This window comes from Rufibacter sp. JT3400010, from assembly GCF_054956755.1.
Genome location: NZ_JBUDXA010000006.1, coordinates 114171 through 171841, shown reverse-complemented (window position 1 = coordinate 171841; position 57671 = coordinate 114171). Strand labels below are relative to the sequence as shown.

The window sequence follows — 57671 nt, the reverse complement described above, 5'->3', positions numbered from 1 at the left end:
GAGGTTCGCGCAGACTTCTCAGTTCGGTGTTCGGGTAACCACCGCCCATGAGCGTTTTCACATGCGGGTATTTTTGCTTGATGAACTGCGCCAATCGCAATGCGCCGTACAAATTGCCGGGAAAAGGCACCGAAAATCCCACCACATCGGGCTGTACTTCCTGCATCCGTTCGGCTAATATATCCAGCAGCATCTGGTCTACCAGATTAGGAATAGTTTGCAACTCATCCTCTAACGGGTCAAACGAAGTGGCGCTCATTGCCAGTTTATCCGCGTAGCGGCTGAAGCCGAAGTGCGGGCAAACGGTCTCCTTGATCAAATCAGCTAAATCTTCCAGATACAGCGTAGCCAGGTGCCGGGCACGGTCGGTGATGCCCATGGTTCCGAAGGCTTCTTCCAAATCCGCTAACTGCAAAAAGCGACTGGCCTCCGGCAGAAAAGAACCCATGGCAATAGGGTGCGCCAAGGTGCTGTCGCGGCCCTGCAGGAAACGGATGACCGGCTCAATGGTATCCAGGTAGGACTTGCGCAGACGCAGCATCCGCTGGCTGTTGTCTGACAACTCGTAAGTTCCGTCCAGAATAGTTTGGAATACCTGGTTCAGTCCTTTCCGGGAAAACAGGCGCAAAACCAGCTCCAAGCCAAAATCAGCCTGTGTCACGTTAAAGCCCCGGCCCTGCAGAAAGCCTTTAATGTAGGCCGTAGCGGGATAAGGTGTGTTCAGCTGCGTAAGCGGCGGGGTAATGAGCAGGATTTTGGGAGCGGCGTTCAACGGATTCAAAATTTGGACAAAGGTACTAAAAGGAGTGCTGAGTCTTGAGTTAAGTGTTCTGAGTTAGAAAATGCGTTTATGAGCCTATTTTAGAAAATCGGCTTAAAAGCTCATCTCAGCAGGAAAGAAACAGCCTTTGCAATGGATGAGTTCAGAAGCAGTAGCAGGACGGCTGTTAGTTAACTGCACTTGGTCTGCTTGCGTATCTACCCAAAGGTTAAGAAAAGTTTTGTACAATAACCTTTTTGGAAATGGCTATTCGGCTTACAAAACCATTGAAGATAGGACTGGCAGTGGTGGTCTTGCTGCTGGCGTTCAGGATTGCGCTTCCGTACATTGTGAAAAACTACGTAAACAAAACGCTGGAAGAACTGCCCGGCTATACCGGTTACGTAAAAGACGTGGACATCGCGCTCATCAGAGGGGCGTACCAGATTGAGGGGCTGGTCTTGAAAGAAGAAAAAGGCAATCCCAAGTACCCGTTCCTGACCATTCCGCACACCGATTTGTCCATTGAGTGGAAGTCTTTGTTCAAGGGCAAACTGGTAGGCGAGGTGTTTATGACCAGCCCGGTGCTGAACATGGTGACCAGTGCCTCGTCTGGCAGCTCCAAAGATGACCCCAGTCTGGACCATTGGACCGAGGTGGTCAAAGACCTGATGCCCATCACCATCAACCGCTATGAGGTGCACAACGGCAGGTTCGCGTTCATGAATTTCACGGCTTCGCCCGATGTCCGATTCCATATCAGCAGCATGGAACTGGTAGCCCTCAACCTGGCCAATGTGGAGGAAGTAGGTAAAAAGCTGCCTTCCTCAGTAACGGTGAGCGGCAAGTCTATTGGCGGCGGAACCCTCAAAGGAAAGATGCAGGTGAACGCCCTCAAACGCATCCCAGATTTTGATGCCGATTGTCAGTTGACGGGCGTGAACCTCACCAGCCTGAACAACTTCATCAAAGCCTACGCCAAGTTTGACGTGGAGCGCGGAAAGCTTGACATGTACGCCGAACTCAAAGCAACAGATGGCAAACTGGACGGCTACATTAAACCGTTCTTTGAAGAGGTAAAAGTCCTGAACTGGAAGAAAGACAAGAAAGAAGGCGGTATTCTGAGTGCCGTGAAAGAAGCCGTCATCGGGGTCTTCACCGAGGCCGCCGAAAACCAACCCCGCGACCAGATAGCAACCCAAATTCCCATCAAAGGCGACCTCAATAATCCGCAAACCAACGGCTGGAAGACGTTCATCAACGTACTCAAACACGCCTTTATTGACGCCTTCAGCAAAGGAATTGAAAACAGCCTTTAAAGGAGTCCTGAGTCTTGAAAGGGGAATGGTTTGAGCCTGTGTACCAGGAATTGGGTAGGAAACGACATCAGGCAGAAGCAGAATCTTTAAGTGTAGCACTGGAGTGAGCTGCCTTTTCTCCCCATCCTTCAGTAATCATTCTTAAAGTAAGGAGTGGAGTTTTGCTTACCGCCGAAATACCGCCTGCCCAAAAGACGCTAGTAGCATCCGGAGAACCTGCGAGCATCTGTACCGGTTGCCTTTCTGTTTTCGCCAATCTGGAGATTGGCTGTTCCTTGGTGCGTAGATCGCTTACGTTAACTCTACACACAGCAATATTACCTTGGTTCCCGGTTAGTCTGGAGACTCGCTTTATGCTGAGTCACGAGACTGGAGTTTCGCGCCAGTAAACTTCCTTAAAAAAAACAGCCCTCCCGTTTAAGACCTGTTTTCCTAAAAACAAGCTTCAAACGAGAGGGCTGCTAACTACCTCTAATAAGTGCTTAATGCTGGTGCTGCATCCCCGAAGAGGAGGTACGTGCCCGGCTGCTGCCCATCATCAAACCAGGGTTCAGTCTGAGGTAAATCTCACCCGAAACCGGAGTTTTGCCGTACAGTGGCTTTAGCAATTTGTCTGGTGCGAAAACAGTGCCCTGCACGCCAACGGTTAAATATGTATTGGCAAAGTTGGCGACACGTTGGCTCGTGCCCAAAGTAAGGGCGTGCACGTCAAAGACCTCGTGGTGGTCAAACTGGTTGGTGAGGTCTAGTTCGCCGGGCGTTTTCTGCACGTATTCGTAGCGGCCGTAGAGGGCGGTTCTGTTTAGTTGGAGGTTGGCTTCGGCAATGGCCGAGTGTTCCTGGTGATGGCCGCCGCCGTTGAAGCCCCAGATAAAGGCCGAGGTAAAGAAGCGGTCGTCGCCACCCGGCAAGGCCCGGCTGTACAAGGCCGAGGCAGTGGTACGGGTCACGTCTTCCTCGGGCTCCAGGGACTCAGGGCTTTTCAGCCAGCCGCGCGATACTTGCAGGGCCCAGTTCTCAGAAGGGTTATAAGACAAACGCGCGGCATAGGAGTCAAAGCGTGGTCTGTCAAAGTTGTAGCGGTTCTCATTGGGCTCACGGCCGGTGAAGTTAGAGCCTTCTATCTTGAACTGTTTGTACCGGAAACCCAGCGTGGCTACCCCAAAGGTGATGTGCGTGGCATCCTGCCAGTGGTGGCCCAACGGCGACTCTGGGTTGTTGAACGCCGAGATGCGGTGCATGAACACGGGCGGGCCCACCGGCGGCTCGCCAGGGTATCCCACAAAACCATAGACGTCCATGTCCTGGTTGAGCATGTGCGTGTAGCCCACGCTTATCTCAGAAAACAAATCATGCGGGTGCTGGCGATCTACCAAGCGTTTTCCGCCCCCGTAGGTCTCGCCGCTCTGGAACAGCAAGGGATAGCCACGGTCACCCATGGTCAGTTCATCCAGGCTCATCATCACACTGAATCGCAACAATCCGCGTTTACCCACCTCGCGCTGCGCCATGCCCATAAACCAGTTGGGAGCGTCTAGTTGGGAATCGCCGCGCGAGCCTTTATTGAAAATATCTTGCTTGTTGTAGCGAAGCCAGAGCTGGCCGTGGAACATGAGCATCCAGTCGCCGGCGTGTTTCATGTAGCCGTACATGGGCGTGGCATCGGGGTGCCAGGACGTGCCGGAGCCGTTCCGGTTCATGGGCAGGTTGCGGGAGAATGCGTGGCTCATGCCGCCCATACTATGATTCATGCCGGCGTGCTGCGTAGTGTCAGAAGTCATCGCGGCGTGGTTCATCTGCATTACGGTGTGGTGCTGGTGGCTTTTGGTGGTATCAGTGGACATGGTATGTCCTTCGTGCCCGGTTGTCTTCGCCCGATTCAGGCTATCAGCGGACATTTGATGCTGCGAATGGTCAACGGCAGGCGTGATCGATGTTTGTTTGGTTTTGGCTGGCGCGGGTTTCTTTTTGACGGGCCGTGCTTTCGTCGTCTTCGGCTGGGTAGCCGGAGTTACTTTTTTCTTGGGAGCGGCTTGTTTCACAGCCGGGTTAGTGTCTTTTTTAGCCGGGGGCATATGATGCTCGTGCTGCGCCTCAGCCGATAAAAGGCCCAAGGACAATGCTATGGCAAGGGAGAACAGTGTTTTCATAGAAATGCTGATAGTAATTACGGTTGATTTTTACCGTTACAAAGAAAACGCAGGGCATGCCTGGGAGTTTAACATCATTCCGTAAGACTTGTGTATAATTAGGTTCCTGACAAGAAGAACGTTTAGGGCCTGTTTTCTGGAAATGAGCCAGAGAGATAGAAATCGTTGCTTTACCGGTCACCAACCCAATGCTGTATGTTCCTTATTGAACTCACCTATAAAGTACCTTTCTCAGAGATTGAACCATTCTTGGCAGAGCACATGGCCTTCGTGGAGAAAGGCTATACTAGCGGGCACTTCCTTGCCTCGGGCCGGAAAGTACCGCGTGACGGCGGCCTCATTTTCTGCAAAGCAGACAGCAAACCCGAGGTAGAAGCACTTATGCAGGAAGATCCCTTCGTGTACCAGGACCTGGTGGAGCTTAGAGTGATAGAGTTTGTGACCTCCCGCACTACTGAAGGATTCTCCGGCCTAGTCGATTCCTGATTTGCCTTTTACCCGCTGTTTTACTGAAAGCAAGCCTAAAACAAGACCTCCATGCCAGCTGTTTTGCTTTCAGAAAAGACTCTTTCTGGGGCTAGCGTCTGTTTTACAGGGCTATTTTCCAAAACAGGGTAGAAACCTACCCATAATCTGCGTATAAGCCAACGTGACAATTTTGGAAGAGGTGAAGGAAAGAGGGAGGCTCTGCTTGTGAGCGCTCTTAGAAAATCAGCCAAACCGTTGTTTCATGGAATTTTACCAGCGCCCCGCAGACCAAGTTTTACAAGAGTTTCAGGCATCTGTCAAAGGCCTTACCAGTGCCGAAGCGCAACAGCGGTTGCAGACGTATGGGCCCAATGAACTGACCGAAGCCTCCAAAGACCCCATCTGGAAACTGTTTCTGGAAAGCTTCAAAGACCCCATGGTTATTGTGCTGCTCATTGCGGCGGCGGTGCAGTTGGTGCTGGGCGAAGTCATAGAGGCGGTCATCATTTTTGCGGTGCTTCTCCTGAACGCGGTGGTAGGCGTGGTGCAAACCAAGAAAGCTGAAGGCGCCTTAGACGCACTCCGGCAAATGTCGGCGCCGTCTGCCAAAGTGCTGCGCGATGGCGTGACCCAAACCATGGCCGCGCGCGAACTGGTGCCCGGCGATGTGGTGGTGCTGGAAGCCGGCGATTTCGTTTCCGCCGATGGGCGGCTGGTGCAGAGTAACTCCCTGCGCATAGACGAAGGCATGCTCACCGGCGAGTCTGTGCCAGTGGAAAAACAAACCGAAGAAATTCCGGAGGAAGTAGCCCTGGGCGACCGCAAGAACATGGTGTTCAGTGGTGCACTGGTGGTGTACGGCCGCGGAAAATTTGTAGTCACCGGCACCGCTGAGAAGACCGAAATTGGGAAAATAGCCGGTTTACTCGCTTCCGCCGAAAACAAGCAAACCCCGCTCCAGCGCAAATTAGCTGATTTCAGCAAGAAACTGGGTTGGGTGATTCTGGCGCTGTGTATCGTCATTTTCGGGGTGGAGGCGTTCCGCGTCTGGGTAGATGGTGACACCGGTAACATGACCAATGCGCTGCTCAAAGCCTTCATGTTTGCCGTAGCCGTGGCCGTGGCCGCCATCCCCGAGGCGCTTTCGTCCATCGTGACCATCGTATTAGCCGTGGGCACCAACAAGATGGCCAAGCGCCACGCCATCATCCGCAAGTTGCCCGCCGTGGAAACCCTGGGTTCTACCAGCGTCATTTGCACTGATAAAACCGGCACGCTCACCCAGAACAAAATGACCGTGGTGGAGTTCTTCATCCCCAGTGAGCCTTCTGAGGAATTCACTGAAGACCCGGCGCAGTGGTCCATCTCTGAGCGGCGCCTGATGCAAATTGCGGTACTCTGCAATGATTCCCAGATAAATGAAGACGGTGCCGAAATGGGCGACCCCACTGAGATAGCACTCATCGCGTTCAGCAACAAGAAACAGCAACCGTACACTGAGCTTCGGAAACAGTATAAACGCGAAGCTGAGCTGCCCTTTGACTCAGAACGCAAGCTTATGTCTACCGTGCACACCATTGACGGCCAGCGGCTGATGCTCACCAAAGGCGGGCCAGATGTGGTGTTCTCCCGCTGTTCGCGCGTACTGCTAAACGGAGAAGAACAACCCCTCACCCCAGAACTCCTGGAATCTATACAAAACCAGAACGAAGACTTTTCTGACCGTGCCTTGCGGGTGCTGGCCTTCGCCTACAAACCGCTTTCCAATGGCAACGGCGTTTCCTTTGAAGACGAAAATGACTTGGTGCTGGTAGGCTTGAACGCTATGATTGACCCTCCCCGCGAAGAAGTGTACGCCTCCATTTCCGAAGCCAAGAAAGCAGGCATTAGAACGGTCATGATTACCGGCGACCACAAAACCACTGCCCGGGCTATTGGCCGAGACATTGGCCTGATGGATGAAAACGACATCGCCTTAACCGGGCAGGAACTGGATGCTTTGTCAGAAGAAGAACTGGACCGTCAGTTGGAGGATATTGCCGTGTACGCCCGCGTCTCGCCGGAGAATAAAATCAGGATTGTGCGCGCCTGGCAGCGGAAAGGCAAGATTACCGCCATGACCGGCGACGGCGTGAACGATGCTCCGGCCCTGAAACAAGCCGATATTGGCGTAGCCATGGGCAGCGGCACCGATGTGGCCAAAGACGCCGCCGCCATGATTCTGACCGATGATAATTTCGTCTCTATCATCAGTGCCGTATCAGTAGGAAGAACCGTGCTGGACAACATTAAAAAGTCCATCGCTTATCTGTTCTCTGGGAACCTGGGCGCTATCGTTGCCATCCTATTCGCTTTGGCGCTGGACTGGGTGAACCCGTTTACGCCCATTCAGTTGCTGTTCATCAACCTACTCAATGACTCTCTGCCCGCCATTGCTTTGGGCGTAGAGAAAGCCGAACCCAACGTAATGCACCGCAAACCCCGTGACATCAACGAAGGAATTTTTGCGGGCGGCACCCTACGGAGCGTGCTCATGCGCGGTATTCTGATTGGCGTGGCGGTAATTATCTCCCAGTACATTGGGTTGCAGCACTCAGAGGAGATGAGCATTGCCATGGCGTTTACCACCTTGATTCTGGCCCGTACGCTGCAAACCTTCGCGGCGCGTTCTAACACCCAGACCGCCTTTGGTGCCGGTTTCTTCCAGAACAAATATGTGATAGGCGCGGTGTTGCTGTGCTTCGGGTTGTATGGATTGACGGTATTGCCGGGCATCAGAGGCATCTTCACTATTCCTGCAACCTTCGGGTGGGACCAATGGAAAATAGCCGCCGGGTTAGCCGTAGGTGCCGTGATTTTGATGGAACTCTGGAAGTTGATGCCTTGGGCATCGGGGAAGAGGGGAGGCCGGTAGGTCTTCTGGCCTTTTTGGGAAATTTTTAAAGAAACTCAGTAAAGCTGTTTCGCTATTCTGTTGGTGGTTCCCGGCGAGTCTGGAGACTCGCTTCATCCTTTGTCACGAGACTGGAGTCTCGCGCCAGTTGAGCCAGTACTTTTTAAACCTGTGAGGTCTTGGAGACCTCACAGGTTTTCACGTTTAGAACCTGTTTTTAGCAAAACAACTCCAAAGAGCTGGTAGTGTGTGCAGCTCCTATAAGTGTCTACGCCCTGGCCGTTCCTCAGGAAAACGAATAGCCTTGCTCAAGGCTGTCGCTGTTTACAGCTTCAAAATCAGAATCTAACAAGTTTACGCTAACTTCATGTTCCTTGAAATGGAGGTTGCCGAAGGTGCTGGCGAAAGCGGTTTCAGTGGCATCTGCGCCGGTGGCAATTTTCGCCAGGCCGTTGAGGGGCACCATTTTGGTGGAATCGAAGAGCACCCAATGCCCGCCCAGGTAGGCCTCAAAGCAAGCGTGGAAGTCAGAGGGCTGCAGTTGGTAAGAATAGCCGGTGAAATAACGGGCCGGAATGGTGAGGGCTCGGCACAAAGCCACCCCCAAATGCGCGAAATCACGGCAGACGCCTACCTGTTCAGTAATGGTGTCAAAGGCCGAGGTGTGCGAGGTAGAATAGCCGCCTCGGTACTCCACATTCTCATGCACCCAGTCGCGCACGGCCATTACCTTGTCAAAGGCGTGGGGAATATTCCCGAACTTGTGGTGCGCAAACTTGTACAGCCGGTCTGACTGGCAATACCGGCTGGGGTGCAGGTAGCGCAGCACAGAGGCGGGCATGAGCGGAATGGAAACATCTACCAGCTCAGTGCTGGGAATGGCCTGTAGCTGGTTCTCTATTTTAGCCGAGAAAGCAAACGTGACATCGCCCGCGTCTGGCACGTCAATAATCTTCATCCGCTTTTCGCCAACGGCGGCGGGCACTTCCTGCATGGTTACCCCAGGTACCACCTGAAAGGCTTCATCCCACACTCTTTGTTTATCTGATTGGAAGGGCAATATGCTCAAGATGACAGAGGAAGAGGAAATGATTTCATACCTCATCTTGACAGTTACCTCTAATTTCATAGGTTTTCGGTAGGCACAGGAATCTTATTGAAGGCTGCTTCCATCCAGATGTCCGGAAGTTTATTTAAGGCAGATTTCAGTTCAGAGGCCCATTGTTCAGAGATACTTTCCAGGTCTTTTTTGGTGTACCGGTGTTCTACCATCTCAAAACTGTTAGCGCGGTAGAGCACGACATCAATAGGAAAGTCTACGTCATTGGCGCTGACGCGGGTGGAGTCAAACGATAAAAATCCGGTTTTTAAGGCCATTTGCATGGAAGAATCATCTGTAAGGGCCCGGTTAAGGATGGCCTTGCCGTGTCCGGAGTTCCCGATGACCACAAACGGAGCGCCCTGGCCCAGTTCTACCCAGTTGCCTTCGGGGTACAGCAGGAAAAGTTTATGCTCTTCGTCGTCCTGCAACTGCCCGCCGATGATGGTGTGCAGGTTAAACCGAAGGCCCGCCTGTTCCAGCTGTTCTTTGTCTTCTTTGGCCACCCGTTTTACCTGTGCCCCGAAGTCATTGACGGCTTTGTACAGCTTGTTGTACTCGGCACCTTCTTCCATGAGTTCCTGGAAGTAGAGAACCGCTTTGTCGCGCACAGACCTGAGCCCGCTGGTCATGATGAAGAGCGAATGCTGCCCGTGTTGCTGAACGTAAATTTTCTTTTTCTCTGTGGTGTCAGAGCCTGCGGTTATTCTGGTGTCTGCAATGGCAACCAGCCCCTCTTTCACTTTTATTCCTAAACAGTACGTCATAATAAACTCCCCCTTCTGCCAGTTGATACCTCTTGTAATCAAATTGATATTTTAAACCGGTTAAAGTTAAAATATTGTAAATAAGGCTTGTAAAGGCATTTAAAGGTACTAAAGTTTAACGTAGGTATTTGCCGCAACCCGCATGTTTTTATGCGAGATACCTGTCTAAAGTTTTATTTTTTACTTGAGTCAGAACGAGTTTGCCTCTGATTCTAAACCAGGAATTCATTAACTGGAAGGAGTATCCTCCGGTAAACCAAGCTGACAGCATGATAGGCCAGAACCTTACAAAAGAAACCCCTTCCCCGAAAAAGATAATGGTTAAAGTCAACTACTTTCCCTTTATTTCTGTTAAAAGAAAGCTCCGCTAGTGTCTGCTTCAACTTAAGAGAAACTAGCCGTAAGAGCACTTATACTCAGAAACCTATGCAGTCTTTAAGCGAAAAAGAATATAAAAACGAGTTTGTCGCCGCCTTTGACGGCGATGACAGCGGCAATACCAAACCGCGCCAGACCCCCGGTGTCCTGTACAGCAAGGCCATCCCCGCGCCCGTGAACAAACCCGAACTGTTGGCCTGGTCAGAGGAACTGGCTCAGGAACTCGGCATTGAAAAACCCACGGACCAGAAAGACATTGACATCCTGGGCGGAAACCGAGTGGCCCCGTCAATGTACCCCTACGCCGCCTGCTACGCCGGACACCAGTTCGGGAACTGGGCCGGGCAGCTAGGCGATGGCCGGGCCATAACGCTGGGCGAGTGGGAAGCCCCTGACGGGAAATCCTGGGAATTGCAGTTAAAAGGTGCCGGACTTACCCCGTACTCGCGTCGCGCCGATGGCAGAGCCGTGCTGCGTTCCTCTGTGCGGGAATACCTCATGAGTGAGGCCATGCACTACCTGGGCGTACCTACCACCAGAGCTTTGAGCCTGGTCTCTACCGGTGACCAGGTGCTGCGCGATATGTTCTACAACGGCAACCCCGCCTATGAGCCTGGCGCCATTGTCATGCGCGTGGCCCCCAGTTTTCTACGTTTCGGGAGTTTTGAGATGCCCGCCGCCCGCCGCGAAAACGAGAACTTGCAGAAACTGGTAGACTGGACCATTGACCGCTACTACCCGCACCTGCAGGGCGCAAACCGGATTTTAGCCTGGTTTAAAGAAATCATGGAGAAAACCGCCAACCTTATGGTGGAGTGGATGCGCGTAGGCTTTGTGCACGGCGTCATGAACACCGATAACATGTCAATCCTGGGCCTCACCATTGACTACGGACCCTTTTCCTTCCTGGACGACTACGACCCAGACTTCACGCCCAACACCACCGATTTACCGGGCCGCCGGTACGCCTTCGGGAAGCAAGCCTCCATTGCCTACTGGAACCTGGGTTGTCTGGCCAGCGCCATCGCGCCTTTATTATCGGGTACTGAGGAACTAGTAGCTATCTTGGAAACTTACGGCGATATTTTCCACGAGAAGTATTACGCCATGATGGCGAATAAACTGGGCTTAGACGAAGTAAAAGAAGGCGATCAGGAATTGATTACCCGCTTTACCGATGTGCTCTACACCCTCAACCTGGACATGACTATCTTCTTCCAATTGCTTATAGACCTGCCGGAAGAAGTAGGCACCGAGGCCGAGGTGACCGCGCATTTCCAGGATAGTTTCTACCGGGAAGTGGAGGCAGCAGAGCGTGCCACTTTGTTCACCTTGATGCAGGATTACGCTACCCGCCTCAAAGCCAACACTAGCACCCGCGAAGAAGCAAGGGAACGCATGCAGAAAGCCAACCCCAGAATCATCCTCCGGAATTATCTTTTGCACCAAGCCATAGAAGAACTGGAACGCGGGGAGAATACGCTGTTCCTGAAACTACAGGCCGCCATGAAAGACCCGTATTCCCGCAACCATGAGGAGTTCTTCGCCAAACGCCCTGATTGGGCCAGCCAGAAAGCCGGTTGCTCCATGCTGTCTTGCAGCTCATAAGTAGTTAAGGCCTTCACGCATTCCGTCCCCTTTGAAGGGGTAGGGGATGATTTCCCGTGCTGAGAATATTCTGGAGATTGCCCCTACATCGTAGCATTAAAAAGAAGAATTGCCTTTTAAAGCCATTATCTAGAAAGGAGATACAAAACAGAAATGGACGTTTGAAGCCAAATGAGGTTAGTACATCTCAATGACCTTCAGCGTCCATTTTTTATTGATTTTATACGTGCCGTTGCGGAGGACGTGCAAGCCTTCCCCAATGCCATACAGGGCCAGCGCTCCGCCTAGGGTCTGGAAAGCATCCATTCGGTCAGGCTTGTCATTGAGGTTGGCCAGCACATTGATGCCACCCACCAGGGTAAAAATGCTGCCCCCCGCTTTAAGGAAAGAACCGACAAAGTGCGCTACTTTCCGGCCGCCAGTGTGGTTCCTGAGCCTGATTTTTTCTACATCTTTTAGCGGCACCTCCAGACCTTCTACATAAAAAGAGTTCCCCCTAATGTCCAGCACTTCCATGGTTTGCAGCTTCTTGTCCTGGAAACGCTTAAACGTGATGGGTTCCCCAATCTGGATGCGAAAGCGCGACAATGTTCCAGCTTTCGACAAGAGCAGGTAGCGGTATTTGCCTGTAGCCGTAGTAGCGGGGGAGGTGGTTTGAGCGTGGCATGCAGAAGAAAACGTGCAACTGAAGAAAAGGAGAATCCAGAACAGAAGATGTTTGAACATGCCGAATGGTGTAGTTTACCTGTAAACGATGCGCCGGTAAACTTATGATAATTCTAACACTTACGGCTCAGGAATCAGGCGGAAAAACCAAGCCCCTCTCACTTCATTGTCCCACCATATGAAAGCAGAACGGCCACTCAATGGAAGTGGCCGTTCTGCTTTAAGCAACTTAATCGTCAATTTTGGTGGCGGTGTAGCCCGCGAGTTCCACTGCCTGAATCACGGTGTCAGAAGAAGCATCGCCTTCAATGGTTAAGACTTTGTCTGGACTGGCGGTGTCTACCTGCCATTGGTAAATACCCGGCGTGTTGTCAAGGGAAGGTGTCACGGCGGCGATACAGCCTCCGCACTTGATATTGGTTTTGAACTTTTGGGTGCTCATATTTCAAGAATTAGGAATTAGAATTAACAATTAAGAATTGGAACATGTAGGAATGCGAACAATCAATAAGTAACAATCAGCAATACTACAGATTTAACGTCCGGAGGCGCAAACTGTTGGTTACTACGGAAACCGAACTAAGCGCCATGGCCGCACCCGCCAACATAGGATCTAGCAGGAATCCCCACACGGGATACAATAAACCCGCCGCTACCGGTATCCCGATGACGTTGTAAATAAACGCCCAGAACAGGTTCTGGTGGATGGTACGCACCGTGGCTTTGCTCAGTTTGATGGCCTTAGCAATGGCTTTGAGGTCTGAGTGCATGAGCGTGATTTTGGCCACGTCCATGGCAATGTCGGTGCCCCGGCCCATGGCAATGCCCACATCGGCGAGCGCCAAGGCTTGTGAGTCGTTGATGCCGTCGCCCACCATGCCTACCACGTGTCCCTGGCGTTGCAGTTCCTGGATGAAATCGGCTTTGTCCTGGGGCATCACCTCGGCTTTGAAGTGTTGCAGGCCTACTTGTTGGGCCACGGCGGCAGCGGTCTGGGCGTTGTCGCCAGTGAGCATGTACACTTGTAGCCCAAGGTGCTGCAGGTCTTGAATGGCTTGCGCCGAAGTATCTTTGACAGCATCAGCGATGGCAATAAGCGCAACTACCTGACCTTTTGTTCCGGCGAAGACCACTGTTTTGGCCTCGGCTTTGAGTTTCTGAGCCGTTTTCTCTAAATCATCGGTAAACCGAAGGTCGTTCTCCTGCATCAACTTCTCGTTCCCGAGCCAATAGGTTTGGCCTTGGTACTGCGCCTGCACGCCTCTACCGGTCACACTTTCAAAATGCTCCAGGATGACCGGTTGTGTGCCTCGCTCGGTGAGATGTTTGGAAACAGCCTCGGCCAAGGGGTGCTCTGATTGGTTTTCCATAGCCAGTAAGACTCCAGCCAAGACATCACTTACTTCTGGTGAGGTAAAGAATTTCAGTTCAGTAACCTCGGGTTTGCCTGTGGTAATGGTGCCGGTTTTATCCAGCACAATGGCGGTGAGTTTATGGGCCGTTTCCAAGCTTTCGGCGTCTTTAATGAGAATACCGTTTTCGGCACCGCGGCCCACGCCTACCATAATGGCGGTTGGCGTCGCTAAACCTAAAGCGCACGGACAGGCAATAATCAAGACGGTAATCATTGCCAACAAGGCGTGCGTCACGTTATTGTCGCCGCCCAGGAAGTACCAGGCCGCGAAACTGAGCAGGGCAATCCCGATTACAATGGGCACGAAGATACCGGCAATTTTATCGGTGAGTTTCTGCACGGGCGCTTTAGAGCCTTGCGCTTCCTGCACCATTTTGATAATCTGGGCCAAAAGCGTCTGAGCGCCTACTTTCTCCGCCGAAATCTGCAAGCTGCCTTTTTGGTTGATGGTGCCGGTGAATACCTGGTCGCCGGCTTTTTTCTCCACCGGAATCGGCTCGCCGCTGATCATGCTCTCGTCCAGGAACGAGGAACCGCTGACCACCCGGCCATCTACCGGAATTTTCTCGCCCGGCCGGATTACCAACACATCGCCCACCAGCACGTCTTCAATGGGCAGTTCTACTTCCTGTCCGTTACGAATCGCTTTTACCGTTTTCGGCTGCAAGCTCATCAGCTTTTTGATAGCGCCCGAGGTGCGGGATTTGGCCCGTTCTTCCAGCAGTTTGCCTAACAGAATAAAGGCGATGATGACGGTGGCGGCCTCATAATACACGTGCGGCTCCAGCCCCCTGGACAGGAAGAACTGCGGGTAAAAGGTGTTGAAGGCGCTGAACAGAAATGCGATGCCGGTGCTCAGAGCCACCAGCGTGTCCATGTTGGCTTTGCCGTGGCGGGCCTGTTTGAAGGCGTTTACGTAGAAGTTTCGGCCAAACCAGAACACCACCGGCAGCGTGAGGGCCAGCATAATCCAGTTGCCATAGGGCATGTGGTGGAAGAACATGCCAATGATCGCTACCGGCAAAGACAGGGCGGCGGCCCAAATGGTCTTGGTTTTGATTTGGCTGTAGGCTTCCTGCTCGCGGGCTTCCTGCGCCTCCTGGGTAGCCTCTTCTTTCTGGATGAGCATGTCATAGCCTACACTCTGCAACGCTTTTTGAAGCGTACTTAAGTTGGTGCCGGGGGCGTATTCTACCAGCGCGGTCTTATTCGCGAAGTTCACGGCGGCGCTTTGTACGCCGGGCTGAGCCTGCAGCATAGATTCTACGCTCACGGCGCAGGCGGCACAGCTCATGCCATCTATAGGAAAGCTATTTTTTATGGCAGATTTGGTTTTTTCTCTTGTAAGGGTTGCCATAGTAGTTAATTCAGGTTCAATGTATGGTACAAAGATACGGGTGGCAGGCGGCGAGGTCGTTACAGCATTTTGTACCTGGTGTTATAAAATTTAGTACCAGCCGCTCCGCGAAGAACCGCGCATCTCTACCAACTCAGCACCAACGCCGAACTCCGGCTCAAATGCTGAATATTTTATGCAATTCTGTAGAAGATACGCTGATGATGTAGGGGCAATCCCTTGTGGTTGCCCTTTTCAGTTTCCCCGCACCAGACAGGTTCCAGATTGATGGGTGAATCCTATTATTCTGCCAATTGCTATGGCTATTGTTTAGGGCAACCACAAGGGATTGCCCCTACAAAAACGAAGAAGCTCCTACTGTAGAGGGAGCTTCTTCGTTTTAGGGCTTATTTCAATAAATCAGGCGAAAATGGTTAGTCAGATGTTATGTAGCTGAAGCGTAAAGCAGTTCAGCGATGGGGTCAGATTTAGGGATGAGTTCCTGGCAGACTTCAATGCAACGGCGGCAAGCAGTGGCGCAGGCCTGGCAATGGTCGTGGGCGTGGCGTTCGCATTCTACGGCACAGGCTTCGCAGATTTCTATGCATTGGCGCAGCACCAGACGCGCGTGCTCAGAACCTTTAGACAGGAACGAGGCCGTAAGACCACAATAAGCAGAGCAGTCCAGGTCAAGGTGAATGCAGCGCGCCATCTTTTTCACTTCATCTTCCTGCAGGCAGGCGGTGGCGCAGTGGTCGCAGGCCGCGATGCAGGCGAGCAACGCATCAATGGCCGGTTTATACTCAGAACGCATAGGCTTGAAGTTTGGTGAACTTTTTTATACGCGATTCAAAAAAATGGGGGTACTGTTTTGCGCATCCTTTTGCGAAAAGAGTCTGGAAACAGTAAGGCTATTTTTAGTGATACACGCCGGCATCGGCGCAGCTTTCTGCGCTCCTTTCTACCTGCAAGGTCACGTGCGGAATGTGGAAATGGTCGCGCAGTTTGGCGGTAATCTCAGAAAGTTGAAGCTCTGATGAACCATCCTCCAGAACCAGGTGCGCGGTAAGAGAATTTTCAGTGCTGCTCATGGCCCATACGTGCAGGTCGTGTACTTCGGCCACGCCGGGTACCTCCAGCAGATATGACCTGATGGCGGCTAAGTCAATCCCGTGCGGAACGGCATCTAAACTGAGGCGAAGGGATTCCAGCAGTAAACTCCAGGTACTCCAGACAATCACCGCCACAATGACCAGGCTCATGACGGCATCTACCCAGAACCAATTGGTATAATACATGACCAGACCAGATATGACCACGCCCAGACTGACCAGCGCATCGGCAGCCATGTGCAGGTACGCGCCTTTCACGTTGATGTCATGGTCTTTGTCGCGGAAGAAGAGGAGGGCGGTACCAGCGTTGATGACAATCCCAATGCCGGAGACCAGGGAGATGGCCGTTCCGTTGAGGGCGGGTGCCGTTCCCAATCGTTGAATGGCTTCCCAGCCAATGGCGCCTACTGCCAGGAGCAACAGCACCGCGTTGAGCAAGGAGACCAGCGTGGTGCTTTTTCCGTAGCCGTAGGTGAACCTATCGGTGGGTTTGCGTTGAGCCATTTTCAGGGCGAAGAAGGCGAGTAGCAGGCTGATGACATCGGTGAAGTTATGCCCGGCATCGGTGAGTAGGGCGAGGGAATTGTACCACCAACCGGCTCCGGCCTCCACGGCCACATACAGGATGTTCAAGGTAATGCCCAGCAGAAAAGCCGTGTTCAGGTTTCCTGAAGCGGGCAAGCTATGACCGTGGGAATGCCCGTGGTGGTCGTGCGAGTGAGTGTGGGAATGCGCCATGACGTGAGAGCAAGTTCAATAGATTATCATACGTCGCTAAAATCAACACTCTAGCAACAGAGGCAAAGAAATGCGAAACCGGAAAAACTTGTTACAGCTTTAGATATAAGGCTTATAGAATTTTGTATAGGGCATCGGCGTAAGCCAAATCTTGATTCTACCACTCAGCTGGGTTTCTGCTAATACGAAGCGGCAGTTGGCTTACCAGTAGAAACGTATTTTTCAGATAAGAGAGTGCGCTGAATTTCTTGCTACGCCATAAACAGAACAGCCGGAAACTCCGGCTGTTCTGTTCTCCTCAACTGGAAACTAACCTTACGCAGCCAGTGACCGACAGGCCTCAGCGCACCGGCGACAGGCTTCTGCGCACTGTTTGCAATGGTCGTGATCATGCTTTTCGCACTCGGCGGCGCAGATTTCGCAGACTTCAATGCATTCGCGTAAAAGGTGCTTGCCGTGTTGTGAGCCCCTGGCCAGAAGGGTATGGGTGAGGCGGCAAACATCGGCGCAGTCGCGGTCTGTTTGGATGCAACGAGCCATCATTTTCACATCTTCTTCCTGCAAGCAAGAAGAAGCGCAATGCTCACAGGCTAAAATACATTCGTGTAAGGCGTCTAATACGGACCTTGGTTGTGAATTGGGCATAAGATTGGTGTTTGGTGAAACAATATCATAGCACATTCACACTCTATTTTCCTGTTCAAATTTCTTCTGTTGAACAGGTTCACCTTCATTCATACGCCGTTAAGCAATCAGCGTTTTTATAAAATTCAGCGTTAGAATGTATACAATTACCGTCTAGGCCAGTTTGTCAAGCGGGGTGCGGTTACTGGTTGGGTTCTTTTTGTAGTCTGTCACAGAGATGCCGGTCACTTTCCTGAACTGGTTGGAGAGGTGCTGTACACTGCTGTACTGTAGTTTAAAGGCAATTTCACTGAGGGTTAACTCGCCGTAGGAGATGAGTTCTTTCACACGCTCAATCTTAAGCCGAATGAGGTATTTCTCAATAGTAGTGTCTGTGTGCTGCGAGAAAACTTTGCTGAGGTGCTGGTAAGACATACCCAGTTTCTCTGAGAGATACACCGAGGTGGTGATGGGCTGGTAGTTTGCCTCCAGATCGCGCTGGTACTCCAGGAGAGTGGTTTTTATCAGATCAGTAAGCTGTTCGTCTTTTTCAAGCAGCAGTTCAAACCCGTGCGCGTGCAAGGCCTCTGCAATAGCCGAGGTGTCTGGTTCCTGGTCACCGGTAACCACGGCTTCACCCAGTTTCACCTCCTGTACCGCCAGTCCTTGTTGGTGCAAAACGTCTGTCACCGTGGCAATGCAACGGGGGCAAACCATGTTTTTGATATATAGGTGATGTTCCATAATTTGGGAGATCTGAGTCTTGAGTTCTGAGTCCTGAGTTAAAAATCTTGAGTTTAAAATTCTGACTCAGAACTCTAGACTCAGGACTCAGGACTCCTTTTAGGCAGGTTCCGTTTGGGGGTGGCAATTTTAGGGACAGCTTTGGCGTTCTTGGTCCGTTTTCCTGAAAAACGCAGGAAAACCCAGTTCACGCCCGGCACTATGACAAAGGCGGTTCCGGCAATCAGGAGAAAGAGAAAGAAGAACGCGTTGAACAGCCGGTAAATAAAATCATTTGGCAAACCGAACGTGTACAGCAGCAAGGCCATGGCCAGCAACATACTGATAAGCGCAACAATAAGTAAATCACGGCGCCAGTCGCGTTGAAACGGATGTCTTTTGACAACTTTAGCCATGTTACGCGTGCGTGGCTTTCGCCCATTGGGGAATCAGGTGCAGCAATTCGGCCTGCAGGGCCTGACCGTTATTTTCTTCTGAGTACCCCAAGGATTTCTTGATGAACTCCAGCAGGGGCAGTTCCTGCTTTTTCAAATCCAGCACATATTCCTGCAGCACAAACGGCCGGGGGCCCCAGGAACCCAAGGGTTGTAGCGTCTCGGCGTGCAGCGCAATCAGTTTGGGAATACTTTTGCCGCCGTTAGTCAGGTACGCGTCCATGACAGCGGGTTGTTCGGTGCGCAGAATGGTTCTGAACTCTATGTTTGGCGATTGCTCTGCCAGGGCGGCCAACACCGGCAGGTGCACGGCGGCGTCACCGCACCAACCTTCGGTGAGCACCAGCCACAGTTGCGGTTTTTCCAGAGCTTGCACCATGTTCACCAGTTCGGGCAAAAGCGGAGTGGTATAGGTGCGCTCCATAATGGCCAGGTTGTCTTTGGTTAACCGGGCCAAAAAATCAGATTGGTCTACGCCCGTGGTTTTTCCCTGGGCCACGGCTTCGCGCACCAAGGCCATGTACCCTTCAAAGGAAAGGCTCTGGGCCACCACTTGCGGAGTAATCACATTCTCATTGGGTTGTGCTTCCATCAACTGAAGTTATTGTCTGCTTGGGCAGATAGTTTCGCTAAGATACGGCAAAGCAGGTTTCCGGCCCAAAACAAAAGACCCGAGACGTTTCCCGGGTCTTTTGCGGAAAACAGGTTGTAAAAGCCTGCTGCCGTGTCTATTTTCGTCTACCAGAAGTTATTCTTTCTCATTGCCCAGACCTTCTTTGTCTTTGTGGCCTTTGAGGGTACTGGCGTTGGGCTGGTTGTTCATGAACTCTTTGTCTGAAGAGTCTGAACCGCGGGTGTCTGACGGGTTGGAGTTGGAACCCTGCGGTGAGTGTTGTTCTGGGTCAAATTTCCCCTTCTTCGCGCCGCCGCCGTGTCCTTCTCTGGAAGGTACGTTCTCGCCGCGGGTGTTATCGGCGCCGCCGGCCACCGGACCGTCCTGAAACTTGGGGTCGTTGGTGCCCTGGTCGCGGTTGTGGTTGTGTTCGTTGTTGGGTTGTCCGCTTACGCCCGCGCCGGTATCCATGCCTCCCTGGTCATTGTTGCTGGATTTCTGGTTTCCGCTGCCCGGTGTGCCAGGGTTGGACATGGTTTCCGGGGTGCCCTCGTACGGAGGGTTGTTGTTGTGGCGGTTGCTGTTGTTGAGTTGATCGTTCTGGCTGTTGATATCGCGCCAGCTTCTGTCCTGGTCTTGTCTATGCTGCTTTGGGCTATCTTCGCCTTTTCCTTTGGTCATGATTTCTTCTCCTTTAGTTGAGGTGAAACTTATACAAGTGCTTACGCCGGATTGCCCCGCGTGTTCTGTTGTACGGAGAGAGGGTTCATTAAGGTTAGCCCGAACAAGCGGTAAAGTAAAATGTGGCGGAAAGCAGAAGCCGGGCTAACTCAAAACCTATGAAGCGCGTACTATCCCTTGTGCAGGTTCCAAGTATTTGGTAAAGCCTGCCTAATTGCTAATCTACTGACCTATATCTATGAAAAAGCTATTTGTTCCCATAAAACGTGTTTCCTATTCTTTGTTTCTAGGAGGCGCATTGCTGGTAGGCACCGCTGCCTGCAGCACCGGCACCAGTGAGGGCGAAGTGAACGTGGAGGAAAGTGATTTTAAAGACAAAAGTCCTACCGAACGCAACCCGGAAGGGCTTTCTGATGAAAGCCAGGACGATTTGAATACTACCTCGTCAGACTCTTCCAACCAGGCCGTCTATGAACAGCAGGAAAATAAGGTAAGAGAACGTAACACTGGGGTAAGTAACCAGGGAGTGGGTGGCGCGGCCGAAAGAAAACAAGACCGAGACAACCAATAGTCAGGTAAGAATTAAAACAGGAAAGCCTGCTCTGTATAAGGGCAGGCTTTCCTGTTTTGGGCCTTATTTAGCTAAAGTACGCCTGAAGCCGCTTACCGGAACTTGAACCCACTAGGCACGCCCTGCACCTGGAAAGAATCTACCACTGCACCTGTATTGCGGTACCGGATTACCCAGTTAGTGTTGCCGGTAGTGGCTGCAGGGGAGGTGTACAACAAGCCATCGGTGGGGTCCTGAGCCAGGAGCCGGAAGCGGCGGTTAATGAGAGGAACTTTGGGAAGGGTTGTAGCCGCAGCGCCCGCATCCATCACATACACCCCGTCATACAGAAAGTAAAGGCGGTTCCGGCTAGCGCTTAAGGTAAGGTTTTTGGGCTGAAAGGCCGTGCCGGGGAATTCAAAGATAACAGGATCTACGGTGAGGTTGCTTGGCGTAATGCGTACCAATCGTCCTTTGGTATTGTTCGCCGGGGAAGTGGCATCTGCTTTTCCGCTGCATAAAATCCAGAGATATCCAGAACCGTCTACCACCATGCTGTTGGGGCGGTCGCCTATGGTAAGGGTCTTTTCTAATTTGGTGGTAAGGGGAGCGTCTACACTGGCTGGTGTAATAGTAAAGACGTTGACTTGGTTGCTGTCAGAATAAGCTACAAACAATCTATTCCCTACCAAAGCCATGACTCCCGGGTTCTTTCTTGTCTTTATGCTTCCGATCACCTGGTACGTGTTCAGATTCACCACGGCCACTCTCCCAGAATCAGGCAACGGCAATGATTCGCTTACCAGCCCGGTTAAACTATTGTACGCTACAAAGCTTTGTGGTGCCTGCAAACCATCCATCACACCCACTGAGGCAAACGTACGGGCATTAAGAACTTCTATTTTCTGGTTACTTGTCAGTAGAAACATCTTCTCAAACGCAGTGGGCATGGACAGCACATTGCCCTCCAGCGAACGACCATTTACCTTATTGAAAAGATCTGGCTCCACGGTACCGGTGGCCCGGTCATAGAAACTCACACTACTGTTTCCTGTGGCACTTGCGTTGGAAATCAGAACTCCGGCTTCATACGTGGGTACTAGTTCTTTTTCTTCCTCTTTGCAGGAAGTGGAAAAGAAAACAGCGGCACTCAAAAGCCCGCCCAGCATGGTTTTGTGGAGAAGAAAACGTTTCATGCTGCTAAGGTAGAAAATTAGAAGATAGGGCACCGAACTCAGACGGAAACCAGGAAGAACAAATACGTCAATAAACCCTTAAACGCAACGAAGCCAGACTCAGCTGAATCTGGCTTCGTTGCGTTTCTGAGCCGATTTCCGGTAAACGACCTTAAACCAGCCTATCTGAAAGTAAAGCCGTTCGGCAGAACTCTTACCTGAAATGAGTCAATGGCTGTGCCGGAAGATTGGAACCGGATAACCTGTCCGTTGGAGTTGTAAGGTCCGGCACCCACATAGATGGTATTGTCCTTGGGGTCTACGCCTAACCCATATAATCCTGAGCGGGAGAGAAGTGCTCTAGAAGAAAGGGTGGTGGCAGAAGTAGACAACGTGTAAACAGAATTCCCGAATTTATAATACAGTTGATTTCCGGCCCCATTGATGACCAAACTGCGTGGTTGGCTGTCCATGGAAGGGAATTCAAGGGAGGTCTGGGTGTTTGGGGTAACGGGGTTGAACTTCACTAATCGTCCATTAGTGGTACGGGTAAGGTCAACGGAATAGTCAGCGTTATAGAACGTCATCCCGCACAGCACCCACATATTTCCAGTGGCATCCAGCGCCAGGCTGTTAGGTCCGTTTGGTACAGTAATGGTGCTTTCTACCTGGTCTGTATTGGTATTGATCACGGATATAGTATTCCCGCCGCTATTAGTAATATAAAGCTTGCCATTGTGGAGCAGAAGCGCTTCGGGATTAATGCCAACCGGAATGGTTTTAGATATTTGGTTAGTGGACAAATCCAGAACGGCTACTCTGCCTGCACCGCTGTAGGTCACCCACTCTGTCACGTAGCCTTTCTGACTGTTGAGCGCGGCAAAGTAGCGGGGCATTTCCAGACCATTGATAACTCCCTCGGAGACAAAGGTGCGCCCATCTACCACTTCAATCTTCTGGCTGTTGTTCGCCACAATGTAAGCCCGGTTGTTGGCGAAAGTCATTGATTGGACCACGTCTCCTAAGGGACGATTATTCACGGTAGTGAAAAGTTCAGGGATAATGGTTTTATCCTCGCGGGAAATAAAGCTGACTTCCCCGGTTGGAGATCCAAAATTCCCTTCATTGGTCACAAACGCTCCGTTCTCAAACGTAGGCAGATTATCTTTATCATCGCTGTCGCAGGAGGCAAAAACAGTACTGCTGCCTAACAGCACATACAGGAGGTACTTCTTAAATTGGGTTACTTTCATAGTAAGGGTGTGTTGAAAAAAAAATTAGGGTTGAGCGGAAATATTTTGAGGTTTGGCCCACGTCAAGGAAACTGCCAGACGGAAGTTGCGCGGCGGCATAGCGCGGTACGCCATGGTTTGGTACACGGTATTGGAGAGGTTGTGCACCTGAGCCAGAACCTGGGTCTCGAAGGAGTTCCACCGGAAGGTTTTGCCCAAACTGGCATTCACGAGCACGTAGGCCGGTAACCAGTTGTTATTGTCGTTATCCGTGAACCGACGGCCGGTGAACGTGGCATCTCCAGAAAGCCACCAACTACGGTAACGAGCCTCGGCCCAGGAGGCGACCTTGTGCTTGGGCACATAGAACAATTGACGTTCCTGTAACTGGGCGCGGGCATCTGGTAATTTCTGTTGCGAAATAGTGTAGGCGTAGGCCACGCCTCCGGAGAAAGACCAATCAGGGTTTAAAATGAACTGTCCTCTGCTATCCAACTCAGCCCCGTGCCCACGCACGTGTTGTAGATTGACGGGTTCATCATACTCACCTGAAGCTGCCCGTTGCCACTGAATCCAGTCTTTCACCTGTAAGGCATAAACCGTGAGTTCTGTAGTACCGCTGAATTGCCCTTTTTTGTAATGATGCTCCAAACCTCCCTCGTAGCCCCAACCACTTTCGGGTTTTAAGGCTGGATTGCCGCCCCGACGCCAAAAGCGGTCGTTTAACGTAGGTACGCGGTAACTGCGGGAGACATTCGCCTTCGCCGAAAGCGTATTCCCATTCTGTTCCAATAGTCTGACATTCGCGCCCAATGTAGGCGTAAGTGGCGGATTGAAACCCTGTACCCAAGCCTGCCGCACGTTTAAGCTTACTTGTAGTTCAGGCAACGGGTCATAGCGAAGCCAGCCATACGTGGAAAACCGCTGTTCGTCTACTTTTCTGCCGTAACCACCCACATCGGCTTTGAATAACTGGCCCTCGGCCCCAACCTGTAGTAGAAGATTAGGGAGTAACGTGCGCTCGTGCTCTACTTGGCTTTGGTAGGTGTCAACGGAAGAAAGGGAAAGGGAAAGGGAGTCATCGATAGTAAGCGAGGCGTTGTTACGGTAATCCAGGCGGTCTTTGAAGTAGGCGGCTCTCACGGTAGTGGTGCCCCCGGCTAGAAGGCCTTGCCACTCGCCCATGAGGCGCAGGTTTTCGTCGTCCTGCTGGGCGTGGGTGTTGGCGCTGCCCATGGACGGTTGTATCTGCCGGTGCGTTTTCACGTACCAGCCCCGCACCGAGAACCGCTGCAGCGGACTTAGCTGGTAATGTACCTCCTGCGCCAGGCTGGTCTGTTCAAAGGCGGCATTCTGCTGCCTTTCCCACGGAGACCCGAAGGCGGTGGTGTTCTCAAACCGGAAATCATTGTCAGCAGACGTTCGGGTAAAGGAGGAGGTGAGGGCAAGGCGGCCATCGGAGAAAGAACCCGCGGCGGCGGTGCGGCGTTGCCCGAAGCTGCCTATTTCCTGGTGCACCTGTACTTGTTGCTGAGGGGCAAACGAGACTGGATTTTCCAGCAGAACAGCTCCTCCCACCGCCCCGCTACCGTGCAACGCACCGCTGGGACCATGCTGAAGGCTCACCTGAGTATTGGTACTAGGGGGAAGTAAGGCAAAATCTGACATGCCTAACGTGGGCAATGCAATATTGAAACCGTTCCAGAGAACGGCGGTGTGGCTGGAAGAAGTACCCCTGAACGCCACCGTGGCCGTCATGCCGTTGCCATAGCTTTTGAGGTACAGCGGGCTGCGTTGCTGGAGAACATCAGCTAAGGAAACGCCGGGGCGGCGTTGCAGGAGGAGAGAGTCTACGGTCTGCACCCGGGCTCCGGCGGCGTACTTGGTGTAGCGGTGGCCCGCCACCGTGACAGGAGCCAACTGCACGGTATCTGGTACTTGGGCATAGCTTTGGGGCAGCGCCAGAAACGCTGTGCTAACCATAACCCACACAAACAGAAACAGACAACGGAACATACCCTCGGCTTTTAAAGCAGAGGAGACCCCAACGAAAGAAATACACGAAAACGCCAGCCCACGCGGGGCCACCATCCTTGCTGCTTTTTTTCCCGAAAGCCTCCAGGTGAAAGTTTGACGTTGGCAGGTCTCCTGGCTCTCTTCTTCGGCCCGGCCTTCCCATCTGTAAAACAGACAGTGGCCTGCGGTGGGCAGAACGTAAAGGAAGATAACAGTTGCGGGAACAGCTCAGGTTTTTCACCTGATTCCCTTTTAAGACATCATCGGCAGAAGGCCGAGGCTGTCACCAAAATCTGGGCAAAGGTACAGGAAGTTTGGAAAGAGTGCTATGCAGACCAGGAAAAATTACTAAAACCCATTTCTAAGCCAATTTTCTAGAAGTGGCCGGTAAACGGAAAGGTAAGCCGCTAATCTTTGTACACAACCGGGCTGCACTGGCTGAACTTTACTGGTCCTTGCAGCTGAAGAGTGTGCCCTTGAATAAACAGGCTCATAAGCCGCTGAAATTTGGCCTGTTTCTGGCTGTCTGCCTCCTGCGGGTTTATATTGAATAGGTAATAATCAATACTGCCGTCTCTGCTGAAGTAAAAGCGGTTGAAACAGCGGGTGGGTTTGTCCCATTCAAAGCCGTTGTCCGCTAAATGCCTTCCCACTTCCTGAAGCAGTTGTTGGTAGGCGGCAATGAGTTTCTTCTCTTCCTCTCCTTTGAACACCGCTTGGGAAGTATCACTGTGAATAGCGGCCTTATACTGGGCATCTAACTTTTGCATGGCATATGGCGTACCTTCCGCCTGCCGGAAAGTGGAAACAATTTTTTGCGCTTGTGTAGTAGTAAGTAAGCTCAAAAGCATTGAAATCAACAGAAACAGCTTTTTCATAGGAAGATATCTTTAACGGAAGTTAAGGGTTGTTTCTGAAAACCAAATATTTAGTTTTCAGAAACAACCCGCTTTCTCCTTTATGGCTGCTTTTAAAAGAAGCGCATCTAAAACAGAAGAATCTTCTATTCAGCATAATTTTTCTGTTTCAACGTTCTTTTACAAGAAACAGGCTGAAAATAGAATACACATTGAAAGGTACGCGTAACTTTTTTGAGCAGCCGCTAGTTTTTAGCACTGTATTTGCCATTGGCCTGTTAGTACCACTTCCCTTTCTTTCTACATGAAACAATTTATATTTTCAAGTATCCTGTTCCTCAGTTTCGTCTTTCAAAGTCAGGCGCAGACCGGCTCCAAACAACCTCAGACCGCCGCCTCCAAGCAGCCGCAGACCGTCTCCAAAATAGATTATGCGGCCATTAAAACGGCGGTGACTTCGTCCAAGTCCAAGATGTACTACCCCGTTTTACTCAAACGCTACCAGGCCAATGACCCCAACCTGACCATAGACGAGTACAAGCACCTGTATTACGGCTGGACCACCCAAGCCGGGTACAACCCTTACCGGCCCAACGACCAGGCCGATGCCTTAAATGAGATGTTGCTCTACGAGCGGTTTCCCGAGATTGTGAGTACCGGCAAGAAACTACTGGCCGTTGACCCTTTCAACCTGGACGTGATGTACCTCATGCACATGGCTTACGGCGAAATGAACAACCAGGTAGAAAGTAAGAAGTGGCTCGCCAAGTTTGAAGGGGTCATGGCCGCCATCAAAGCCAGTGGCAACGGCCGAAGCAAAGAAACCGCTGTGGTCTTGAATGCGCCCCGCGACGAGTATATGTTCCTGACGGTGGTGGGGCTTCGGCAGAAGGGCAGCCCTCAACTGGTAGAAAACAAATATGACTTAGTGACGCTGCAAACCCCCAACAAACTCAACCTTACTGAACTGTACTTCAACATACAGAAGGCAGTGGAGAAGAGACGCTAACGTAAGCAGGAGTACCTTCAAAAGATGGAAAGGGGGAGACAAGGAATTCAGGTACTTGGCTGCCCCTTTTCTTTTTGCGTTCTTGCTCATCTTCTAACGGATAATTGCTATGAAAAACATACTTGCTGCGGCCTTGGTTTTAACGGCGTTTTTGGCCTCTTGCCAGACAAATGGCGAACAACCGGCAAATAAGACTTCGGCTAACAAAGAGGGCGGGGAAGCTGCGGTAACCTTATGCGAATTCTCTTCCACAGACTCGGCCACGGCCATAGCTAGCCTGCCGGGCAAGTGGGAATTGCGGGGAATCCAGACCAATTACATGGGCGCGCAGGAAGATGAGTTCTTAACCGGAGAGCGAATAGGCGATGCCAAAACACTAATATTTTTTGAAAATGGCGAGTACGAAGAGCACGTGAACGGCAAATTGCAGGGAGAGCGCCAACCCTTCAAACTGGTGGGCCAAAGCTTAACGCCCGTAGGGTACCAGTTCTGGTTCTGCGGCGAAAACACCCTGGTCATTAACAACGTCATCGCAGATGGTGCCACCGAAGTCTTTGTCCGCCAGTAACGGCTTTTCCTATGGCTCTCCAACAGAAACTACCCGCAGATTTCTTTACCAGACCAGATTCCGTCACCATTGCCCGCGACCTGATAGGCAAACATTTCTACACCTGCTTTAACGGCGTTCTCACCGGTGGCATGATAGTAGAAACAGAGGCGTATTCTGGCCTGAATGATGCCGCCTGCCACGCCCACCTGGGCCGTCGCACCAAACGCACCCAGATCATGTACCAGCAGGGCGGCGTGGCCTACGTGTACCTCATCTACGGCATTTATTCGCTGTTCAACATTGTCACCAACACAGAAGGCAACGCTGATGCCGTGCTCATCAGAGCCCTTGAACCACTTGAAGGGATAGAGGAAATGCAGCTTCGCCGAGGTCTGGTCAAAGTAGAAACCCGCCTCACCGCCGGCCCTGGTTTGTTGACGCAAGCGCTCGGTATCTCCACCCAACACAACGGCACAGACGTAACCGGAAATGAAATCTGGTTTGAAGACCGAGGCATGCACGTACCCGAAGACCAAATAGTAGCTGGCCCAAGAGTAGGTGTCGCCTACGCCGGCGCCGATGCCCTCTTGCCCTGGCGGTTCAGCCTCAAAGGGAACCGTTGGGTAAGCAAGGCCAATCCGAAGTATTAGTTTTCAGTTGTTAGTGTACGCGCTGGCACGAGTCTCCAAACCAGTTTCTGCCTACCGCCGCAATACTGTTTGCTCTAAAGACCTCGTAGTGTCCGTAGGTCCTGCGAGTGTCTGTGCCGATTGCCTGTCCCTTCTCGCCAATCAGGAGATTGGCTATCCGTTGGAGCGTAGAGCGCTGGCGCTAACTCTACGCTCAGCGATGTACACGAATCACTAACAACCAACAACTATCAACTAACAACTAAATCTTCCGGCAGAGCAGCAGAATGGGCTTGTTGTTCAAATCGGTGGTAGCAAACAGGTAATCGTCTCCGCCTTCCTTCAATTTAACTTTGTCCCGTAACTGCGCCACCGTAAGCGGATGATTTCGGACGGTAATATTGGCCTTTTTAGCGGGTAGAAGTTGCTGCAGTTCTTTGGCGTTGGCTTTCGGATGAGCCGTGATTTCAAAAATGCGGCCCGGAAACGCCGCTTGCAGTTCAGTGGAGGTGTAGAGATGGCTGTTTCGGTGCAATTTGCTTATGCCATAGTGCGCAGACAGCCATTTGTAAGCACCCGCTTTGAGCAAGGCAACATTGGGTTCGTACAGATACCGTTGCGGTTCAGAAAAAGTCGCCGAGGCGTTTTCTTCGGCATCTTTGGTGAAGGTTAAGGGCTCTTCGGGTTTGTCTGGCTTCAGGTTTACGGCGGTGATTAAGGGAGCAGCAGGAGCATCGGCTTTCAATAAATACAGCACCTCTTTGCATTCGTTCTGCACCGCAATCACCCACACCTGTGCTACCTGGGTCAACTGCTGAAGCGCCAGGTCGATGTCCAGCATGGGAGCGGTTTTCAACAAAACGGCTTTGGCTTTTTGCAGCAGCAAAGGAAGCAGACCCAGGACATCGGGTTCACAGTCCTGCAGTAAATGCACGCGTTCCTGGCTTTGGCCGCGGCGGGCGGGGTCTAAGTAGAACACATCTACGGGCTGTTCTAAGGAGTTCAGAAAGGTCTCTGCCTCCATAGCTTGCACAGTTATATTCTTCGCCTCCAGTTGGGTGAAGTTGAACGCGACAATCTGAGCCAGTTCTGTCTGTTGCTCTACGTACGTCACCTGCCTGAACCGCTGCGCAAAATGGTACGCATCTACCCCGAAGCCACCCGTTAAATCCACCAGTGTCTCGCCCGAAATCAGATTCGCCTTAAAAGCTGCCGTCAATTCAGAGGAACTCTGCTCAACGGAGAGGTTTGCAGGGAACAGTAAATCCAGGTTAGCCGCCCAGAAAGGAATTTTGCTTTTGGCCTTTTGCCGGGCTCGTATCTGTTGTGCCAGTTTGGGTACGTCCAACGTCGGCCACTTTTTGGCCTGTAACACCAGATGGGCAGGGTCTGCGGAAAGATGTTCTTCCAGAAAGGCGCGTTCAGCAGGAGTGAGCGGGAGAGGCATGAAGAAAAGATAAAAGTTGAAAGCTTTGCTAGGGGGGGGCTGTTTTACGCCTGTTTGGCAGAAAAATGCCAAAAAACCGTTACAGGTCATTTGATTGAGGATGATAAACTTATTACGTACCTTTGCGGTTCTTCTGTAAAAAAAGAACTACAATGGTAGAAACGTATTTGCCTTACAAAGTAAAAGATATTTCCCTGGCTGAGTGGGGAAGAAAAGAAATTAAACTGGCCGAAGCCGAGATGCCAGGCTTAATGGCCATCCGTGAGGAATACGGTGCTAGCCAGCCTCTGGCCGGTGCCCGCATTGCCGGTTGCTTGCACATGACAATCCAGACGGCCGTGTTGATTGAGACATTGGTAGCCTTGGGTGCCGAGGTAACCTGGTCTTCCTGCAACATCTTCTCTACCCAGGACCACGCTGCGGCGGCTATCGCGGCTGCCGGTATCCCAGTGTATGCCTGGAAAGGCATGAACGCCGAGGAGTTTGACTGGTGTATTGAGCAGACTCTTTTCTTTGGAGAGGATCGTAAGCCCTTGAACATGATTCTGGATGATGGTGGTGACCTAACCAATATGGTGTTTGACAAATACCCAGAGCTGGCGGCCGGCATCAAAGGTCTGTCTGAAGAGACTACCACGGGTGTGCACCGTCTGTATGAGCGTATGAAGAACGGCACTTTGTTGATGCCCGCTATCAACGTGAACGACTCTGTGACCAAATCTAAATTTGATAACAAATACGGCTGTAAAGAATCATTGGTAGACTCTATCAGAAGAGCTACTGACGTGATGATGGCTGGTAAAGTAGCCGTAGTGGCTGGTTACGGTGACGTAGGAAAAGGTTCTGCCGCTTCGTTGCGTGGTGCCGGTGCCCGCGTGATTGTAACGGAAATTGACCCAATCTGCGCCTTGCAAGCTGCCATGGATGGTTTCGCCGTGCGAAAAATGGAGAATGCCATTAAAGAGGCTGATATTGTAGTAACCGCAACCGGTAACTTCAACATCATCCGTGCTGAGCATTTCCTGGCCATGAAAGACAAAGCCATTGTCTGCAACATTGGTCACTTTGACAACGAGATTGACATGGCCTGGTTGAACGAGAACTACGGTCACACCAAAGACACGGTAAAACCACAGGTGGACTTGTACACCCTGGAAGGCAAAGACATCATCATCTTAGCGGAAGGTCGTTTGGTGAACTTGGGTTGCGCCACTGGTCACCCATCGTTCGTGATGTCTAACTCTTTCTCTAACCAGACGTTGGCCCAAATTGAGCTTTGGACGAATGCTGAGGCTTACGAGAACAAAGTATACACCCTGCCTAAGCACCTAGATGAGAAAGTAGCCCGTCTGCACCTTGCTAAAATTGGTGTAGAACTGGAAGAACTGTCTCCTGAGCAAGCTGCCTACATTGGCGTTGAGGTAGAAGGACCATTCAAACCAGAGTACTACCGTTACTAAGCATCCGCTTTCTGGGTCTTTTCCAGAAAACAACATAAAAACGCCCGGCTTCTGTAAAGGAGCCGGGCGTTTTGTTTTAATAAATTCCTCTGATGTCATCTCGAAAAGGTCTTGTGTGAGCATCTATGGCGCGGACGTTACTTCCGTGACTTTCTGCATCTTCAGGAGAATAACCTCTGAGGTGAATTCATCCTTGGTAGATATTTCCCTCTTTTGTCATTCTGAAAGGATCTTGTGGGCGAACGGTAATAACGCTTACTCTCTGTTAAGGATACTTTCTCTTTGAACTTACAAAAGAAGAGCCTTTCCCAAGGCAAAGAAGCCTTTCTAGTTCGCCCACAAGATCCTTTCAGGATGACAAAGAAGGAGAGAGTGCTTGAAGGGGAAATTTTGTTAATCTGATGAGAAGGGAAATGATTTATACTTATAAATACTTACTAATCCCATTCTCACACCATTTGGCTTTTTGTTCAATAGCATCGGCTAGAATCTTGTCATTTTCCGGGAGCGAGGTGCGGGCGTTTTCTGGGTGGTACAGGTGGTAACCTACGCCACCGAAGGGTAGATTTCGGCGTATCACACCAGCGTTCAGCATTCTGATGGCGAATTCGCTGTCTTCGCGGCCCCAGCCTTGTATGTTCTCGTTGAAGCCGTTGATGCGCAGCACATCAGCGCGCCAGAAGGCCATGTTGCAGCCTCTGATGGCTTTGATGTCGGGGCGTTTTCTGGAGCCGAGTTTTGCTAGGAATTCTGAGGAAACAGCATTGAAACGGTTGATGATGCCCGAGGAGAAAGGTGTGATGCGCCACTGTTTAGTTTGCAGAATCTGCTGGGTAAGCTCTGGTTGCAACAGCACACGCTTGCCTTGAATGAAGGTGTTAACGCGGGCTATGCGTTTATGGCTCTTTACAAAATCAGGGTGCAGCACCATGTCGCCGTCAATGGAGAGAATGTATTCGCGGGTAGCCAGGGCCATGGCTTTGTTACGGATGGCGGCCAATCGGAAGCCGGTGTCATCGTGCCAGCAATGACGGAGTGGTACGGGGAAGTGCTGCTGGTATTCCTCAATCAATGCCTTGGTTTCAGCGCGGGAGCCATCATCGGCAATAATCACCTCATCTGGTAATTCACGTTGCAGGGCTACGCTCTTCAAGACCACTTCCAAAGCCTCGGGCCAGTTGTAAGTAGAAATGATGAGGCTGGTGGTCATGGCACGGTTGGCTTCGTGCAGTTTCATGTACTTGTAGAAAGCGCCGTTCGCGTTACAGGCCGAAATCAGAAATCCCTCAAACCCGTATAGAAATCCCCGTTTTAGGAAGTAGTTGCGGATGAACGTCCAGAAGGCTTTGTAAGAAGCTTTAAGGGCCGAGGACTTTTTCCTGAAGCGATTTTCCTGGGCAAAGAGCGTGGTGTACTGGTTGAGTTTCTGCAGCAGCTCTGTGGTGTTCTTGAAGGAATGATGGTTCAGGATGCCGGGCAAGGTTTCCACCGTAACCGCATCGGTCATGATTCCTTCATGTACCTCACGGTTGGTGAATTGGGTTGTTTTGCGGTTAAAAAGCCGCAGCACATAATCATTTTCCCAACCGCAGGCGTTTATTAACCGTTTTCCGTAGAAATTGTGGCGCAAGAACCGGTACGCTTTGGCGTTATCTAAGGGGTGCGCCAGAATAGTCTGGACCAGATCAGGAGACATCATCTCATCGCTGTCAATGGAAAGCACCCAGTCATGCGAGGCGTAAGAGGCTGCCAGGTTCTTGAGCGGCCCAAATCCTATGAACGGAGAGTGGAATACCTTGACGTTGGGGAATTGGCTGGCTATGGAAACGGTCGCATCAGTAGAGCCGTTGTCCAGTAGAATAACCTCTGGAAATTGGGTCAACGCCTGCAGGCATTGCGGCAGCAATTCCTGGCTGTTTTTGGCAAGTATGGTAACTGAAATAGGGTGAGGCATGCAGCGCAGAAACAAAATAGAGAGGGAGATAAATTCCTCAAAACAAGCTTTGGGCCGGGTAATGTAAACATCTAGCCCAATATTCGTATGTACCTATGTATATTTAATTTCTATATTTGCGTATAGGTATTTTTATCCCCAAGTGTAAAAGTACAAAATCAAGACCAATGAGCGAACAGAGAGCGAATTCCATGACGAAAGAGGAGAAAGACGCCCGGTTTGAGGCGGAGCTGATGCCAGTTATCTCGCCTCTCTATAACTTCGCGTTTCGTCTAACCCTGGACGAAGATGACGCCAATGACTTGGTGCAGGAAACCTATCTCAAGGCGTATCGCTTCTTCGATTACTTTGAACCCGGAACTAATGCCAAAGCCTGGCTGTTCCGCATCCTAAAGAACTCATTCATAAATGACTTCAGGAAAAAGAGTAAACAACCTGCCAAAGTAGACTACTCTGAGGTAGAAGGTTACTACAATTCTGAAGACGTAGATGCGGAGGGCGACAGTTCTGGCGGTACTACTGACTTGCGCATGGAAAGTGTGCAGGACCTGATTGGAGATGAGGTGGCGGGTGCGCTCAACTCATTGCCGGTAGACTTCAGAACTGTGATTATCCTCTGCGATTTGGAGGGGTTCACCTATGAGGAAATGGCCAAGATTCTGGATATTCCCATAGGAACGGTGAGAAGTCGCCTACACAGGGCCCGGCATTTCCTCAAGGAGAAGTTGGAGCAATATGCGAAGTCAATGGGTTATAATGGATAAAAGAATTTAAAATGATGGGGACTACTACAATGACTGATGAATTGATGGGGGCCAATGCCTCTGATGAGAGCCGCGAATCTGATTGCGAAAAGGTACAAGGCGTGTTTGAGAAATGGCTGGAAGGTGTGGCCACCAGCGAAGATGAAGCCTTTCTTGCCGAACGTGCCGACGAATGCTCACCCTGCTTTGAAAGCATAGACAAACAACAGTTGTTTGTGAAATTCCTGAATGCGTCATTACGCCGGCCAGGTACCCCCGCTACATTAGCAGACACCATCAAATCAAGAATCCACCAACTAGCTTAGTTTTAAGCTTTCCTACCCCGGATGCAAGGTAAAATCATCATCTTTTCGGCCCCTTCCGGCGCCGGTAAAACTACAATTGTCCGTCATTTAGTAAACGTTCTGCCAGAGCTAAGTTTCTCTATCTCAGCCTGTACCCGCGACCGCCGCGGGCGCTCTGAGGTGAACGGCAAAGATTATTATTTCATCACGCCAGACGAGTTTCGCGAGAAAATCGTGAACGATGAGTTTGTGGAGTGGGAAGAAGTATATGAAGGCGCTTTCTACGGTACCCTCAAATCTGAGATTGAACGCATCTGGGCCGAAGGCAAACACGCCATTCTGGATGTAGATGTGAAAGGTGGTCTGAGCGTGAAGCATTTCTACGGAGACCGCGCCTTGGCCGTCTTCGTGAAACCACCTTCCATTGAAGAACTTTCCAAGCGCTTGGTGGCCCGTAACACAGACTCGGCCTCCAGCATTTCCAGCCGGGTGTTCAAGGCCAAGTTCGAGCTGAGCTTTGAAGATCAGTTTGATGAAGTAATCGTGAACGAGAACCTGGAAGATGCTTTCGCACAGGCAGAGAAACTGGTCCGTAACTTCATCCATCCCGAAGAACCAATTGTGTAGCCATGCGGGTAGGATTGTTGTTTGGATCCTTTAACCCCATCCATATAGGGCACCTGATCCTGGCGAACTACATGGCCGCCAACACTACCCTAGACACGGTCTGGCTGGTGGTGAGTCCGCAGAACCCGTTCAAGCCCAGCAACAGTTTGCTACACGAGTTTGACCGCCTGCACATGGTGCGGTTGGCCATTGCCGATAATGCCGACTTGGGTGTCACAGACATTGAGTTCCGGATGCCAAAGCCCAGCTACACCATTGATACGCTTACCTATCTCAAGGCAAAGTACCCTACCTACCAGTTCGTGCTCATCATGGGCGAAGACAACTTGGCCACGTTACCGAAGTGGAAGAATTACGAGCAGATTTTGGAGCAATACGAGGTCTTAGTGTACCCCAGGCCGGGAAGCGGTAAAATTCCCGATGCCCTGAAAGAGCACACCAAGATAACCATGGTTCCTGCTCCTTTACTGGACATCTCCGCCACCTTTATTAGAAAATGCCTCAAAGAAGGCAAATCTACCCGCTACCTCTTGCCAGAACCTGTAGCCGAGTATATTCTAGCCAAGAAGCTGTACCAGTAAAAAATACCGCCTTTCTATAAAGTTAAGGTGTAGCAAATTGCAGTTTAAGCCTTCATTCTGAAGGCTTGCCTAAAAGGTCGTTTTGGAGCCACTTTCTTGAAAGCAGCTCCAAAACGACCTTTTAGTTTTCCCACTTTAGCGCAAGCGATGTCTTTTTCCTCATTAATTTCTTAGCCTTGGCAGGAAACTAAGTACAACGGCAAAAATGATCCTATTTCTTTCTTTGTCATCCTGAAAAGAACTTGTAGGCGCACTAGAAAGGCTTTACAGAACTACCATTGCCATTTGCCGCCAAGATCCTTTCAGAATGACAAGATGTATGCTGTAGATTTCCCTCATTTTAGTGCCATTGTTGGTGTTATCACCAACAATCCTTTATCAGTTCTTTTCTCAAAATTACCATCAAACCGAACTGGTTAAATTTATTATCAATACCCAATGTAGCCTCGTTACCCTGTAACGAGGTACCCATGCAGAAGAATTGACTTTTTATTCAGTCTCACTATCCTCTAAGAGGAATAAGTTTCAGGGTAGAGTTTTTACTCCATGTACTTGATGGTTGCTTTTTTCGCTACTCAGACAGAATAGTAATAACCTTTTAATTTTAAACTCGTTTATAAGTAGTTTGGTTGATGATTTCATTTAAATAATGCAATTATTGACGAGTATTTAGTTGGTAAGATGGGGGTTGAAACGTAATTTGCTCATCCTTCCAGACAGACACACCAAAGGGGCCTCCTGAGACAATGCGTACCGAAGTTATATTTCAAGACACTTATATTTCCATCATATACAACCAAGACCAGCAACTCATTCATGCAGATTGGATTGGTTTTCAGACAAAACAATCGGTGCAGGAAGGCTGTGAGCGCATACTAGAGGCCATGGGACATTTTGGGTGCTTTAAAGTGCTCAATGACAATACCAACGTGGAAGGTATCTGGTCCAGCGCGGCCGAGTGGGTAGGAACCGATTGGTTTCCCAGGTTGCGTCAGGCCGGTTTGATTTCTTTTGCCTGGGTGTACTCGCCTAGTATGCTCAGTCGCCTGTCAGCAGATAAATCTTTGCGGTTTACGTATGATACCAGAGGCATTGAGGTATTTGATAGTGTAACCGAAGCCAAAGAATGGCTGGCGGCTACTCCCGCTTAAATCAGGTGCATCTCTTCTAAATAAAAAGGATAAAAAGGGAAGGCCCCGCACGTGCTCGTGCGGGGCCTTCCCTTTTTATGCTGTTTTCCTGAAAATAGACAGGAAACGAGACTTGCTTAGATGGTCATGATTTCGGCTTCTTTCTTAGACAGAAGCTCGTCCATTTTCACAATGTAAGCATCGGTTAGCTTCTGTACTTTGGCTTCGGCATCTTTCACGGCATCTTCAGAAGTACCTTCTTTCTGTAGTTTGCGGAGAGAGTCGTTCACGTCTTTTCTTACGTTACGCACGCGTATCTTGCCACTTTCAGTTTCGTTTTTGGCTTGTTTCACCAATTCGCGGCGGCGTTCCTCGGTAAGGGCCGGAATGTTCAGCCTGATTCCGTCTGCCTCTACCATGGGGTTTAGGCCCAGGTCACTGTTCTTGATGGCTTTCCCGATTTCCGACACCATGTTTTTCTCCCACGGCTTAATCATAAGCGTACGGGCATCTGGGGTCATGATATTGGCTACCTGAGAAATAGGGGTAGGCGTGCCGTAATAATCTACGCGCAAGTCTTCTACCATGGCTGGAGAGGCTTTGCCAGCTCTGATTTTGGTTAATTCTATACTCGTGTGCTGCACCGATTTCTGCATGGATTCCTCGGCTTCGCTCAAATAAAAGTTAATTTCTTCGGTCATTGGGATTTTCTGATTTAGAAAGATGACTAAATAGTACTGCCGTAGCAAAAGCCAAAGGCGGCACAAATTTCTGATTTTATTCTGTAAAATCCATCGCCCTAAGGCAACAGGCAAATTGATATTACATAGAAACCAAGGTTCCTACTTTCTCGCCGTCAATTAACTTAGCCAGGTTGCCGCGTTTGTTAATGTCAAACACTACAATAGGTAAGTTGTTTTCTTTGCAAAGGGTAAAGGCGGTCATGTCCATCACGTTCAGGCCTTTCTCAAACACTTCCTCAAAGGTAATATCGGTGTAACGGGTAGCGGAAGCGTCTTTTTCTGGGTCGGCGGTATAGATACCGTCTACCCGGGTTCCTTTTAACACCACATCGGCCTCTATCTCAATGGCGCGTAAACTGGCCGCAGAGTCGGTGGTGAAATACGGGTTACCGGTACCCGCCCCGAAGATAACCACGCGGCCTTTTTCCAGGTGGCGCATCGCCCTCCGGCGGATATACGGCTCGCACACTTGTTGGATGTTGATGCCAGACAATAAACGGGTAAACACCCCCACTTTCTCCAGCGCGCTCTGGAGGGCCATGCTGTTGATGACGGTGGCCAGCATGCCCATGTAATCGCCCTGCACACGGTCCAATCCTACTGCCTCGGCCTGCACGCCCCTGAAAATGTTTCCTCCACCAATGACCACGGCCACCTCGGCCCCCATATCAACGGCAGACTTTATTTCTTCGGCGTATTGCACCAGCATATTGGTATCAATCCCATACTGCTGTTCGCCCATGAGGGACTCTCCGCTGAGCTTCAATAGAATTCTTTTGAATCGCATGCTTATTTAGATAGTAATAGTTAAGTGACGTTTGGGTAGACACGTTTAGGGCCCGTTTTACAGAAAACAGGCCCTAAACAGCGTTTATTTAAAACACGATCAATACTTGGTTTTTCTCTACGTTCTGCCTTACGTTTACCTTCACCGCAGAGACCACGCCGTCGCCAGGAGACTTGATGATGTTCTCCATTTTCATGGCTTCCAGAATAAGAATGGGGTCGCCTTTCTTCACTTCTTGGCCCGGCTCTACCTTAATGTCAAGAATAAGGCCGGGCATAGGCGCTTTGATGTCGTTTATCTTCTGTGCCAGGGCCTGTCCCATGCCCAGACTCTCCAGCAGCAAATCCATCCGGTCTTGCACCTGCAACGTATGCACATTGCCGTTAATCTTAATCTGGAAGGTTTTGGTTTCGGGGTCACTTTCCAATAATTCGGCGGTATACGAACGGCCGTCTTTGAGAATATGGAAGGAAGTAGGGCTAAGGGGAAGTAAATCCCAGGTAAAAGGAGCATCGTTGAGAAGAATCTGGTTTTTCTCTAGGACTACTTGCCAGGTGGCAGCAGCCGATTTTACCTGTAGCATGTGGGTTGGGTTAAAGACCGTAAGTACCGTTGGTGCGAAATAATTTCACAACTTGAGTTCCCAAAGTTAATAAATCATTACATGAATCATATCGTTTCCCGTGGCTTCTTGTTCTTTCTGTTGTGTGGTACGGTTGCCGGCTGCGCCGTAAAGCAACCCGTTGCCCCTGCCATTACCTCAGAAGAAGTTGTCCCAGTTGCAGATTCCATCAGTGCTCCAACGGTGCCCGTCACCAGTAAGGGCCCTTACCAGCCCACCGCCGAACGCCTGGTAGACCTGCTGCATACCCGTTTGAACGTGAGGTTTGACTGGCAAAAACAGCATCTCCTAGGCGAAGCTACGCTTACCTTAAAACCTTATTTCTATCCGCAGAGCCAGGTGGTGCTAGATGCCAAGGGGTTTGATATCCATAAAGTGACCTTACGCAAAGGAAAACAGGAAGTGCCTTTGACGTATGACTATGACCAGCAGCGCCTCACCTTAAAGCTGGATAAAACCTACACCAGAAAGGACACCCTGCAGCTGTTTATTTCCTACACGGCCAAGCCGAATGAATTAGCCGTCAAAGGCAGCGCCGCCATCCAAGCCGACAAAGGGCTGTACTTCATCAATCCGCTAGGCACCGAGGAAGGAGTACCCCAGCAAATCTGGACGCAGGGCGAAACCGAGGCGAACTCCGCTTGGTTCCCCACCATTGACAAGCCCAACGAGCGCATGACGCAGGAAATCTTTATTACGGTAGAAGACCGCTTTAAAACGTTGTCTAATGGCGTACTGGTTTCGTCTCAAAAATCAAAAAACGGCCTAAGAACTGACCATTGGCGCATGGCCCAACCGCATGCGCCTTACCTGGCCATGATGGCGATTGGCGAATTTGCGGTGGTAAAGGACAAATGGCGCAACAAGGAGGTAAGTTACTGGGTGGAGCCGGAATACGCCGCCACTGCCAAAGCCACCTTCGGCCGAACCCCCGCCATGCTGGAGTTCTTCTCTCAAAAACTAGGCGTGGCTTTCCCTTGGGATAAATACGCGCAAGTGGTAGTGAGAAACTTTGTCTCTGGGGCCATGGAAAACACCACCGCCTCTACGTTTATGGAATATGTGCAACAAGATCGCCGCGAATTGCTGGACAAGAACTGGGACCACATCATTGCCCATGAACTCTTTCACCAATGGTTCGGCGATTTAGTCACTACGGAGTCCTGGTCCAACTTGCCCCTGAATGAATCCTTCGCTGATTACTCAGAATACCTATGGGCCGAGCACCAGTACGGGCCAGACGAGGCCGCCCTCACGCACCAGACGGCCTTGCTGGAATATCTCGGCGAAGCCAGAACCAAACAGGAACCGCTCATCCGGTACCATTATCTGGACAAAGAAGATATGTTTGACAGCCACTCCTACGCCAAAGGCGGACGGGTGCTGCACATGCTTCGGCAGGAGGTAGGAGATGAGGCGTTCTTCGCTTCGCTTAACCTGTATTTAAAAGAAAACAGAAACAGCTCGGTTGAAATTGATGAACTGCGGTTGGCATTCGAGGAAATTACCGGACGGGATTTAATCCCCTTTTTCCAGCAATGGTTCCTCACCCCCGGTCACCCCGAATTACAGGTGAAACATTCCTATCAGAATGGAGCCTTGTCTGTGCGGGTTACCCAAACGCAGGATACAGTGAGAACCACAGTGTACAAAATGCCTCTGACCATTGCACTGCTGCAGGACGGCAAATGGCAGGAAGAACAAGTGGAGTTACTTCAGGCTGACCAGACGTTCACTTTCCCAATGCAGAGCGCTCCGCAAGTTGTGGTGATTGATCCTTCGCAGAAGGTGTTGGCTAATATCAGCCATAAAAAGTCTATAGAAGAATGGGCCACCCAATTTCTGAATAGCACTACGTATGCAGCCAAATCAAACGCATTAGAACATCTGAGAGACACCACCCATGTTCTTATAAACCAAGTCGTACAAAAAGCCTTGCAAGATCCCTTCTGGAAGGTAAGAGTTACGGGGCTAGAGATCATGGTTGGTACAGATGCCATGGAAAATCCGCAAGGCCAGAACCAGATTCAACAAATGGCCGAGACGGATAAAAACAGTTCTGTGAGGGCAACGGCTACCTATGTGCTAAGCACTTTGAATGGCTTGCCCCAGGAAATCATAGAAAGAAGATTGCAGGACAGTTCTTACCAGGTAGTGAGCGCCGCAATTTTCGCCTGGAACAAAGGAGGACATGACCAGGGCCGATTAAAATCATTCTTGACCTACAAAAATCCCGACGTGGTAAACGCGCTTGCCTCTGCTTTTACCGCCAGTGAAGAAGAGGAGCTTTACACCTGGTATTTGAAAAACGCCCAAAAACTGAGGGGAGGGGACCTGTATTTCTTCATTCAGAGCTTTGGAGCCTTCCTGTTGAAAAAAAATATTGACCGACAGGAGAGGGGCTGGCAGTCCTTGGTACAGGTAGTGCAGCAAGAGACCATGCAAGAGACAAAACAAGCAGCCTTTCAAATGCTTACACTCATGGCCGAGACCGACGAACGCAAAGAAACGCTGCTGAAATTGCTGGAAAACGACCCCAAATTAGACCCCTCAATGGGTGCGCAAACAACTGATTGAAAAAAAATATTTGCAGAAATATTTGACATGGAAGAAAAAGACACTAGTTTTGCATCTCCTTAGAACGAAATCATCAAATGAAGACGGGAAAAGGGTTCTTTGAAACAGGAAAAGGGGAGGTTCCAGAGTGGCCAAATGGGACGGACTGTAACTCCGTTAGCGTAAGCTTTCGAAGGTTCGAATCCTTCTCTCCCCACAAACATTGCTTAGGAATTGAAACAAGGTTACAGGTTGTTTCGCAAAGGTTCCTGAGATTTTACCAGTAAACAAGCGGGAGTAGCTCAGCTGGTAGAGCGACAGCCTTCCAAGCTGTAGGTCGCGGGTTCGAACCTCGTCTCCCGCTCTCTTAAGAAATAATGCAGCGCAAGCTGCATTATTTTGTTTTGCCGACGTAGCTCAGGGGTAGAGTACTTCCTTGGTAAGGAAGGGGTCGTGGGTTCAATTCCCATCGTTGGCTCAAGCGGTATTATGATTGCTTAGTAGTATAAACAAAAATTACACCGTTTCACCCAAGAACTAAATACTTTCTAAAATGGCTAAAGAAAATTTTGATCGCTCCAAACCGCACGTAAATATCGGTACAATTGGGCACGTTGACCACGGCAAAACAACCTTGACTGCTGCTATTACTCAGGTTTTAGCGAACAAAGGTCTAGCCGCAAAGAGAGATTTCTCTTCTATTGACAACGCTCCTGAAGAAAAAGAGCGTGGTATTACTATTAACACTTCTCACGTTGAGTATGCAACGGAGAAACGTCACTACGCGCACGTTGACTGCCCAGGTCACGCTGACTACGTGAAAAACATGGTGACTGGTGCTGCTCAGATGGACGGTGCTATTCTGGTAGTTGCTGCTACAGATGGTCCAATGCCACAAACTCGTGAGCACATCCTTCTGGCTCGTCAGGTAGGTGTTCCTGCCCTTGTTGTGTTCATGAACAAAGTGGACATGGTAGACGATCCAGAATTGTTAGAACTAGTTGAAATGGAAATCAGAGAGCTTCTTTCTTTCTATGATTTCGACGGTGACAACATCCCAGTTATCCAAGGTTCTGCTCTTGGTGGCTTGAACGGAGATGACAAATGGGTGAAAACCATCGAAGAATTGATGGATGCCGTTGACTCTTACATTCCGATTCCTGCTCGTTTAACTGACCTTCCATTCTTGATGCCAGTTGAGGACGTGTTCTCTATCACTGGTCGTGGTACAGTAGCTACTGGCCGTATTGAGCGTGGTATCATCAACTCTGGTGAGCAAGTGGATATCTTGGGTATGGGTGCTGAAGGCCTGAAGTCTACAGTAACTGGTGTTGAGATGTTTCGTAAGATCCTTGACAGAGGTGAAGCTGGTGACAACGTAGGTCTGTTGCTTCGTGGTATTGAGAAAACCGATATCCGTCGTGGTATGGTTATCTGTAAGCCAGGTTCAGTAACTCCTCACATGAAGTTCAAAGCTGAGGTTTACGTTCTTTCTAAAGAAGAAGGTGGACGTCACACGCCATTCTTCAACAACTACCGTCCACAGTTCTATCTGAGAACTACAGACGTAACTGGTATCATCACGTTGCCGGAAGGTGTTGAAATGGTTATGCCTGGTGATAACATCACTATCACTGTTGACTTGATCAACAAAGTAGCGATGGAAAAAGGCCTGCGTTTCGCTATCCGTGAAGGTGGTAGAACCGTAGGTGCCGGTCAGGTAACTGAAATCCTTGACTAATTATTAAAAATTTCAAGTCCGCCTTGCTGAAAATGTAGGGCGGACTTGTTTTTTTAAGAAAAGAAGAATACATTTGCACTCCATTTAAACGAATGGCGTGCATTTTTTTACGGGAGTAGCTCAATTGGTAGAGTAGTGGTCTCCAAAACCATTGGTTGTAGGTTCGAGTCCTACCTCCCGTGCAAATAGAGTTAATAGCATCAGAATGGGAAAGCTGACAAAATTTTTCAATGACGCTGTAGAGGAGATGCAGCACAAGGTTACCTGGCCAACCTACTCAGAGCTTCAGAAGAGTTCTATCTTAGTATTGGTTGGCTCTGTTGTGTTTGCGGTCATTGTAGGTGCTATGGATTTTGTTTACGACTCCACCCTAGAATGGTTTTATAACCAATTCTAATTTAAGCTGGAGAACATGGCAGATTTAAAGTGGTATGTAGTGCGTGCAGTTTCAGGCCAGGAGAAAAAAGCGAAAGCTTATCTTGAGAATGAAGTTGCCCGTCATAATCTAACGGAGATGGTACCCCAGGTGCTTATTCCGTCTGAAAAAGTATACGAAATGCGGAACGGGAAAAAACGCGTAAGAGAGCGCAGCTTTTTTCCCGGTTATGTATTGATCTTTGCAGACATCTCTAATGGTGAAGTAGAGCACTTGATCACCAGCACCCCGGGCGTTATTGGCTTCCTTGGTTCTGGTAATGGAAGAGCAGACGAAAAGCCGGTTCCGTTGCGTATGTCTGAAGTTAACCGAATCTTAGGGAAAGTTGACGAAACAGATGAGCAGGTGGAAACTTTAGAGACACCTTTCATTGTTGGCGAAACTGTGAAAGTAATGGACGGTCCATTCAACGGTTTCTCTGGTACTGTAGAGGAAGTGTTTGAGGAACGTCGCAAATTGAATGTGATGGTGAAGATCTTCGGGCGGAACACGCCAGTGGAGCTGAACTACATGCAAGTAGAAAAAGAACAGTAGTAATAAATAATAATGGCAAAAGAAATAAAAGGTTATCTGAAACTTCAGGTAAAGGGAGGCGCCGCGAATCCAGCACCGCCGATTGGACCTGCACTTGGATCTAAAGGTCTTAACATCATGGAGTTCTGCAAGCAGTTCAATGCTAGAACCCAGGACAAGGCCGGCCAAGTATGCCCAGTTTTGATTACAATGTACACAGACAAGTCGTTTGACTTCGTAATTAAGACTCCTCCCGCTCCAGTATTGTTGATGGATGCTGCGAAAATCAAATCAGGATCTAAAGAGCCTAACCGTAATAAAGTTGGTTCTGTGACTTGGGATCAGATTCGCGAGATTGCTGAAATCAAAATGCCTGACCTGAATGCATTTAAAGTTGAGGCGGCAATGAAATTGGTAGCTGGTACCGCGCGTAGCATGGGTATCACAGTAAAAGGAACTGCTCCTTGGAGTGAGTAATTAAAAAGCAAATGGCTAGAATTTCTAAAAACAGAAAAGCAGTCTTAGCGAAGTACGACCCTAAAAAAGAGTACGCTTTGTTAGATGCAGCAGGCGTAGTGAAGGAAATCACTTTCACTAAGTTTGATGCTTCCGTTGACATTGACGTTCGCTTGGGAGTTGACCCGCGTAAGGCTGATCAAATGGTAAGAGGGGTTGTGACCCTTCCACACGGAACTGGTAAAGATGTACGTGTGTTGGTACTTTGCACTCCAGACAAAGAGGATGAGGCGAAAGCTGCTGGTGCTGACTACGTAGGTCTTGACGAGTACATCCAGAAGATTGAAAAAGGCTGGACTGATATTGATGTGATTATCACTATGCCAGCCGTAATGGCAAAAGTAGGTAGACTGGGCCGTATTTTGGGACCCCGTAACCTGATGCCAAACCCTAAAGCTGGTACTGTTACTACAGACGTAGCCAAAGCGGTGAAAGAAGTGAAAGCTGGTAAAATTGACTTCAAAGTTGACAAAACCGGTATCATTCACACCAGCATTGGTAAAGTTTCCTTCGGCCCAGATCAAATTGCAGCAAACGCAAGTGAAGTAATTGCTACACTTAACCGTTTGAAGCCTTCTTCTGCAAAAGGAACTTATATTAAGAGCATCACATTGTCAAGCACAATGAGTCCTGGTGTAGTAGTTGACAAAACCTCAATTTAACGAGAAGAGATGACACGGGAAGAGAAAGAAATCATTGTACGCGACCTGAGCGAGAAATTTGCTCAAAACTCCTTCGTCTACATCACTGATGCTTCTGATTTGACAGTAGCAACTATCAATAGATTCAGAAGAATGTGCTTTGACAGAGGCATTGAGTACAAAGTTTACAAAAATACTCTGATACGTAAAGCCTTAGATACCTTAGATACAGATACATCATCTTTAGATGTAGCGTTGAAAGGATCTTCCGGAATCATGTTTGAGCCAACTACAGGAAATGCTCCTGCTAAATTGTTGCTTGATTTCCGCAAAACAGGCGCTAAAAAACCAGTTTTGAAAGGTGCTTACATAGATGCCAGCATCTACTTAGGCGATGATCAACTAGATACCTTAAGCAAGCTTAAGTCTAGAGAAGAACTGATTGGTGAAATCATCGGCTTACTTCAATCTCCAGCCAAAAACGTTATTTCTGCCCTTCAGAGCGGTGGCAATATCCTGGCCGGATTGGTTAAAACATTATCAGAGAAAGAACAATAACATTTCAATTTTAAAACAACTTTTAATTACTAATAAAAATGGCAGATTTGAAAGCATTCGCTGAGCAGTTGGTTAACTTAACTGTAAAAGAGGTTAATGAACTTGCTACGATTCTTAAGGATGAGTATGGTATTGAGCCAGCAGCTGCTGCTCCTGTAATGGTAGCTGGTGCTGCCGGTGGAGACGCTGGAGCCGCTGCAGAAGAGAAAACATCTTTTGATGTAATCCTTAAGGCTGCAGGTGCCTCTAAACTAGCAGTTGTGAAGCTAGTGAAAGAACTTACTGGTCTTGGCTTGAAAGAAGCGAAAGAACTGGTTGATGGTGCTCCAAAACCATTGAAAGAAGGTGTTGCTAAAGATGAAGCAGATTCATTGAAAAAGCAATTGGAAGAAGCTGGTGCTGAAGTGGAGGTTAAGTAATCCACACACTACCTTCCATTACCACAAAGGGTTAGACCTGGCATTTTCGTCAGGTCTTTTCCTGTTTGTACCTAGAAAAGATTTTTCTAGAAATTTCTGCCTCTGAAGAAACTATTCATAGGCACGACAAAGTTTAAACGTAAAATTCAGACAACTTTGGCTACAAGTAAAACGACAGAGCGGATCAACTTTGCGTCCATAAAGTCGGTAATTGATTACCCAGACTTTCTGGACGTTCAGCTACAATCTTTCCAAGACTTTTTCCAGTTGGAAACCGCTGCCGAGAACCGCACGGAAGAAGGTCTTTTCAAAGTGTTTGCTGAAAACTTTCCGATCTCTGATTCAAGAGAGAATTTCGTTCTGGAATTCGTAGACTACCACGTAGACCCACCCAAATATTCAGTTGATGAGTGTATTGACCGTGGGTTGACATATTCAGTTCCGTTAAAGGCAAAACTTCGTTTGATCTGTAATGATACGGACAATGAGGATTTTGAGACAATTGAGCAGGAAGTTTTCTTAGGAAACATTCCTTATATGACTGAGAAAGGTTCATTTGTGATCAATGGCGCTGAGCGCGTGATTGTATCGCAGTTGCACCGTTCACCAGGGGTGTTCTTTGCCCAAAGCAAGCACACCAATGGTACTAAATTATATTCTGCCAGAATTATCCCTTTCAAAGGGTCTTGGATTGAATTCGCGACAGACGTGAACAACGTGATGTACGCGTACATTGACCGTAAGAAGAAATTCCCGGTAACAACTTTGTTGCGTGCTATTGGCTACGGAACGGATAAAGACATCCTGGATCTGTTCGGTTTGTCTGAAGAAGTAAAGGCCGATAAGAAAACCTTGAAAGGTGTTGTTGGCAGAAAGCTGGCGGCACGGGTTCTCCGCACCTGGACAGAAGACTTCGTGGATGAAGATACTGGTGAAGTAGTATCAATTGATCGTAACGAGGTTCTGTTAGAGCGTGACTCTGAAGTAACCGAAGATGACTTAGACGTGATCATTGATTCAGGCGTGAAATCTATTATCCTGCACCGTGAGAACGTAAACATAGCGGATTACAACATCATCTATAACACCCTGCAGAAAGATAACTCAAACTCCGAGCAGGAAGCCGTTGAGCAGATCTATCGTCAGTTACGTAATACCGAAGCACCAGACGTGGAGACTGCCCGTGACATTATTCAGAAGTTGTTCTTCAGTGATAAGCGCTACGATCTAGGTGATGTAGGACGTTACAGAATCAACAAGAAACTAGGTCTTGATAAAAACTGGGATGCCAAAGTATTGACCAATGAGGACATCGTCCTGATTGTGAAATACCTGATTGGTTTGATCAACTCAAGAGCCGTTGTTGATGATATTGACCACTTAAGTAACCGCCGCGTTAGAACGGTTGGTGAGCAGCTATATGCGCAATTTGGTGTAGGTCTTGCCCGTATGGCCAGAACTATCAAAGAGCGGATGAACGTGCGCGATAATGAAGAATTCAAACCGGTTGACTTGATCAACGCGCGTACGCTTTCTTCCGTTATCAACTCGTTCTTCGGAACAAACCAGTTGTCTCAGTTCATGGACCAGACCAACCCGCTGGCAGAAATCACGCACAAACGGCGTGTGTCTGCACTAGGGCCAGGAGGTCTTTCCCGTGAGCGCGCTGGTTTCGAGGTACGTGACGTTCACTATACCCACTACGGTCGTCTTTGTACCATTGAAACGCCAGAGGGACCAAACATCGGTCTGATTTCTTCACTATGTGTGCACGCACGCGTGAACAGCATGGGCTTCATTGAAACTCCTTACCGCAACGTGGTAGAAGGAAAAGTAGATATTACCCATGAAGTGAAGTACCTGACGGCAGAGGAAGAAGATACCCACCACATTGCCCAGGCAAACGCCATTATAGATGATAACGGTAACTTCATTAATGATAAAGTAAAAGGCCGTTTTGAAGGTGATTTCCCGGTAGTAGAGCCAGAACGCTATACCTACATGGACGTTGCCCCTAACCAGATTGTATCAGTGGCTGCATCATTGATTCCGTTCCTGGAGCACGATGATGCGAACCGTGCCTTGATGGGATCTAACATGCAGCGCCAGGCTGTACCATTAGTGAAGCCACAAGCTCCTATTGTTGGTACCGGTCTGGAACTGAGAGCCGCCCTTGACTCAAGAGCGTTGGTGAGAGCAGAAGGCGACGGTTACGTGCACTTCGTGGATGCAGATAAGATCATCATCCGTTATGACCTCTCTGAGGAGCAGAAACTGGTAAGCTTTGACGCTGAGTATGTGACGTATGACCTCATCAAATTCCGCCGTACCAACCAGGACACCTGTATCAACCTGACTCCCCTTGTTAAAAAGAACGAGCGCGTTGCGAAAGGTCAGCCACTGTGCGAAGGATATGCCACCAACCAGGGAGAACTTGCCTTAGGTAGAAACCTGCAGGTAGCGTTCATGCCTTGGCAAGGATACAACTTTGAGGATGCGATTGTAATCTCTGAGCGTGTAGTGAGAGATGACGTGTTCACCTCTATCCACATTGAAGAGTTTGAGCTTGAAGTTCGCGAAACGAAACGTGGGGAAGAAGAATTAACCTCTGAGATCCCGAACGTGAGCGAAGAAGCCGTTCGTAACCTGGATGAGAATGGTATCATCCGTATCGGAGCCGAAGTAAAAGAAGGTGATATCCTGATTGGTAAAATCACTCCGAAAGGGGAGACGGACCCAACTCCTGAGGAGAAACTTCTTCGGGCCATCTTCGGGGACAAAGCCGGTGATGTGAAGGATGCTTCCTTGAAAGCGCCGCCATCTTTAAATGGGGTGGTGATCGAGACGAAGTTATTCTCTCGTCCTAAGAAAGATAAAAACCTTCGCGCCAAAGCGAAGAAAGAAGTAGAAGACCTGAAGGCAAAATACAACAGCGAACTGAAAGCCGTGAAAGGCGTGATGATCGAGAAACTGGTGTCTTTACTGGAAGGCAAGACAAGCCAAGGGGTACGTCACCGTTTCGGCGACGAAATCCTGACCAAAGGAGCGAAGTTCGGTAAGAAGAACATCTCTGAGGCACTTTTCCCTGACAAGAACCCTTACAAGGATGAAAGCAACTACGCTGTTCCGGAAGAGGTGAACATGTTCAAGGACTTGATCTTAGAAGGATGGACCGCAGACGAGCAGACAAACAAAATGTTGCTGGAACTGGTGAAAAACTACACCAAACGCCGTAACATGATCTCTGCCCGCTTCAAACGCGACCGCTTCACCCTGGAGGTAGGAGATGAGTTACCTGCTGGTATCGTGCAGTTGGCCAAAGTATACATCGCGAAGAAGCGTAAGCTGAAAGTGGGTGATAAGATGGCAGGCCGTCACGGTAACAAAGGGGTAGTAGCTCGTATCGTACGTGAGGAAGATATGCCGTTCCTGGAAGACGGAACACCAATGGACATCGTGTTGAACCCACTTGGGGTACCATCCAGGATGAACATCGGTCAGATCTACGAGACCGTTCTTGGCTGGGCTGGATTGAAGTTGGGCCGTACATATGCGACGCCAATCTTTGACGGTGCTACTGAAGAACAAGTATCTGCAGAATTGGCTGAAGCTGGTTTACCTAAATTCGGACGTTCTTACCTGTTTGATGGTTTGAGTGGTGATCGTTTTGACCAACCAGTAACCGTAGGTGTGATTTACATGCTGAAACTGGGTCACTTGGTTGACGATAAAATGCACGCTCGTTCTATCGGACCATACTCATTGATCACGCAGCAGCCATTGGGTGGTAAAGCCCAATTTGGTGGTCAGCGTTTCGGTGAGATGGAGGTGTGGGCGTTAGAGGCCTTCGGTGCCGCTAACGTACTGCAGGAAATCCTGACTGTGAAGTCTGATGACGTGATCGGTCGTGCGAAAGCATACGAAGCCATCGTGAAAGGTGACGTGTTGCCGAAGCCAAATATCCCTGAGTCATTCAACGTGTTAATTCACGAGCTCAGAGGCTTGGCCTTGGAGATTACGCTGGACTAATAAGCTGTTTTAGAGGAGATTTCAGGAAAGGGGGCGCAAAACGCCTCGTCTTGAATTCTCCCTTTTCAGCGTTAGTAGGGCCATTTAGTAAAAAGGAAATTTACATATCTAGCAACACATAACATGGCGTTAGCAAGAAATAAAAAATTAATCCAAGACTTCTCTAAAGTGACCATCTCGTTGGCTTCTCCAGAATCAATTCTGGAAAGATCAAACGGAGAGGTGACTAAGCCTGAAACCATCAACTACAGAACCTACAAGCCAGAAATGGGTGGTTTGTTCTGCGAGCGGATCTTCGGGCCAGTGAAGGACTGGGAGTGCCACTGCGGTAAATACAAGAGAATCCGTTACAAAGGGATTATCTGTGACCGTTGCGGGGTAGAAGTAACTGAGAAGAAAGTGCGTCGTGAGCGCATGGGCCATATTGAACTGGTGGTACCGGTAGCACACATCTGGTACTTCAAGTCACTGCCAAACAAAATTGGTTATCTGCTGGGCTTACCAACCAAGAAGCTTGATCAGATCATCTATTATGAGCGGTACGTAGTAATCCAGCCAGGTATCTTGGGCGAGGACGGCGTAAACATGCTGGACTTCTTAACCGAAGATGAGTACCTGGACATGATTGACAAGCTGCCACGCGAGAACCAAATGTTGGACAACCATGATCCAAACAAGTTCATCGCGAAGATGGGAGCTGAAGCTCTTCAAATGCTTTTGGAGCGCATCAACCTGGATGACCTTTCCTATGACCTGCGTTATTCTGCTGCCCACGAGACTTCTCAGCAGCGGAAAGCAGAAGCGTTGAAGCGTCTACGTGTAGTAGAGGCTTTCCGTGATGCCGCAACCAGAATTGAGAACAAGCCTGAGTGGATGGTAATCCGCATGGTGCCTGTAATTCCACCAGAATTACGCCCATTGGTTCCGTTGGATGGCGGTCGTTTTGCTACGTCTGACTTGAACGACTTATACCGTCGCGTTATCATCCGTAACAACCGTCTGAAGCGTCTCATCGAGATCAAAGCACCAGAGGTAATCCTACGGAATGAGAAGCGTATGCTTCAGGAGGCAGTGGATTCCCTGTTCGACAACTCACGTAAAGTGAACGCGGTTCGGGCAGAAGGTAACCGTGCTCTGAAGTCACTTTCTGACATGCTGAAAGGTAAGCAAGGACGTTTCCGTCAGAACTTACTTGGTAAGCGTGTGGACTACTCTGGTCGTTCTGTAATCGTGGTAGGTCCAGAGTTGAAACTACACGAGTGCGGTCTGCCTAAGAACATGGCGGCTGAGCTTTTCAAACCGTTCATTATCCGTAAGCTTATTGAGCGCGGTATTGTAAAGACGGTAAAATCTGCGAAGAAAATCGTAGACAGAAAAGACCCAGTTGTATGGGATATTTTGGAAAACGTTCTGAAAGGACACCCAGTTCTGTTGAACCGTGCTCCTACACTCCACAGATTAGGTATTCAGGCCTTCCAGCCGAAGCTGATCGAAGGAAAAGCAATCCAGTTGCACCCATTAGTAACCACAGCATTCAACGCCGACTTTGACGGTGACCAGATGGCGGTACACGTTCCACTAGGACCGGCCGCAATCCTGGAAGCCTCTATGTTAATGTTGGCTTCGCACAACATCCTGAACCCTGCCAACGGTGCTCCAATTGCGGTACCTTCTCAGGACATGGTGTTGGGCTTATACTATGTAACCAAAGGCAAGCGCTCCACTGAGAATGAGAAAATTCAAGGGGAAGGCATGTCTTTCTACTCCGCGGAAGAAGTAATCATCGCCATCAATGAAGGCCAGCTTTCCAAGCATGCTTACATTAAGGTGCGGGTGAAAATATTGGATGAGAATAACCAATTGGTAACGAAGCTCATTGAGACCGTTGCTGGTAGAGTACTTTTCAACCAGTTCGTGCCAGAGGAAGTGGGTTACGTAGACGAACTTCTGTCTAAAAAGAAATTGCAGCAGATTATCTCCCGCGTGTTCAAAGTAACCGGTATGGCGAGAACTGCTCAGTTCTTGGATGATATCAAAACCTTGGGCTTCCAGTCTGCTTACAAAGGCGGTCTGTCCATGGGCTTGGGTGACATCGTGATCCCGAAAGAGAAAGATATCTTGGTGGAAGAGGCCAAAAAAGATGTAGATGCTGTTTGGGCAAACTACTCTATGGGTCTTATCACAGACAACGAGCGTTACAACCAGGTAATTGATATCTGGACGCGTATTAACAACCAGATCACCGAAACTCTGATGAGCCGTCTTGAGAAAGATGACCAAGGTTTCAACTCCATCTTCATGATGATGCACTCCGGAGCCCGTGGTTCCAGAGAGCAGATCCGTCAGTTAGGTGGTATGCGGGGTCTGATGGCGAAACCACAGAAATCTTTGCAAGGCTCAGTAGGGGAGATCATTGAAAACCCAATTCTATCTAACTTCAAAGAAGGTCTGGATGTAATTGAGTACTTCATCTCTACCCACGGTGCTCGTAAAGGTCTTGCGGATACAGCCTTGAAAACGGCGGATGCGGGTTACCTGACTCGTCGTTTAGTGGACGTCTCCCAAGATGTGATCGTAAACGAGTCAGACTGCGGTACGTTACGTGGTCTGGAAGTGAGCGCCCTGAAAGACAACGAAGATATTGTGGAGTCTCTGTCTGAGCGTATCCTGGGTCGTGTGAACGTGCATGACATCATTGATCCGATCACTGGAGAACTGATTCACGAGTCTGGAAACGAGATTACTGAAGAAGTAGCCAAAATCATAGAGAATTCGGCTATTGAAAGCGTAGAGATCCGTTCTGTATTGACGTGTGAGACTAAGCGCGGTATCTGTGCGAAATGCTACGGACGTAACCTTTCAACTGGCCGTATGGTGCAGAAAGGGGAAGCCGTTGGGGTTATCGCTGCTCAGTCCATTGGTGAGCCAGGTACTCAGTTGACACTTCGTACTTTCCACGTGGGTGGTACGGCGTCTAACATTGCGGTAGATGCAGCCATACGTGCCAAGTTCAACGGGGTAATCGAGTTTGAAGACGTACGTACTATTGAAACAGCTACCGCCGATGGCGAGCCTGTGAAAGTAGTAATGGGTCGTTCTGGTGAGGTGAGAATAGTAGAGCCAAACACTGGCAAACTGCTCATCAGCAACCACGTGCCTTACGGTTCTTTCTTGTTAGTAAACGAAGGACAAACCGTTACCAAAGGAGACGAGCTGTGTAACTGGGATCCATACAACGCGGTTATTCTTTCTGAGTTTGACGGTACCATCGCGTACGAATCCATTGTGGAAGGTATCACTTTCCGGGAGGAGTCAGATGAGCAAACCGGTCACCGTGAGAAAGTGATCATTGAAACCAAGGATAAGACGAAGAACCCTGCCATTGTCATCAACCCAGTCAATGGTGAGCCGAAGACCTACAACATTCCGGTAGGAGCTCACTTAGCCGTGGAAGACGGACAAAGAATCAAAGCAGGTCAGATTATCTCTAAGATCCCACGTGCTATTGGTAAAACCCGTGACATCACAGGTGGTCTGCCACGTGTTACCGAGCTCTTTGAGGCCCGTAACCCGTCTAACCCAGCGGTAGTGAGTGAGATTGACGGTGTAGTAACTTATGGTGGCGTGAAACGCGGTAACCGTGAGATCTACATTGAGTCTAAAGATGGCGTACGGAAGAAGTACATGGTGCCTCTTTCCAAGCACATCCTGGTTCAGGACAATGACTTTGTGCGTGCCGGTGTTCCGTTGTCAGACGGGGCTATCACGCCGAACGATATCCTGAACATTCAGGGACCTGGCGCCGTGCAGGAATACTTAGTGAACGAGATTCAGGAAGTATACCGTCTGCAAGGGGTGAAGATCAATGACAAGCACATTGAAGTGGTGGTTCGTCAGATGATGCAGAAAGTGAACGTGATTGATCCAGGTGATACCAGCTTCCTGGAAAACCAGACGGTTGACAAAGTAACGTTCATGGAAGAGAACGACATGATCATTGACATGAAAGTAGTGGAGGATGCAGGTGACTCAACCGCCATGAAACCAGGTATGATTGTGACGGCGCGTCGTCTACGGGATGAGAACTCCAGCTTGAAACGGCGTGACTTACGGATCGTAACCGTGCGTGATGCACAGCCGGCTGTATCAAGACCAACCTTGCAGGGTATCACCCAAGCTTCTTTGGGTACGCAAAGCTTTATCTCGGCAGCTTCCTTCCAGGAAACTACCAAGGTGTTGAGCGAAGCCGCCATCAAAGGAAAAGCAGACGAATTACTGGGCTTGAAAGAGAACGTAATTGTAGGTCACTTGATCCCGGCAGGTACCGGCTTGCGCGAGTACTCAAAAATAATTGTTGGCTCCAAAGAAGAGTACGAAGCTCTTACCAGCAGCAGACAATCAGGAGTAAAAGCGGCCAAGCAGGGCGAATTGCAAGAGAAATAAGATGGCCGCCGCAGAACAACCAGGACAGATCAACATTGAGTTGACAGAGGAAATTGCCGAGGGCGAGTATGCAAATCTTGCCATGATCGCACATTCTCACAGTGAATTCGTGATTGACTTCATCAGATTGATGCCCGGGATTCCAAAGGCGAAAGTAAAGTCAAGAGTGGTGATTACTCCAGAGCACGCCAAGCGTTTCTTGGCTGCTTTGGAGGAAAACATCCTAAAGTATGAGCAAAGTTTTGGGGCTATCAAGCAAACGCCGGAAGCCCCAAGCTTTCCGCTCAATTTTGGGGGAACAATTGGCGAAGCCTAAGCCATTAATAATTAATGAATTAAAACTTTGAATTTGCAAAGCGAATTTTATACCTTTGCAAACCATTTTTTGAAGAGAGAAATCAGTTTAAAAAGTTAGTAAATGCCTACTATACAACAATTAGTAAGAAAGGGAAGAGAAGCGCTAACATCAAAGTCTAAGTCTCCAGCTCTTGACTCATGCCCGCAGAGACGTGGCGTGTGCACACGCGTTTACACAACCACACCTAAGAAGCCAAACTCAGCAATGAGAAAAGTGGCTCGTGTGCGTTTGACAAACGGCAAAGAAGTCAATGCCTACATCCCAGGTGAAGGCCACAACCTCCAGGAACACTCTATTGTGTTGATCAGAGGTGGTCGTGTGAAAGACTTACCAGGTGTAAGATACCACATTATCCGTGGTGCGTTGGACACTGCTGGTGTAAACGGTCGTCTACAGTCCCGTTCTAAATACGGAGCAAAACGTCCTAAACCAGGTCAGCCAGCAGCAGCTGCAGGAAAAGGCGGTAAGAAAAAATAATTGAGTTAAGACAATGAGAAAAGCGAAACCAAAGAAGAGAATTCTTCTTCCTGATCCAAAATACAAAGAAACTCTGGTTACCCGTTTTGTAAACTACCTGATGGTAGACGGTAAAAAGAGTGTGGCATACAAGATTTTCTACGATGCTTGCGATTTAGTTGAGAAAAGAACTAAAGAGAACGGGTTAGATACCTGGAAAAAAGCATTGAACAACATCATGCCAGGTGTAGAGGTAAAATCCCGCCGTGTAGGTGGTGCTACTTTCCAGGTACCTACTGAGGTGCGTCCGGATAGAAAGATTTCTCTTGGTATCAAATGGATGATCTCTTACGCTCGTAAAAGAGGTGAGAAGACCATGATGGATAAATTGGCTGGTGAGATTATCGCCGCCGCCAAAGGAGAAGGTGCTGCTGTGAAGAAGAAAGATGATACTCACAGAATGGCGGAAGCTAACAAAGCATTCTCGCATTTCAGATTCTAAGAATGGCTAGAGACTTAAAATTTACCAGAAACATAGGTATTGCCGCGCACATTGATGCCGGTAAGACCACAACTACAGAGCGTATTCTTTACTATGCTGGGGTTAGCCACAAAATAGGAGAGGTACACGATGGAGCTGCCACCATGGACTGGATGGAGCAGGAGCAGGAAAGAGGTATAACCATTACCTCTGCTGCTACTACTGTAAACTGGGAGTACAGAGGTGACAAATACCACATCAACATCATTGATACGCCCGGTCACGTTGACTTTACCGTTGAGGTAAACCGTTCCCTGCGTGTGTTGGATGGTTTGGTTTTCTTGTTTAGCGCAGTTGACGGTGTAGAGCCGCAATCTGAGACTAACTGGAGACTTGCAGATAACTACAAAGTAGCCCGTATTGGTTTCGTTAACAAAATGGACCGTTCAGGCGCTGACTTCCTTGCTGTTTGTAAGCAAGTGAAAGAAATGCTGGGCAGCAACGCCGTAGCACTTCAGTTACCAATTGGTGCTGAAGATGACTTCAAAGGTGTGGTTGACTTGGTAAACTTCAGAGGTATTGAGTGGAATGAGCACGACAAAGGGATGACCTTTAGAGAAGTTCCAATTCCAGACGATATGCTGGAGGAAGCCACTGAGTACCGTGAGAAGTTACTGGAAGCAGTAGCAGACTACGATGAGTCTCTGATGGAGAAATACTTCGATGATCCTGAAACCATCACCGAAGAAGAAATCATGAACGCGCTTCGTAAAGCAACTATTGATATGGCCATCGTGCCAATGCTTTGCGGTTCTTCTTTCAAAAACAAAGGGGTACAAACCATGCTTGACTACGTGATGGCGCTTTGCCCATCTCCAGTAGATAAAGAAAGCATCATTGGTACCAACCCAGATACTGGAGCCGAAGTAGCCCGTAAACCGAGTGAAAGCGAGCCTTTCGCTGGTCTGGCCTTTAAAATCGCTACTGACCCTTATGTAGGACGTTTGTGCTTCGTACGTGCTTATTCAGGTGTGCTTGAATCAGGTTCTTACGTTTACAACACGCGTTCAAATAACAAAGAGCGTATTTCCCGTATCTTCCAGATGCACGCCAACAAGCAGAACCAGATTGAAAGACTGGGCGCTGGTGACATTGGGGCGGTAGTAGGCTTCAAAGACATAAAAACTGGTGACACGCTTTGCGACCAAAACGCGAAGATCGTGTTGGAGTCCATGGACTTCCCAGAGCCAGTAATCGGGTATGCGATTGAGCCTAAAACTCAGGCTGACTCAGATAAGATGGGTATGGCTATCGCGAAGCTCGTAGAAGAAGATCCAACTCTTCAAGTGAACACTGACGAGGAAACTGGTCAGACTATCTTGAGAGGTATGGGTGAGCTTCACTTAGAGATCATCATTGACAGGATGAAGCGTGAGTTCAAGGTTGAGTTGAACCAAGGTGCTCCTCAGGTTGCTTACAAAGAGACCATCACCAAGGCAATTGAGCACCGTGAGGTTTACAAGAAGCAGTCAGGTGGTCGTGGTAAATTCGCAGACATTGTGTTCACCATGGGCCCACGGGAAGATGGTAAAACAGGTCTTGAGTTTGAGAACGCCATTGTAGGTGGTGTGATCCCAAGAGAATTCATTCCGCCTGTGCAGAAAGGTTTCGAAGAAGCAATGAAAAATGGTATCCTGGCCGGTTTCCCGGTAGATTCCATGAAAGTACGCTTATTCCACGGTTCTTTCCACGACGTTGACTCTGATGCCTTGTCATTTGAATTAGCAGCTCGTAACGGTTTCAAAGAAGCTGGTAAGCAGTGTGCCCCTAAACTTCTTGAGCCAATCATGGCTGTAGACGTGGTAACCCCAGATGAGTACACCGGTCCTGTTACAGGTGACTTGAACAGAAGGAGAGGAATCATGAAAGGGATGGATACCAAAGGTACATCTACTGTAGTGAAAGCTGATGTTCCTTTATCTGAACTGTTTGGTTACGTAACAGATTTACGTACCATCACTTCAGGAAGAGCAACTGCTTCACTTACTTTCTCTCACTACGAGCAAGTGCCGCAGAACTTGGCAGATGGGATCATTGCAAAAATTAAAGGGACTTCGAAATAGTTGAAATAGAATGAATCAAAAGATCAGAATCAAACTGAAATCTTACGATCACAATCTGGTAGATAAATCATCAGAGAAAATCGTGAAAGCGGTAAAAGCAACTGGTGCGATCGTAAGTGGTCCTATTCCTTTGCCTACTGAAAAAGATATCTTCACTGTTTTGCGTTCACCACACGTGAA

Annotated in this window: 52 protein-coding genes, 4 tRNA genes and 1 riboswitch (2 of these 57 cut by a window edge); of the genes, 33 read left to right on the top strand and 23 right to left on the bottom strand. The window is 49.4% G+C overall.

What is annotated here, in order from left to right; all coding sequences use genetic code 11:
- A protein-coding gene (locus ACY0JR_RS08535) for a B12-binding domain-containing radical SAM protein (RefSeq protein WP_462633530.1) crosses the window boundary here: on the bottom strand, nucleotides 1-781 show its start. Its footprint begins 1436 nt before the window's first position; only the first 781 of its 2217 coding nucleotides appear in the window; the start codon lies at nucleotides 779-781; the stop codon falls past the left edge of the window.
- Nucleotides 782-1023: 242 nt separating this feature from the next.
- On the opposite strand from ACY0JR_RS08535, the gene ACY0JR_RS08530 reads away from it, so the two are divergent.
- The gene (locus ACY0JR_RS08530) at nucleotides 1024-2079 is read left to right on the top strand and encodes a DUF748 domain-containing protein (RefSeq protein WP_462633529.1); all 1056 of its coding nucleotides are present in this window, start codon (nucleotides 1024-1026) and stop codon (nucleotides 2077-2079) included.
- Nucleotides 2080-2561: 482 nt separating this feature from the next.
- Here ACY0JR_RS08530 and ACY0JR_RS08525 read toward each other — a convergent pair whose 3' ends face one another.
- Nucleotides 2562-4229, bottom strand: coding sequence for a hypothetical protein (locus ACY0JR_RS08525; RefSeq protein ID WP_462633528.1), 1668 nt, complete (start codon nucleotides 4227-4229; stop codon nucleotides 2562-2564).
- Between the two features lie 195 nt (nucleotides 4230-4424).
- On the opposite strand from ACY0JR_RS08525, the gene ACY0JR_RS08520 reads away from it, so the two are divergent.
- A complete protein-coding gene (locus ACY0JR_RS08520; RefSeq protein ID WP_462633527.1) occupies nucleotides 4425-4715 on the top strand; it encodes a YciI family protein in 291 nt (96 codons plus the stop codon).
- Between the two features lie 244 nt (nucleotides 4716-4959).
- Nucleotides 4960-7611, top strand: coding sequence for a cation-translocating P-type ATPase (locus tag ACY0JR_RS08515; protein WP_462633526.1), 2652 nt, complete (start codon nucleotides 4960-4962; stop codon nucleotides 7609-7611).
- Between the two features lie 265 nt (nucleotides 7612-7876).
- On the opposite strand, the gene ACY0JR_RS08510 is transcribed toward ACY0JR_RS08515, so the two are convergent.
- Together ACY0JR_RS08510 and ACY0JR_RS08505 are read right to left on the bottom strand one after the other, a co-directional pair.
- Nucleotides 7877-8719 (bottom strand): transglutaminase-like domain-containing protein, encoded by an 843-nt coding sequence (locus ACY0JR_RS08510; RefSeq protein WP_462633525.1) that lies wholly within the window; start codon nucleotides 8717-8719, stop codon nucleotides 7877-7879.
- A complete protein-coding gene (locus tag ACY0JR_RS08505; RefSeq protein ID WP_462633524.1) occupies nucleotides 8716-9456 on the bottom strand; it encodes a peptidase in 741 nt (246 codons plus the stop codon). Before ACY0JR_RS08505 ends, ACY0JR_RS08510 begins: the two co-directional genes overlap by 4 nt.
- Before the next feature lie 426 nt (nucleotides 9457-9882).
- On the opposite strand from ACY0JR_RS08505, the gene ACY0JR_RS08500 reads away from it, so the two are divergent.
- Nucleotides 9883-11442, top strand: coding sequence for a protein adenylyltransferase SelO (locus tag ACY0JR_RS08500; protein WP_462633523.1), 1560 nt, complete (start codon nucleotides 9883-9885; stop codon nucleotides 11440-11442).
- Between the two features lie 177 nt (nucleotides 11443-11619).
- On the opposite strand, the gene ACY0JR_RS08495 is transcribed toward ACY0JR_RS08500, so the two are convergent.
- From ACY0JR_RS08495 to ACY0JR_RS08450, 10 genes are all read right to left on the bottom strand, one after another.
- On the bottom strand, nucleotides 11620-12168 hold the full coding sequence (locus ACY0JR_RS08495; RefSeq protein WP_462633521.1) for a hypothetical protein: 549 nt from the start codon (nucleotides 12166-12168) through the stop codon (nucleotides 11620-11622).
- Between the two features lie 169 nt (nucleotides 12169-12337).
- Nucleotides 12338-12550: a heavy-metal-associated domain-containing protein gene (locus tag ACY0JR_RS08490; RefSeq protein WP_462633520.1), complete on the bottom strand. Its 213-nt coding sequence runs from the start codon at nucleotides 12548-12550 to the stop codon at nucleotides 12338-12340.
- Nucleotides 12551-12635: 85 nt separating this feature from the next.
- Nucleotides 12636-14879, bottom strand: coding sequence for a heavy metal translocating P-type ATPase (locus tag ACY0JR_RS08485; RefSeq protein ID WP_462633519.1), 2244 nt, complete (start codon nucleotides 14877-14879; stop codon nucleotides 12636-12638).
- A 424-nt stretch (nucleotides 14880-15303) separates the two neighbouring features.
- Nucleotides 15304-15672, bottom strand: coding sequence for a four-helix bundle copper-binding protein (locus ACY0JR_RS08480; protein WP_462633518.1), 369 nt, complete (start codon nucleotides 15670-15672; stop codon nucleotides 15304-15306).
- A gap of 103 nt (nucleotides 15673-15775) precedes the next feature.
- Nucleotides 15776-16708, bottom strand: coding sequence for a cation diffusion facilitator family transporter (locus tag ACY0JR_RS08475; RefSeq protein WP_462633516.1), 933 nt, complete (start codon nucleotides 16706-16708; stop codon nucleotides 15776-15778).
- A gap of 315 nt (nucleotides 16709-17023) precedes the next feature.
- Nucleotides 17024-17353, bottom strand: a complete 330-nt coding sequence (locus ACY0JR_RS08470) for a four-helix bundle copper-binding protein (RefSeq protein ID WP_462633515.1) — start codon at nucleotides 17351-17353, stop codon at nucleotides 17024-17026.
- A gap of 153 nt (nucleotides 17354-17506) precedes the next feature.
- Nucleotides 17507-18076 (bottom strand): AraC family transcriptional regulator, encoded by a 570-nt coding sequence (locus ACY0JR_RS08465; protein WP_462633513.1) that lies wholly within the window; start codon nucleotides 18074-18076, stop codon nucleotides 17507-17509.
- Nucleotides 18077-18156: 80 nt separating this feature from the next.
- Complete coding sequence (locus tag ACY0JR_RS08460; RefSeq protein WP_462633511.1) at nucleotides 18157-18471, bottom strand: hypothetical protein; 315 nt, start codon at nucleotides 18469-18471, stop codon at nucleotides 18157-18159.
- Between the two features lies 1 nt (nucleotide 18472).
- A complete protein-coding gene (locus tag ACY0JR_RS08455) occupies nucleotides 18473-19102 on the bottom strand; it encodes a thioredoxin family protein (RefSeq protein ID WP_462633509.1) in 630 nt (209 codons plus the stop codon).
- Nucleotides 19103-19258: 156 nt separating this feature from the next.
- Entirely contained in the window at nucleotides 19259-19804 is a 546-nt protein-coding gene (locus ACY0JR_RS08450; RefSeq protein ID WP_462633508.1) for a hypothetical protein, read from the bottom strand.
- A gap of 238 nt (nucleotides 19805-20042) precedes the next feature.
- Between ACY0JR_RS08450 and ACY0JR_RS08445 the strand changes: the two genes are divergently transcribed.
- Nucleotides 20043-20375, top strand: coding sequence for a hypothetical protein (locus tag ACY0JR_RS08445; protein ID WP_462633507.1), 333 nt, complete (start codon nucleotides 20043-20045; stop codon nucleotides 20373-20375).
- Between the two features lie 92 nt (nucleotides 20376-20467).
- On the opposite strand, the gene ACY0JR_RS08440 is transcribed toward ACY0JR_RS08445, so the two are convergent.
- From ACY0JR_RS08440 to ACY0JR_RS08425, 4 genes are all read right to left on the bottom strand, one after another.
- Nucleotides 20468-21550 carry a YncE family protein gene (locus ACY0JR_RS08440; RefSeq protein ID WP_462633506.1) on the bottom strand — a complete coding sequence of 361 codons (1083 nt, stop codon included), beginning with the start codon at nucleotides 21548-21550 and terminating at the stop codon, nucleotides 20468-20470.
- 161 nt (nucleotides 21551-21711) lie between these two features.
- Nucleotides 21712-22782: a YncE family protein gene (locus ACY0JR_RS08435; RefSeq protein WP_462633505.1), complete on the bottom strand. Its 1071-nt coding sequence runs from the start codon at nucleotides 22780-22782 to the stop codon at nucleotides 21712-21714.
- Between the two features lie 24 nt (nucleotides 22783-22806).
- Nucleotides 22807-24777 carry a TonB-dependent receptor gene (locus ACY0JR_RS08430; RefSeq protein WP_462633504.1) on the bottom strand — a complete coding sequence of 657 codons (1971 nt, stop codon included), beginning with the start codon at nucleotides 24775-24777 and terminating at the stop codon, nucleotides 22807-22809.
- Between the two features lie 105 nt (nucleotides 24778-24882).
- Nucleotides 24883-25083, bottom strand: a riboswitch (cobalamin riboswitch).
- 101 nt (nucleotides 25084-25184) lie between these two features.
- Nucleotides 25185-25547 (bottom strand): hypothetical protein, encoded by a 363-nt coding sequence (locus tag ACY0JR_RS08425; RefSeq protein WP_462633503.1) that lies wholly within the window; start codon nucleotides 25545-25547, stop codon nucleotides 25185-25187.
- Between the two features lie 391 nt (nucleotides 25548-25938).
- Here ACY0JR_RS08425 and ACY0JR_RS08420 point away from each other — a divergent pair, with 391 nt between their 5' ends.
- From ACY0JR_RS08420 to ACY0JR_RS08410, 3 genes are all read left to right on the top strand, one after another.
- Nucleotides 25939-26643: a DUF4919 domain-containing protein gene (locus tag ACY0JR_RS08420; protein ID WP_462633502.1), complete on the top strand. Its 705-nt coding sequence runs from the start codon at nucleotides 25939-25941 to the stop codon at nucleotides 26641-26643.
- Nucleotides 26644-26752: 109 nt separating this feature from the next.
- Nucleotides 26753-27211: a hypothetical protein gene (locus ACY0JR_RS08415; protein ID WP_462633500.1), complete on the top strand. Its 459-nt coding sequence runs from the start codon at nucleotides 26753-26755 to the stop codon at nucleotides 27209-27211.
- Nucleotides 27212-27222: 11 nt separating this feature from the next.
- Entirely contained in the window at nucleotides 27223-27843 is a 621-nt protein-coding gene (locus ACY0JR_RS08410) for a DNA-3-methyladenine glycosylase (protein ID WP_462633499.1), read from the top strand.
- A gap of 241 nt (nucleotides 27844-28084) precedes the next feature.
- Here the strand turns inward: ACY0JR_RS08410 and ACY0JR_RS08405 are convergent, their stop codons facing one another.
- Nucleotides 28085-29269 carry a THUMP-like domain-containing protein gene (locus tag ACY0JR_RS08405; protein ID WP_462633498.1) on the bottom strand — a complete coding sequence of 395 codons (1185 nt, stop codon included), beginning with the start codon at nucleotides 29267-29269 and terminating at the stop codon, nucleotides 28085-28087.
- 152 nt (nucleotides 29270-29421) lie between these two features.
- Between ACY0JR_RS08405 and ahcY the strand changes: the two genes are divergently transcribed.
- Entirely contained in the window at nucleotides 29422-30729 is a 1308-nt protein-coding gene (ahcY, locus tag ACY0JR_RS08400) for an adenosylhomocysteinase (RefSeq protein WP_462633496.1), read from the top strand.
- A 424-nt stretch (nucleotides 30730-31153) separates the two neighbouring features.
- Here the strand turns inward: ahcY and ACY0JR_RS08395 are convergent, their stop codons facing one another.
- Nucleotides 31154-32683, bottom strand: a complete 1530-nt coding sequence (locus ACY0JR_RS08395) for a glycosyltransferase family 2 protein (RefSeq protein WP_462633494.1) — start codon at nucleotides 32681-32683, stop codon at nucleotides 31154-31156.
- Between the two features lie 167 nt (nucleotides 32684-32850).
- Here ACY0JR_RS08395 and ACY0JR_RS08390 point away from each other — a divergent pair, with 167 nt between their 5' ends.
- The 5 genes from ACY0JR_RS08390 (at nucleotide 32851) to ACY0JR_RS08370 (ending at nucleotide 36090) form a co-directional block, all read left to right on the top strand.
- A complete protein-coding gene (locus ACY0JR_RS08390) occupies nucleotides 32851-33447 on the top strand; it encodes a sigma-70 family RNA polymerase sigma factor (protein ID WP_181304593.1) in 597 nt (198 codons plus the stop codon).
- A 14-nt stretch (nucleotides 33448-33461) separates the two neighbouring features.
- On the top strand, nucleotides 33462-33752 hold the full coding sequence (locus ACY0JR_RS08385) for a hypothetical protein (RefSeq protein WP_462633493.1): 291 nt from the start codon (nucleotides 33462-33464) through the stop codon (nucleotides 33750-33752).
- A gap of 21 nt (nucleotides 33753-33773) precedes the next feature.
- Entirely contained in the window at nucleotides 33774-34358 is a 585-nt protein-coding gene (gene gmk / locus ACY0JR_RS08380; protein WP_462633492.1) for a guanylate kinase, read from the top strand.
- A 2-nt stretch (nucleotides 34359-34360) separates the two neighbouring features.
- Complete coding sequence (gene nadD, locus ACY0JR_RS08375) at nucleotides 34361-34939, top strand: nicotinate (nicotinamide) nucleotide adenylyltransferase (protein WP_462633491.1); 579 nt, start codon at nucleotides 34361-34363, stop codon at nucleotides 34937-34939.
- Nucleotides 34940-35685: 746 nt separating this feature from the next.
- On the top strand, nucleotides 35686-36090 hold the full coding sequence (locus ACY0JR_RS08370) for a hypothetical protein (RefSeq protein ID WP_462633490.1): 405 nt from the start codon (nucleotides 35686-35688) through the stop codon (nucleotides 36088-36090).
- Between the two features lie 116 nt (nucleotides 36091-36206).
- Here the strand turns inward: ACY0JR_RS08370 and frr are convergent, their stop codons facing one another.
- The 3 genes from frr to ACY0JR_RS08355 form a co-directional block, all read right to left on the bottom strand.
- Nucleotides 36207-36770, bottom strand: coding sequence for a ribosome recycling factor (frr, locus tag ACY0JR_RS08365; protein ID WP_462633489.1), 564 nt, complete (start codon nucleotides 36768-36770; stop codon nucleotides 36207-36209).
- Between the two features lie 121 nt (nucleotides 36771-36891).
- The gene (gene pyrH / locus ACY0JR_RS08360) at nucleotides 36892-37599 is read right to left on the bottom strand and encodes a UMP kinase (RefSeq protein ID WP_462633488.1); all 708 of its coding nucleotides are present in this window, start codon (nucleotides 37597-37599) and stop codon (nucleotides 36892-36894) included.
- An 88-nt stretch (nucleotides 37600-37687) separates the two neighbouring features.
- Nucleotides 37688-38182, bottom strand: a complete 495-nt coding sequence (locus ACY0JR_RS08355; RefSeq protein ID WP_462633486.1) for an acyl-CoA carboxylase biotin carboxyl carrier protein subunit — start codon at nucleotides 38180-38182, stop codon at nucleotides 37688-37690.
- Between the two features lie 81 nt (nucleotides 38183-38263).
- On the opposite strand from ACY0JR_RS08355, the gene ACY0JR_RS08350 reads away from it, so the two are divergent.
- The 19 genes from ACY0JR_RS08350 to rpsJ all read left to right on the top strand — a co-directional run.
- Nucleotides 38264-40798 carry a M1 family aminopeptidase gene (locus ACY0JR_RS08350; protein ID WP_462633484.1) on the top strand — a complete coding sequence of 845 codons (2535 nt, stop codon included), beginning with the start codon at nucleotides 38264-38266 and terminating at the stop codon, nucleotides 40796-40798.
- A gap of 113 nt (nucleotides 40799-40911) precedes the next feature.
- Nucleotides 40912-40994, top strand: a tRNA-Tyr gene (locus tag ACY0JR_RS08345).
- A gap of 74 nt (nucleotides 40995-41068) precedes the next feature.
- Nucleotides 41069-41141, top strand: a tRNA-Gly gene (locus ACY0JR_RS08340).
- 42 nt (nucleotides 41142-41183) lie between these two features.
- A tRNA-Thr gene (locus tag ACY0JR_RS08335) sits at nucleotides 41184-41255 on the top strand.
- 75 nt (nucleotides 41256-41330) lie between these two features.
- Nucleotides 41331-42518: an elongation factor Tu gene (tuf, locus tag ACY0JR_RS08330; RefSeq protein WP_186641303.1), complete on the top strand. Its 1188-nt coding sequence runs from the start codon at nucleotides 41331-41333 to the stop codon at nucleotides 42516-42518.
- 109 nt (nucleotides 42519-42627) lie between these two features.
- Nucleotides 42628-42700 (top strand) — tRNA-Trp (locus ACY0JR_RS08325).
- A 23-nt stretch (nucleotides 42701-42723) separates the two neighbouring features.
- The gene (gene secE / locus ACY0JR_RS08320) at nucleotides 42724-42915 is read left to right on the top strand and encodes a preprotein translocase subunit SecE (RefSeq protein WP_062543968.1); all 192 of its coding nucleotides are present in this window, start codon (nucleotides 42724-42726) and stop codon (nucleotides 42913-42915) included.
- Nucleotides 42916-42930: 15 nt separating this feature from the next.
- The gene (nusG, locus tag ACY0JR_RS08315) at nucleotides 42931-43488 is read left to right on the top strand and encodes a transcription termination/antitermination protein NusG (protein ID WP_462633483.1); all 558 of its coding nucleotides are present in this window, start codon (nucleotides 42931-42933) and stop codon (nucleotides 43486-43488) included.
- Between the two features lie 12 nt (nucleotides 43489-43500).
- Nucleotides 43501-43944: a 50S ribosomal protein L11 gene (rplK, locus tag ACY0JR_RS08310; protein WP_062543970.1), complete on the top strand. Its 444-nt coding sequence runs from the start codon at nucleotides 43501-43503 to the stop codon at nucleotides 43942-43944.
- 11 nt (nucleotides 43945-43955) lie between these two features.
- Nucleotides 43956-44645: a 50S ribosomal protein L1 gene (gene rplA, locus ACY0JR_RS08305; RefSeq protein WP_462633482.1), complete on the top strand. Its 690-nt coding sequence runs from the start codon at nucleotides 43956-43958 to the stop codon at nucleotides 44643-44645.
- Nucleotides 44646-44654: 9 nt separating this feature from the next.
- Nucleotides 44655-45182, top strand: a complete 528-nt coding sequence (rplJ, locus tag ACY0JR_RS08300) for a 50S ribosomal protein L10 (protein WP_462633480.1) — start codon at nucleotides 44655-44657, stop codon at nucleotides 45180-45182.
- A 38-nt stretch (nucleotides 45183-45220) separates the two neighbouring features.
- On the top strand, nucleotides 45221-45601 hold the full coding sequence (gene rplL, locus ACY0JR_RS08295) for a 50S ribosomal protein L7/L12 (RefSeq protein ID WP_462633479.1): 381 nt from the start codon (nucleotides 45221-45223) through the stop codon (nucleotides 45599-45601).
- Nucleotides 45602-45757: 156 nt separating this feature from the next.
- Entirely contained in the window at nucleotides 45758-49630 is a 3873-nt protein-coding gene (gene rpoB, locus ACY0JR_RS08290) for a DNA-directed RNA polymerase subunit beta (RefSeq protein ID WP_462633478.1), read from the top strand.
- Between the two features lie 123 nt (nucleotides 49631-49753).
- Nucleotides 49754-54073, top strand: a complete 4320-nt coding sequence (gene rpoC / locus ACY0JR_RS08285) for a DNA-directed RNA polymerase subunit beta' (RefSeq protein ID WP_462633477.1) — start codon at nucleotides 49754-49756, stop codon at nucleotides 54071-54073.
- 1 nt (nucleotide 54074) lies between these two features.
- A complete protein-coding gene (locus ACY0JR_RS08280) occupies nucleotides 54075-54389 on the top strand; it encodes a DUF3467 domain-containing protein (protein ID WP_181304577.1) in 315 nt (104 codons plus the stop codon).
- A gap of 102 nt (nucleotides 54390-54491) precedes the next feature.
- The gene (rpsL, locus tag ACY0JR_RS08275; RefSeq protein ID WP_048919295.1) at nucleotides 54492-54908 is read left to right on the top strand and encodes a 30S ribosomal protein S12; all 417 of its coding nucleotides are present in this window, start codon (nucleotides 54492-54494) and stop codon (nucleotides 54906-54908) included.
- A gap of 13 nt (nucleotides 54909-54921) precedes the next feature.
- On the top strand, nucleotides 54922-55389 hold the full coding sequence (rpsG, locus tag ACY0JR_RS08270) for a 30S ribosomal protein S7 (RefSeq protein WP_462633475.1): 468 nt from the start codon (nucleotides 54922-54924) through the stop codon (nucleotides 55387-55389).
- Between the two features lie 2 nt (nucleotides 55390-55391).
- Nucleotides 55392-57491, top strand: a complete 2100-nt coding sequence (gene fusA / locus ACY0JR_RS08265; protein WP_462633474.1) for an elongation factor G — start codon at nucleotides 55392-55394, stop codon at nucleotides 57489-57491.
- Nucleotides 57492-57501: 10 nt separating this feature from the next.
- A protein-coding gene (gene rpsJ / locus ACY0JR_RS08260) for a 30S ribosomal protein S10 (protein WP_048919298.1) crosses the window boundary here: on the top strand, nucleotides 57502-57671 show its 5' portion. It continues 136 nt past the right edge of the window; only the first 170 of its 306 coding nucleotides appear in the window; its start codon is at nucleotides 57502-57504; its stop codon lies off the right edge, out of view.

Coding starts and splice junctions, on each gene's coding strand:
- ACY0JR_RS08530 (WP_462633529.1), top strand. CDS start 1,024: ATGGCTATTCGGCTTACAAAACCATTGAAGATAGGACTGGCAGTGGTG.
- ACY0JR_RS08525 (WP_462633528.1), bottom strand. CDS start 4,229: ATGAAAACACTGTTCTCCCTTGCCATAGCATTGTCCTTGGGCCTTTTA.
- ACY0JR_RS08520 (WP_462633527.1), top strand. CDS start 4,425: ATGTTCCTTATTGAACTCACCTATAAAGTACCTTTCTCAGAGATTGAA.
- ACY0JR_RS08515 (WP_462633526.1), top strand. CDS start 4,960: ATGGAATTTTACCAGCGCCCCGCAGACCAAGTTTTACAAGAGTTTCAG.
- ACY0JR_RS08510 (WP_462633525.1), bottom strand. CDS start 8,719: ATGAAATTAGAGGTAACTGTCAAGATGAGGTATGAAATCATTTCCTCT.
- ACY0JR_RS08505 (WP_462633524.1), bottom strand. CDS start 9,456: ATGACGTACTGTTTAGGAATAAAAGTGAAAGAGGGGCTGGTTGCCATT.
- ACY0JR_RS08500 (WP_462633523.1), top strand. CDS start 9,883: ATGCAGTCTTTAAGCGAAAAAGAATATAAAAACGAGTTTGTCGCCGCC.
- ACY0JR_RS08495 (WP_462633521.1), bottom strand. CDS start 12,168: ATGTTCAAACATCTTCTGTTCTGGATTCTCCTTTTCTTCAGTTGCACG.
- ACY0JR_RS08490 (WP_462633520.1), bottom strand. CDS start 12,550: ATGAGCACCCAAAAGTTCAAAACCAATATCAAGTGCGGAGGCTGTATC.
- ACY0JR_RS08485 (WP_462633519.1), bottom strand. CDS start 14,879: ATGGCAACCCTTACAAGAGAAAAAACCAAATCTGCCATAAAAAATAGC.
- ACY0JR_RS08480 (WP_462633518.1), bottom strand. CDS start 15,672: ATGCGTTCTGAGTATAAACCGGCCATTGATGCGTTGCTCGCCTGCATC.
- ACY0JR_RS08475 (WP_462633516.1), bottom strand. CDS start 16,708: ATGGCGCATTCCCACACTCACTCGCACGACCACCACGGGCATTCCCAC.
- ACY0JR_RS08470 (WP_462633515.1), bottom strand. CDS start 17,353: ATGCCCAATTCACAACCAAGGTCCGTATTAGACGCCTTACACGAATGT.
- ACY0JR_RS08465 (WP_462633513.1), bottom strand. CDS start 18,076: ATGGAACATCACCTATATATCAAAAACATGGTTTGCCCCCGTTGCATT.
- ACY0JR_RS08460 (WP_462633511.1), bottom strand. CDS start 18,471: ATGGCTAAAGTTGTCAAAAGACATCCGTTTCAACGCGACTGGCGCCGT.
- ACY0JR_RS08455 (WP_462633509.1), bottom strand. CDS start 19,102: ATGGAAGCACAACCCAATGAGAATGTGATTACTCCGCAAGTGGTGGCC.
- ACY0JR_RS08450 (WP_462633508.1), bottom strand. CDS start 19,804: ATGACCAAAGGAAAAGGCGAAGATAGCCCAAAGCAGCATAGACAAGAC.
- ACY0JR_RS08445 (WP_462633507.1), top strand. CDS start 20,043: ATGAAAAAGCTATTTGTTCCCATAAAACGTGTTTCCTATTCTTTGTTT.
- ACY0JR_RS08440 (WP_462633506.1), bottom strand. CDS start 21,550: ATGAAACGTTTTCTTCTCCACAAAACCATGCTGGGCGGGCTTTTGAGT.
- ACY0JR_RS08435 (WP_462633505.1), bottom strand. CDS start 22,782: ATGAAAGTAACCCAATTTAAGAAGTACCTCCTGTATGTGCTGTTAGGC.
- ACY0JR_RS08430 (WP_462633504.1), bottom strand. CDS start 24,777: ATGTTCCGTTGTCTGTTTCTGTTTGTGTGGGTTATGGTTAGCACAGCG.
- ACY0JR_RS08425 (WP_462633503.1), bottom strand. CDS start 25,547: ATGCAAAAGTTAGATGCCCAGTATAAGGCCGCTATTCACAGTGATACT.
- ACY0JR_RS08420 (WP_462633502.1), top strand. CDS start 25,939: ATGAAACAATTTATATTTTCAAGTATCCTGTTCCTCAGTTTCGTCTTT.
- ACY0JR_RS08415 (WP_462633500.1), top strand. CDS start 26,753: ATGAAAAACATACTTGCTGCGGCCTTGGTTTTAACGGCGTTTTTGGCC.
- ACY0JR_RS08410 (WP_462633499.1), top strand. CDS start 27,223: ATGGCTCTCCAACAGAAACTACCCGCAGATTTCTTTACCAGACCAGAT.
- ACY0JR_RS08405 (WP_462633498.1), bottom strand. CDS start 29,269: ATGCCTCTCCCGCTCACTCCTGCTGAACGCGCCTTTCTGGAAGAACAT.
- ahcY (WP_462633496.1), top strand. CDS start 29,422: ATGGTAGAAACGTATTTGCCTTACAAAGTAAAAGATATTTCCCTGGCT.
- ACY0JR_RS08395 (WP_462633494.1), bottom strand. CDS start 32,683: ATGCCTCACCCTATTTCAGTTACCATACTTGCCAAAAACAGCCAGGAA.
- ACY0JR_RS08390 (WP_181304593.1), top strand. CDS start 32,851: ATGAGCGAACAGAGAGCGAATTCCATGACGAAAGAGGAGAAAGACGCC.
- ACY0JR_RS08385 (WP_462633493.1), top strand. CDS start 33,462: ATGGGGACTACTACAATGACTGATGAATTGATGGGGGCCAATGCCTCT.
- gmk (WP_462633492.1), top strand. CDS start 33,774: ATGCAAGGTAAAATCATCATCTTTTCGGCCCCTTCCGGCGCCGGTAAA.
- nadD (WP_462633491.1), top strand. CDS start 34,361: ATGCGGGTAGGATTGTTGTTTGGATCCTTTAACCCCATCCATATAGGG.
- ACY0JR_RS08370 (WP_462633490.1), top strand. CDS start 35,686: ATGCGTACCGAAGTTATATTTCAAGACACTTATATTTCCATCATATAC.
- frr (WP_462633489.1), bottom strand. CDS start 36,770: ATGACCGAAGAAATTAACTTTTATTTGAGCGAAGCCGAGGAATCCATG.
- pyrH (WP_462633488.1), bottom strand. CDS start 37,599: ATGCGATTCAAAAGAATTCTATTGAAGCTCAGCGGAGAGTCCCTCATG.
- ACY0JR_RS08355 (WP_462633486.1), bottom strand. CDS start 38,182: ATGCTACAGGTAAAATCGGCTGCTGCCACCTGGCAAGTAGTCCTAGAG.
- ACY0JR_RS08350 (WP_462633484.1), top strand. CDS start 38,264: ATGAATCATATCGTTTCCCGTGGCTTCTTGTTCTTTCTGTTGTGTGGT.
- tuf (WP_186641303.1), top strand. CDS start 41,331: ATGGCTAAAGAAAATTTTGATCGCTCCAAACCGCACGTAAATATCGGT.
- secE (WP_062543968.1), top strand. CDS start 42,724: ATGGGAAAGCTGACAAAATTTTTCAATGACGCTGTAGAGGAGATGCAG.
- nusG (WP_462633483.1), top strand. CDS start 42,931: ATGGCAGATTTAAAGTGGTATGTAGTGCGTGCAGTTTCAGGCCAGGAG.
- rplK (WP_062543970.1), top strand. CDS start 43,501: ATGGCAAAAGAAATAAAAGGTTATCTGAAACTTCAGGTAAAGGGAGGC.
- rplA (WP_462633482.1), top strand. CDS start 43,956: ATGGCTAGAATTTCTAAAAACAGAAAAGCAGTCTTAGCGAAGTACGAC.
- rplJ (WP_462633480.1), top strand. CDS start 44,655: ATGACACGGGAAGAGAAAGAAATCATTGTACGCGACCTGAGCGAGAAA.
- rplL (WP_462633479.1), top strand. CDS start 45,221: ATGGCAGATTTGAAAGCATTCGCTGAGCAGTTGGTTAACTTAACTGTA.
- rpoC (WP_462633477.1), top strand. CDS start 49,754: ATGGCGTTAGCAAGAAATAAAAAATTAATCCAAGACTTCTCTAAAGTG.
- ACY0JR_RS08280 (WP_181304577.1), top strand. CDS start 54,075: ATGGCCGCCGCAGAACAACCAGGACAGATCAACATTGAGTTGACAGAG.
- rpsL (WP_048919295.1), top strand. CDS start 54,492: ATGCCTACTATACAACAATTAGTAAGAAAGGGAAGAGAAGCGCTAACA.
- rpsG (WP_462633475.1), top strand. CDS start 54,922: ATGAGAAAAGCGAAACCAAAGAAGAGAATTCTTCTTCCTGATCCAAAA.
- fusA (WP_462633474.1), top strand. CDS start 55,392: ATGGCTAGAGACTTAAAATTTACCAGAAACATAGGTATTGCCGCGCAC.